This is a genomic window from Mesorhizobium sp. M7A.F.Ca.MR.148.00.0.0 (assembly GCF_003997735.1).
In the GTDB taxonomy this organism is placed as follows: domain Bacteria; phylum Pseudomonadota; class Alphaproteobacteria; order Rhizobiales; family Rhizobiaceae; genus Mesorhizobium.
Genome location: NZ_RZTB01000040.1, coordinates 1 through 47,180, shown reverse-complemented (window position 1 = coordinate 47,180; position 47,180 = coordinate 1). Strand labels below are relative to the sequence as shown.

Here is a 47,180-nt window from a genome sequence, read left to right as displayed (position 1 = left end):
CGACCATAGACGTCGAAGAGATGATGCCGTTCATTGAACAGATGAGGTTGGACGATCCTCTGGCCGTTCTGCAGGAAAACTCTCTTGGATCCGGCGGTCAGTTGGAAATCATGAAGATGGCGCCGAACTTCGAGATGGCAATGTATCTCGCGCAGGCGACGGGCGCGCAGATACTCACCGATAGCCCCTTCAGATGGCGGGAGTTGCAAGCTGCGCTCAACCGCCGCTACATCGGTACCGAATCGGCGCTTCAAAATTTGCAGTTTGCCATTCAGGCGGCGCCTCTTCGGTTTCCGGTTGACCACCAAGCGATCGAGGCGTTGGGGGCAAGCGGGGCGTCTGCCGAGATCACGTCGGTGTTTCGCTCGGCCTTCAACTACATTAGAGATCGAAAGGTGGGAGGGACGAAACCCAATTTCGAAAAGCACCTTGCCGCACGTTTCCTACGCGGTAAGCGAGTTGCAGATGGCGCCATAGACAGGGCGGACATCCGATACGGCACCGGAAAAGTAACCAGTCTATTTCGGGTCAATGGCTTCCAGGACAATACAGTCAATCGGTTGCTGCTGATGTCCAGTTCTGAGCACCACCTTCCTTGGGTGCCGATGGCGAGCTATATCAGCCGCTAGATTGTGGCCGGTCCACACGGTGCCCGAATCACTCTAGACGGTGCGACACTTTCGCTGACGATGATCCTGGTGCGATCATCCGGCCTGGCCCCACCGTATCCACTTGGAACGGCAGAATTCGGCGCTTTCTACCCGAAAGCTGCTAGGCCGCTTGCGGCCCACCTCAAGCCGCACAGCGTGTCGCCGGCTGGAACTGCGACAATCTGGCCAACCTTCCAATTTCACACGGCTGCTAAGTTGCGCCACCCCCTCCCATTAACCATTCGTTAACCATTCCCTCGCTAGCGTTTACCTCTCAGTAAGGATTCGCCAGCCGTGACCTTTGCCGCCCCCCTCGAGGCCAAATCCATTCGTTTTCGCGCCCGCTCTTTCGTCGCTTTCACGCTGACGCCGGAGGCACCTTTGGACGTGTGGCTGGAGGGGCTGGACCACTGGATCGGCAACTCGCCGGGCTATTTTGCCGGGCGGCCGGTGGTGCTCGATCTCAACACCTTGAAGCCCGATGTCGCCGCGATCGAATCGCTGGTCGGCGTGCTTGGCCATCGCGGCATCCGCATCTATGCCATCGAGCTCGACGGCCACACTGCACTCGAGCTCAACCTGCCGCCGGTGCTGGTCGGCGCCAAGGAGGCGACGACGGATGGGTTGCTGCCCCGCAAGGCGCGGGAGGATGTTTCAAGCACATCAGAGGGCGAGGCCGAGGGCAGGGCGCCTGAAGCCGGCCTCGATAAGGGCGGCAAGGCTGACGCAAGCAAGGCGGGCGATAGCGAGCCGCAGGTTGAAGCTTCGGGCACGCTGATGATCAAGGCGCCGATCCGTTCCGGCCAGGCGATCGTGCATCCGCATGGCGATGTCATCGTGCTGGGTTCGGTCGCGTCCGGTTCGGAGATCATCGCGGCGGGCTCGATCCATGTCTATGGCACGCTGCGCGGGCGCGCTTCGGCGGGTGCGCTGGGCAACAGGGGCGCGCGCATCTTCTGCCGCAAGAACGAGGCCGAGCTTCTGGCGGTCGACGGCTGGTACGTCACCGCCGAGGAGATGGAAGGCGTTTCGCGCGGCAAGCCGGTGCAGGCGTTTCTCGATGGCGACGCTTTGCGGGTTTCGACGCTGAGCTGACATTCGTTTCGATATTGGGGCGGCCGGGCCGCTCGACCAAGAAAACAACAACGGAGGCTTTTCAATGGGCAAGGTAGTGGTGGTCACCTCGGGCAAGGGGGGCGTCGGCAAGACGACCTCGACGGCGGCCCTCGGGGCGGCCGTGGCCAAGACCGGCAAGAAGGTGGCCTTGGTCGACTTTGACGTCGGCCTGCGCAACCTCGACCTGATCATGGGGGCCGAGCGGCGCGTGGTGTTCGACCTCGTCAACGTCATCCAGGGCCAGGCGAAACTCTCGCAGGCGCTGATCCGCGACAAGCGGGTCGAGACGCTGTTCCTGCTGCCGGCCTCGCAGACGCGCGACAAGGATGCGCTGACCGAGGAAGGCGTCGGCGAAGTCATCGACAAGCTGCGCTCGGTGTTCGACTACGTGTTCTGCGACAGCCCGGCCGGCATCGAGCGCGGCGCGCAGCTCGCCATGCGCTTTGCCGACGAGGCGGTCATCGTCACCAATCCGGAAGTGTCGTCGGTGCGCGATTCCGATCGCATCATCGGCCTGCTCGATGCGCGCACCTTGCGGGCCGAGCAGGGCGAGCAGATCGCCAAGCATGTGCTGGTCACCCGCTACGACGCGGCGCGTGCGTCGCGCGGCGAAATGCTGTCCATCGACGACGTCCTGGAAATCCTGTCTGTGCCGCTGCTCGGCATCATTCCGGAAAGCCAGGATGTGCTGCGCGCCTCCAACCTCGGTTCGCCGGTGACGCTGTCGGAGCCGCTCAATTCCGCTGCCAAGGCCTATATCGACGCCGCCAGGCGGCTGGAGGGCGAGGAATTGCCCGTCATCGTGCCCTTCGAACGCAAGGGCTTCCTCGATCGTCTTTTGGGAAGGAGGGCGGCATGAACCTGCTCGACATCTTCAAGCGGCGCTCCAGCGCCCCGGTGGCGCGCGAGCGGCTGCAAGTGCTGCTCGCCTATGAGCGCCGCAACCGCAGCCAGCCCGACCTCGTCTCCATCCTGCGCGAGGAGATCATGGCCGTCATCGCCAAGCATGTGCAGATCGACCAGGACTATCTGCAGGTCTCGATGGACCGCGGCGAGACCATGTCGACGCTGGAAATCGACATCCAGATCCCCAACAAGAGCGCCGTGCCGATGGCCATGGCGGGGTGACTTAGCAAGACTTGGGTTCCTCTCCCTCATTTCATGAGGGTGAGGAACCGTGCGTCGTGCGGGGAGCCGCGGCTGGCGTCGTTAGGACGTTGATAAGCATTTGGTAATAAAAGCCGGGAATGAGATGCTGGCTCGATGTGACATGCGCAATGCTGTCGTTCTCGGCGGAGCCATGACATGCGCATCAAGAGCCAGATCATTCTCTCCATGGTGGCCGCCGCGGCCCTGATCGCGCTGGTCGGCGGCGTCGCGATCTTTACGCAGAAAGTGGCGACCAAATCGTTGGGGTTGACCGAAGCGACCAATGTCGCTGGGGAATTGGCCGACACCATCGTCTTCAAATCAACCGATGGGACGCTTTCGCTGCTCGATCGGCCCGAGGCGCTCAAGCAATTCTTGTTGCACCAGCACCGCCGCCTGCACAGGGATTTCCTGGTCCTTGACAGCAACAAGACCATCCTCGCCCATGCCGCCGACGAAGAGCACCAGGTCGGCGATAAATTCAATCACGACCCCGGCAACGAAATCGGCCAGACCCTGGCGGATGGCATTCCGCGCAGATTTGTCGACCCGGAGGAAGTGAACGCCATGCTGGCCGTTCCGATCGAGAATCCCGAGGGTGCGATCATCGGCGCCGTGCTGCTGGAATATAACCCTGTTCTGCAGGCCGCCGAACAAAGCACCGACAGCCTGCTCTGGCTGGTTGGCCTCAGCACGGCGGCCGCCGTGCTGGTCGCGGTCGGCTTTGCATGGCAGCTGCTCCGCCGTGTCAGCTCTGGCCTCGGGGACATGATGCGCGGCATGGAAGCGCTGGCGAAAGGCAATGCCATGACGCGCATCAGCCACGCCCGCAACGATGAATTCGGGCAGCTGGCCGATGGCTTCAACACGATGGCGGACCAGCTTGCGTCGGCGCGTGCGCATGTCGAGGACATCGTCGAGACGGCTGCCGAAGGCATCGCGGTTCTAGACGGGGACGGCCGGATCGCCAGCGCCAATCCGGCGGCGGCAACGATGATCGGGCGGCGTGCCGACAAGATCGTCGGGCAGCAATGGGATTCGGTGCTGACCATTCGCGATCCCAGAGGCGGCGCGTTCGCCGCCGGCGCTTCTCCCATCGAAATGGCGCTAGCCACGGGCCGCCAGCAGCAGGGCGAGGTGCGCCTGGCCAGATCCGACGGCTCGCACCTGCCGGTCATCGCCAGTTGCGGTCCGCTCAGCCGATCCGAAGGCGGTCTCGTCCTTACGCTCAACGACATCAGCGAGCTGCGCCGCGCGGAAGGAGTGGTCAACGAGCGTGCCGATCAGCTGGCACTCCTCAACCGTGAACTGCACGAAAAGTCCGAAACCACGACCCGTCTGGTGAAGCTTGGCGAACTGCTGCAGGCCTGCGTCACCTTCCCGGAAGCATTCTCGGTGGTCGGCACCGCCATGGCCGAGTTTCTCGGTGGCTTGAGCGGAACCGTCCACCTGACCAGCGCGTCGCGCAACCTGGTGGAAGAAATGGCCCATTGGGGCGACGTCCGCTCGAGCGCCACGCAATTCGCGCCGGAAGACTGCTGGGCGCTCAGGCGCGGCCAGGAACATGTCGCCGGCCCCGGCATGCTCACGCCGCGCTGCGCGCATATCACCGAGAACGGCAAGAAGGGCTATGTCTGCATGCCTCTGGCGGCGCAAGGCGAAACGCTGGGCATCCTTCATCTGTGCGAACCGAATGCGGCCGAGAAGCCGCAATGGCTGGCTGAAAGACAGCAGATTCTGCGTGGTGTCGTCGACATGCTGGCGCTCGCCCTGGCCAATCTGCGCCTGCGCGAGACGCTGCGGCAGCAGTCGATCCGCGATCCGAACACCAGTCTGTTCAACCGACGATATCTCGAGGAGACGAGCAGCCGCGAACTGCGCCGGATGGAACGCTCGGGCCAGCCGCTGGTGGTCATCATGCTCGATGTCGACCATTTCAAGCAGTTCAACGATACGTTCGGCCACGAAGCCGGCGATCTCGTCCTGAAGCAGGTCGCCGCCACCTTGATCGAGCACGCCAGGGATAGTGATGTCGTGTCGCGCTACGGCGGCGAGGAGTTTGCCCTGGTCATGCCGGGAAGCTCGGTCCAGGAAGGTGCCGAGCGGGCGGAAGCGCTGCGCCAGGCAATCAGGAAGCTTCATTTGACGCATCGCGGCCGAACGCTGGGCACCGTTACAGCCTCGTTCGGGGTCGCCGCCTACCCCGAGCATGGCGTGGGCTGGGCCGAATTGACCAATGCCGCGGATCACGCGCTCTACGAAGCCAAGGGTAATGGGCGCGACCGGGTCGCCATCGCGCTGGGCAACGCGTCCGGCGAGCGACCTCCGATCCAGTTGGTACCAGCCCCGAAAAGCAGCTGAGACCGTTTGGGTTAGAGCACTCGGCCCGGCCCTGCGATAGTGATCTTGCGCCTGCCAAGAGATCAGGCGAGTTTCTCCGCTGCCCTCGAGGTCTCGCGCGGGCTCTTCTGAGCGGCCACGGTCTTGCCGTCCTTCAGACCTCCACACTGTCAGAGGAATCCGGCTCTTCCCGGCTGCGGCATTGGTTGTTCACGCTATTCCAACCCCCAAATGTCCCAAATTTACCTTTGTGCCGACGGGGCTTCCCCTGCGCAAGCAGCGGATGTAAGGATATATTAGCAATTTGTTAAGTTCGAAGCGAGGTATGCGTAAGGGGAGTTTGGTGATGAACTTCAGAGGCCTGATCAAGCGTGCTGAAGACGTGGATAAAGCGATCCAGGACCTGCAGATCGATTTGGCGGACGCGCTGGATGCAAGTCTCGATGCCGACGACCTGGTGCCGCCAGAGAGCGACGATGTGCCGGATGCCCCGACGGCAGCCGATGGCGGGCCACCCCAGGCCGACGCGGCAAATGACGACAATGCGGGGAAGGCCGACGCTGCGGGCGATGCGGACAGTTCCGAAACCGCGCCACGGCTGACCGCCCATACACAGACCCGGCTGGCTGCATTGAGCGCCTTCGAGGGTCTCTTCCATGACGCCAGGGACTATCTGGAGGAGATCAACGACAAGCTGTCGGAGATCGGCACCTCACACCATCTGACGCGTGAATTCCTCAACATCCTGCACAGCGACATCCTGCGCGCCAACGAGCTGGAGGTTGCCAATGCGGCCCTGGCCGCCGAACAGAGGGCGCTGTCGGAGAAGCTGCACGATGCGACGAGAAAATTGCGCGAGCGTGAAGGCGCTTTCGAAGCGCTCCAGCAGCGCGAGACAAGCCTGGTTCAGGACCGGGAGACGCTTCGTGCGGCACTTGCCGCGGTAAGGCTGGAACTGGTGGAGACAGCCAATGCCAGCGCCAAGCGCGAAGCGGAGTTCGGCGACATCGCCAAGCGGCTGACCGCCAGGACGGTCGAGGCCAACAGGCGCTTGCGCGAAAGCAAGATGCTGCGCGAAAAGCACGTCAACCTGTCGATCGAACTCGACAAGGCGCTGAAGCGGGAATCGCAGGCGCGCCACAGGCTCGACGAGCTGTCGACGATCCATGCCAGCGAAGCAGCCCGGCTGGCGGAACTGCTGGCCGCGCTCGGCAAGAGCGAGAAAGAGGAGATGCGGCTCCAGAAGTCGCTCGAGGCCGCACAGGCGAAGCTGTCGGAAACGAGCGAAGCGGCCCGCATGATGGAAGGCGACAAGGAAGCCGAGCTGGCTCGCGGCCAGGCGGAAATGCGCGGGTTGAGCTCGGAGATCCAGAACCTGCAATCGCGGCTGGAGCAAGTGTCGACCGAAAACAGCGAAGCCGCAGGCGAGATCGCCAGGCTCAAGAGCGAACTGAACGACGCCCTGGCCGAAAAGAAGATCGCCGATGAAAGATTGTCCGCGCTGAGCCAGGAGAGCGAAGGCGACAAGATGAGTCTTTCCAAGGTGAACGCCAACCTTTCTCAACTGACGCTGCAACAGGCGTCCGAACAGATACAGTTCGACGTGCAGAGGCAGGAGTGCGAGGACCTCAAAGCCGAAATCGCCTCGCTCAATGCCCGGATCAAGGAACTGCTGCCCTATGAGCGGCTCCACAAGGCCACCAATGGCAGGCCGCCCGAGAACGGCGTGGTCGAGATAGCCGGGGCGATGGCGAAGAAAGCACGGACGACGGGCAGGCGGCGCATGCGCAGGAATGTCGGCGCCGCTTCTTAAAGCGTGTCGCGCCTGAAGGGCTTCAGGCGACCGGCTTCAGGTCTTTGTTTTGTGCATGGGAGGCCGGCACCTCACCCGGAGAGTAAGCCCAATGGGGCACCGGCCAGGCGGATCGACAGGTCCGCCGCACAGACAAGGTAGCGCGCCTCGGTCCCGCACGGCATTGGTGCGATCACGGAAGGTGCCAGCGGCAATTCCCCAAGCTTCTGATTCGAACCTTTGCGACGACCCGCCGGCGGAGGCTGCAAATACGCCTGGGAAACGATCGCGGCCGGCCCGGTGCCTTCTCAGTCGAGTGGCTCGTGCTGATAAAGCTCGTCCATGCTGAGCGAGGCCAGGGCGCCGAAAGGGGCCTGCTTTTTCACGCGGCCGCCGCTCAGGATGACCACGTCGTCGCAGAACGAGATGGTGCTGTGGTGGTGGCTGATGACGATGGTCGTGCGGCGGCCGGCTCTCGACTTCAGGGTCTCGACGATGGCCGCTTCCGACAGCCCGTCCACAGCATTGGTGGCTTCGTCCAGGATGAGGAGATCGGGATCGCGGACCAGGGCTCTGGCCAAGGCGATCCGCTGCCTCTGTCCCGCCGACAGATTGACGCCCCTGTAGCCGACCAGCGTTTCGTAGCCCAGAGGCAGCCTTTCGATGAACTCATGCGCTTCGGCCAGTCTTGCGGCGGCCTCGGCATCGCCGGCTGTCGCCGCATCCTGGCCGTAGGTTATGTTTTCAAAAATGCTGCCGTCGACCAGCTCCAGCTCCTGGCTGGCCAGGGCGATGTGCCGTCGCCACTGGCTGGCGTCGATCCGGTCGAGCGGTAATCCATCGACGAGGATGCTGCCGGTGTCCGGTTCGACGAAGCGGCACAGGAGATTGACGATCGTCGTCTTGCCGGCGCCCGAGCGGCCGATCAGCGCCGTCGAGCGGCCACCGCGGATTTCGAATGTCGCCGCATGCAGCACCACTTCGCGCCGGTCCGTACCGGAATAGGTGAATGTCACACCGTCGAACTTGATGCCCTGGCGCAGACCGTGGAACGGCCCGTCGCCTTGCGGCGGTTGCGGCTTGCCGGCGGGATCCAGCAGCCATGTCACCTCTTCTAGCGATCCGCTCAGGCCCTGCAGCTGGCTCCACGAGCCCTGCAGGGCCCGCATATGCGGCTGCAGCCTGTAGAGCAGGATGACGAAGGCGATAATCAGCGGGAAACTCACCTGCGCCAGCCAGGCGCCGATCACCACCGCCAGGAACAGCATGGCGTGGAGAACCTCCGTCAGCGGCGGCAGCGCTCCCTGGCGCACGAGCAGCGCGAAGGAAGCGCGGCGAACCGCATCCGACGCCGTGTCGAATATCGCCTTTTCCCGGTTCTCCTGTCCGAAGATGCGGATCAGCCGTCCGGCATGCACAAGGTGAAGCATCTGCGAGGCGAGATGGCCGTTGCGCGAAGCGACGCTGCGGCTGGGCTCCTTCAGATTGGCCGAGAGGATGGCGTGCGCGATCTGGACGAGCGCCAGTCCGAGCGTGACCAGAAGCGTCATGCGCCACGAAAGCAGCAACAGGAAAGCCAGGAGGATGATGGCGGCCGATGCGCTGACGATGGCCGACAGCATGATCTGGATCGCATCGGAGGCCCGCCAGGATTCGTTGGAGATGATGTTGAGCAGGCGTCCGGGGCTTTGCCGCAGGAAGAACGGATAGCCGACCCGCAACAGCTGCTCCGACAGGGCGCTGCGGATGGAATGGCTTGCCTTGCCGGAGATGAAGGTCGTCAGCAGCGTGTTGGCGAAGGCGAAGACGTTCTTCAGGATGATCGAGCCGAGGATGGCGACCGAAATGACGATCAGCCGGTCGCGCTCGCTCAGGCCCGATCCGACATGCTGGAGGACAGCGGAGAAGCCGCCCATGCCGGCCGCATCCCCATGTCCCATGATGATGCCCAGCAACGGGATGATCAGGCCGATGCCGAACCCTTCGAGGACGGCGCTGACCAGGCCGAGTACCACCACCGCCGGAAGCAGGCGCAGTTGCCGCTTTCCGAACGCCCGGAACAGCATCGGCAGGCTTGGCGGCAGCATCGGCATTATAGCGTTTCACCTCGCCTGGGCATTGGCTTGCTGATCTTGCCGCACCGGCTCGGCCCGCGGCCGTCTGGCCAGCAGGAGAACCGCGAACCTGGCCGCGCCGAGCAAATTCATGGCGACGATCGGCCAGTGCGGCAGGTTGAGTTCACGATCGAAGGCGGGTCCTCCCGCCAATTCCCTGATAGCCCCTCTTGCGGCCCAGTAGAAATGGCGAAGCAGCCAGGGCGCGTGGCGAACATGCTTCAGGCAGAGCCCGCCATTGCCCAGGCTGTAGTCGCGGTGCAGCTTTTCGATGGCTTTGCGATCCCGCCGGCCGTGATGATGGAATATCGTCATATCAGGCACATACTCGACCGCGATGCCGAGCAGCATCGCGCGCACGAGGTAATCGGTGTCCTCTGCCGACCGCAATGGTCCGCCGGCGCCGAAGCGTTCGTCGAAATAGCCGATGCGGGCCGCGACGTCGCGGTGCATCGTCATGTTGCAGCCCAGCACGAAACCTCCGGGATGGACATCCGGCGTCAGCCGCTCGCGCGCCCACGACCGCTTGATGGTGAACGGCAAATCCCTGGCATCGCCAAGCTCGACACGTCCGCCCCGGATGAGCCATTGTTCCCCGGACGCATAGTGTCGCTCCAGATCGCGCAGATAGTCGCGATGGACCGCGCAGTCATCGTCGACGAAGACCAGCACACGGCCGCGCGCGCGCCGCAGCCCGGCGTTGCGGGCAGCCGCCAATCCGGGGCGCGGCTCGCAGACGGGCGTGAACGGAATGTCCGACGCAGCGGCGATGCTGGCCAGGCGTTCGGCCGTGCGGTCGCTCGAACCGTTGTCGACGACCACGAGTTCGGCGGCGAAGCCGGCATGTGCGCGGCAGGCGGCTTGCACCGACTTGATGCAGGCATCGAGCACCGCGACGCGGTTGCGGGTGCAGATGATGAAGCTGACTTCCGGCGATCGGTCCCGGCCTCGATCGGTCGGGGCGGGGTCGGACGCCGTCGAACGATCGCGCTGCAGAGGTTGGTTGGCTTTGACGATCATGCCTCAGACCGCTTGATAAGGTGCCAGAACCGCCGCGGCGGGCGCTGATTTGAAGAAATATGCCATGGCGTCGGCTTGCCTGCTGGCCGACAGCGAGGCGAGGCTGAGCCAGGGCGCCCAGGCGCCGGGCCGCAGCGCATATTGCTCGCGGCGCCGGATGGCGTTCCATTTCGCGGTTCGCGTCAGCAATTCATGCGTCAACGCCGGCTGCTTTTCGTCGGCGACGAGCTGGTAGAGGAAATAGAACAGGTTCAGCGCGCCAGCCTCGAAGCTCGGCCGCGTCGCCGCCGGCAGCGAGCGGATTTCCTCCTCCAGCGCGACGATGAAGCTGGCCGCACGGGCGACCGTGTCGTGGCTGACCGCATCGCCGATGTCGCGCAGGTCCCGCGTGGCCTGCGCCAGGCCCTCGCGCTCAAGGTTCTCGGCCACGATCCGCAAATGCGTCCTGCGCATCTCCTTGACGTGCCGGCTGGTCACGCTTGCCTCATGGACGCGGTAGACGACCAGGTTTTCGGGCATCATGGCTGCCGGGTAACGGCCGGCCAGCCGCCTGAAAAGATCGAAATCCTCGGCGTGCCTGTAGATCGGGTCGTAGTGGAGAACGCTGTCGTCGATGACCTTCCTGTTGTAGACGACCGTCGGGTGCATGAAGATCGTGAAGAACATCGCCAATACAGGGATGCGGCCGAATTTGAACACCGGATCCGGCCTGCCGATGGCGATGCGGCCGCGGATCAACATGTCGACGCCGGCGCCGCAGAAGCCCAGTTCGGGCCGCCGCTCGAACAGCGCCACCTGGCGCGACAGACGCCAGGGATAGGCGACGTCGTCGGCGTCCATCCGGGCGACCAGTTCGCCCCGGGCGAGCGCCAGCCCTTCGTTGAGTGTCGGGACAAGGCCGCGGTTTTCGCGCGAAATGATCGAAATGCGGCTATCGGCCTTTTGGCAGCGCTCGAGTATCTCGAGCGAATTGTCGGTCGAGCCATCATCGATCGCGATGATCTCCAGGCGACTGTGATCCTGCCGCAGGATGCTTCCCAGCGCGGCGGCGAGATAGGGGCCGGCATTGTAGACCGGCAACAGGACGGAGACGAGCGGCGCGGCGGTCATCGTCCTGCATCCGTGCGCTGGAGTTCGAGCGCCGGTGTGCGGCCATCGGGCGGTCCGACGGCCGCCGTCGCGAGCCAGCCGCCATGGCTGCCCTGTGCAGAGCGAGTGCGCGCGACATAGGGGAAGTGGCGCTTCAGGCTGTTGAGCGGCCTCTCGAAAACCACCCAGGAAATCGAGGCCGCGACAATCGTGGCGGCGCCCGCGACCAGGAATCGCCCTGGCCCTTGCTCCGAGACGTTGAGGGGAATCCAGGGCTGCGCCTTGACGGCGAGCGACAGCAATATCGGATGATAGAGATAGACGCCGTAGCTGATGCGGCCGAGGCCAAGCAGCGGCGGCAGTTCGGCAAGCCTGCCCAGGATGCCGCCAAGGCCGCGCGAACAGGCTGCCACGATGACTATCAGCGGCACCAGGGGCAGGACTTCCCGCAGCAGCCAGCGGGCCCATTCCAGTGTCGGATCGGCGGGCTCCGGGACTAACCACTCGATGACAAGGAATGCGGCCGCGAAGGCAGGCCAGCCCAGCCGCATCCAGTGCGGCAGGCCGGCGCCCCTAAAATGCCAGCAGGCAAGCAGCGCGCCCGACGCCAGCGCATCCATGGATGCCGGCGGCAGCAGGTCGCGCGCCAGCGCCGGCGTGGCGGTGATCGGCCAATAGAAGCGATAGGCCAGCGACAGCGCGATGACAGCGATGCAGATGGCCTCGAAGCGGCGGCGTGGGGCCAGCAGGACGACCAGCGGCCAGGCAAGATAGAACTGCTCCTCGATGCTCAGGCTCCAGAAATGGCCCAGCACCCAAGGGTTCCAGTTATTGTGCTGCGCATACCAGAAGTTCGACAGATAAAGCGCATGCCAGACCAGCGACCCCCTGGACTGATCCAGGTCGACCAGCCAGACGAAACCCAGGACGGCAAAATAGGGCGGGAATATCCGCAACATCCGCCTGATGTAGAAGGAGCGCAGTGCAGGGCCGGTTTCGAATTCGGTGGCCGAACGCGCCTCCAGGAGCAGGCGCGTAATCAGGAAGCCGCTCAGCACGAAGAACAGCCGCACACCGATATGGCCCCAGAACGAAGGTTCCTCCGCGAAGAAATGGGAATACAACACCATCGTTACGGCGATGGCTCTCAACGCATCAAGTTGGATGTCACGGGCGCTTCCCATCAGCGGCTTCCGCGGCATTGATGTCCGCGATGAAGCCGCCAGCCGGCCGTTTCGAGCGGCAGGCTAAGGCGGACGAGACCCGTCAAGGCACCCGCAAATCCGCGCATTGCGAGGACGGCCGGGCCGGGCTCGAAATCGACGGACGGACAACTCAAGCTGGTCAACCTGGCGGAATCCTCCACGGCGTATGTCCAGTCGCAAACGAGTCCCCCCAGGACATCGTTCGGCTACGGCATTGTGCAGCGCAACACAAAATATCTACCCGGCTGAAATACTTATGTGAGCAAGTGCTAAAAATTGACAAAACCGGCCGGTTCTCGCCATTTCTGGCGAGTTTCCTCAGAATTAAACCTTGGCGTTTAAATTGTGCCGATATTCCCGCCCCGGTTGATTGAGGGGAGCTCTTGGCTTGAGAGCCTAGTTCTTTGTGAAGTCGCAAGAAATTTTGGAATCTATAGTTTGGCTATATGGATTAGATCCTGGTTCCGCGGAGAAATGAGTTGGAGCCATTGGCTTTGCGCAGTGCAGCATGGTCGCCGTTTTTTCGTCGGTTGCCGCACGCAACGTCCGTCACTCGGCTGAGCGAGCATCTGCCGTGGGCCGCCATCCGTCACACCGCGTCGAACACCACCGTCTGTTCCAGCCCGCCGCCCCGGCGGTTTTCCAGCGTTACCGTGCCCCCGTAGCGCTCGATGATCTCCTTGGCGATGGCGAGGCCAAGACCGGCTCCGGGGACGGATTGCAGGCGGCCGGGGTTGACGCGGAAGAAGGGCTCGAACGCCTTGTTCAGGAGTTCCGTGGGTATGCCCGGGCCATGGTCAGATATGGTCAGCACGGCGCGATTGTCGGCTGCGGCCAGGTCGATGCGGCACGCCTTGCCATGGGTGGCGGCGTTGACGATCAGGTTGCGCAAGGCGCGGCGCAGGCCAAGCGCGCCGGCCCGCACGCAAACCTTGTCCAGGTGCCCGATTGACACGGCATGGCCGAGCGATGCCATCTCGGCTTCGATATCGCGCACCGTCTTTGCCAGGTCGACCGGTTCGACGGCGTCCTGGTTCACCTCTTCGCGCACCAGACGGATGGCGCTGTCGGCGATGCGGTCGAGTTCGTCGAGGTCGTGAAGCCATTTGTCGCGTTCGTCGTCGAGGAATTCGGCGCGCAGCCGCATGCGCGTCATCGGCGTTCGCAGATCATGGCCGGCGGCGGCGACCAGCCGCATGCGGCTTTCCATGGCGGTCCGCAGCCGCGACGAGAGTTGGTTCAGCGCATGCGCGGTGGCCTTGACCTCGGCCGAGCCCACTTCCGGCACCGCCGCCAGCACGCCGTCCGATCCGATCTTGGAGACGGCGGCCTCCAGCATCTCGAGCGGGCGGATCAGCACCGAGGTGAAATAGACCGACACCGCCGTGGCGCCGGCGACGATCAGCGAGATCCAGCCGGCCAGAACCAGCCATTCGCGCCTTGGCGGCTTGAGGTGCGGCACCTCCATGATCGCCCAGCGGCTGTCAGGCAGGTGCATCGATGCGATCTGGCCGGGTTCGTCCGACTTCTCGTTGACGACCGCCGGGAAGTCGAGGCCACGGCGGTGCAGGATGTCGTTGAGCATCGCCGTTTCCGCACGAGCCACTTTGCCGCCCGCCGGATGGTCGGCGAATTGCACCCGCAGGACGTCGGGGACCGGCCCCGGCAAAAGCCGCACCACCAGTTCCATCTGTTGGGCAATCCAGGGCACGGTCAGTTCCGGCGGCGGTCCGCCGCCGCGCACGCTGATGACGGCGGCCGTCGCCAGGCCGACGACGCCGACGATCGAGGCGACCAGCAGCAGGATGAGACGGCGGCGCAGCGAATTCACGCGTGGCTCTCCACGGTCTCGACGCGCGCGGTGAGTTGGTAGCCGCCATTGCGCACGGTCTTGAACAGCGGCCCGTCGCCGGTGTCGGAAAATTTTCGGCGCAGCCGGCTCACCAGCACATCGACCGAGCGCTCGAGCGGGTCGCGCTCGCGGCCTTGCGTCAGGTCGAGAAGCTGGTCGCGCGATAAAAGCCGGCCGGGGCGGTCGAGAAACACCTGCAAGAGGTCGAACTCGGCGCCCGTAAGGTCGACGCCCACGCCTTGTGCATCCGTCACCTTGCGGGTGTCCGGCTCCAGGCTGTAGCCGGCGAAGCGGTAGGTACGCGCGCGCGGGGAGGCGGGCGCCTCCTCGGGCGCCGAGCGCCGGAGCACGGCACGGATGCGGGCAATGAGCTCACGCGGGTTGAACGGCTTGCCGAGATAGTCGTCGGCGCCGAGTTCCAGGCCGATGATGCGGTCGACATCTTCTTTCAGCGCGGTCAGCAGGATGATCGGGGTGTGCGGCTTGCGGTCGCGCAAGCCGCGGCAGATATCGAGCCCCGAGCCGTCCGGCAGCATCACGTCGAGCACGATCAGGGCGAATTGGCCCGCACCAAGCCGTTGCTCGCATTCGCGCCGGTCCGCCGCCGCCGTGACGCGAAAGCCCTGGCTGTCGAGATAGCGCTGGAGAAGCGTCCTGATCTCGCGGTCGTCGTCAACGACGAGGATATGGGGTTGTGACTGCATCAATCGTGCCCTTGCCTTGGCCACGATTATAGGAGGAGCCGCGCCCGAGCGGCATGGAAAATTGCAACCGAACGTTTCCGGGGGCCCGAGGGAAACATTCGGAAACAAATTGCCCTTTTGCGGAAACCTTCGGCAACACGCCGACGCGAAGCGGACAAAGACGCTTCCTATCCTCTGAACTGTCCGAAGCATGAGAGAAAGGAACATCTTTATGCGAAGCAGACTTCTTGCGCTCGGCCTGTTTTCCGTCGCCGCAATTCACCCCGCGCTGGCAGCGCAGCCCGATCCCGGCGCCGGACCCGGCGAGCCGCCACCTGTCATGGCCATTCAGGACGGCCTGGATCACGGCCCGATGGCTGGACCCGGCCCGCATGGACCGATGCGGCCTGGCTCACAGGGTTTTGGCTGGCAGGGCTTTGGCCCCCGCCGCATGGGTCCGCCGCCGGAATTCATGCTGGCCGCCCGGCTCGCCGCGCTGGAGACCCGCGTTGGCATCCGCACCGAACAACTCGACGCCTGGCGCGACTACACCAGCGCGCTGCAGGCGGTGCTTTCGCCGCCTCGACCCAACCACGGGCGGCCCGGTAGTGCTGAAGCGAAGGGTCCCGACGCGGCGGGTCCCGGCGGCAAGCCTGATCCTTTCGCGTTCCAGGAAAAGCTGGCCGACGATGTCACCGCCCGCGCGGTTTCGGCCGGTAAACTGAAGGACGCGATCGCGGAACTGCGTGCCAAGCTGACGCCCGAACAACTCGAAGTCCTCGCTTCGGCGGAACGCCCCCATGGATCACCCCCCGGTCCCTGGGGCGGGCCGCCGAACGATGCAGCCGGCCCCAGAGGCCTGCCCAACGATGGCAGGCAGCTCTCGCCCCAGCCCGGGAACGACTGACAACTCCGACCGACTGCACCGGCCGGCCCGGTACCCAACCCGTTCTCGGGCCGGCCGGTTCTCCGGGGGATGGCGGGCGTATCTCCGCCATCCCTCGTTTCAATCACGTCCAGTTCGAATGACGCTAATTCGAACCATGCAATGGAAGCACGACAATGTGGGAAGCCATGATCATGCTGCGGCTGCTCGCGTCCGCCAGCCCGAGGCTCTCGTTCGGTCCTGCCGGGCGCGATATGCCGCTGGCGCTCCCGGTCGACACGCTGAAGGGCGCGATCCGCCTGCGCTTCGCCGCCTGGCGGCTGTCGCTTCCGCTCTCGCAGCCGCTCGACAACCATGGACATCATGACCGCAAGATCGCGTGAACTCCGGCAAGGCGCTTGGCATGTCCTCGCTGATCGGCATAATGATGTTGGTGGGCATCGAGGCCAGCTACTCGACTTTCGAGCAGCTCCGGCCGCCGAGAAGGAGCGCGACATGAGCCGCTTCCAAGCATTGCTCGTCGCCGCCCGCCGACGGGTGCGGCCTATCATCATATGGATCGGCATGCCCCTCGACCAAGCGGTCCATTGCCAGCGCGTACACAACTCCAGGGAAAGATCCAGGCCATGATTTCCAAGCCTAGCCAGCCTCGTTTTTCGCCACGCCGCCTGGCGCCCTGGGCCGCGATGTTCGCCGCTGCCTTTCTGCTGGCGTCCTGCTCGCAGGAGGGCAGCGCCCCCGCCGGCATGGGCGCGCCCGGCAAACCGGAAGTCGGCGTCGTCACGCTGCGCCCGCAATCGGTGGCGATAACAGCCGAACTGCCGGGACGGACGTCTGCCTCGCTGACCGCCGATGTGCGTCCGCAGGTCAACGGCATCATCCAGGCGCGGCTGTTCAAGGAAGGCAGTGAGGTGGTGGTCGGGCAGCCGCTCTACCTCATCAATCCGGCGAGCTACCAGGCAGCCTATGACAGCGCGCAGGCAGCCCAGCAGAAGGCCGAAGCGGCGGTGCCGACCGCGCAGGCCAAGTTCGACCGCTATGCCGGCCTGTTGAAGCAGAACGTTGTTTCCAAACAGGATTATGACGATGCTGCGGCAACGCTGGCGCAGGCCAACGCGGATGTTGCATCCGCCAAGGCCAGTGTCGAGACCGCGCGCATCAACCTCGACTACACCAAGATCACCGCGCCGATCGCCGGTCGCATTGATAAGTCGTCGCTGACGCCGGGCGCGCTCGTCACCGCCAACCAGGACACCTTGCTCACCACCATCCGTTCGCTAGATCCGATCAATGTCGATGTCACACAATCGAGCACCAATCTGCTCAATCTGCGCCAGGCCATCAATGAGGGCCGGCTGAAGTTCAGCGGCCCCAATGTCAGCGTCAAGCTGAAGCTGGAGAACGGCACCATCTACACGCAGACCGGCAAGCTGGAATTCGCCGGCGCCAATGTCGACCAGACCACCGGCACTTTCGCGCTCAGGGCCGAGTTCCCCAACCCAGATCGTCTGCTTTTGCCGGGCATGTATGTGCGCGCGCTGGTCGAGGAGGGCGTTGCCCAGAACAGTTTCCTGGTGCCGCAGCGCGGCGTCAGCCGCAACACCAAGGGCGAGGCGACTGCCATGGTCATCAACGCGCAAGGGAAAGTCGAGACACGCGTGCTCGCAGTGCGCAACAGCGTCGGCAACAACTGGCTGGTGGATTCAGGCGTCGGAGACGGCGACCGCGTCATTGTCGAGGGCTTGCAGCTTGTCCGCCCCGGCGGCGACGCAACGGGCGTCGAAGTGACGATCGACGAGACGACCGGCGAGGTCAAGGACCGCGCGCAGACCTCTTCGTCCGTGCCAGCTGCCTCCGAAGTGGCCGCCAACGCCCCGAAGGCCGGGAACTGAGAGATGTCAGCATTCTTCATCAACCGGCCGATCTTCGCCTGGGTGATCGCCATCGTGATCATGCTGGGCGGACTGCTCGCGCTCACCACACTGCCGATCTCGCAATATCCGCAGATCGCGCCGACGACAGTCAACATCAGCGCCACCTATCCGGGCGCCGACGCGCAGACGGTCGAGAACTCGGTGACCAAGGTCATCGAGCAAGGCATGACCGGCATCGACAATCTGGACTACATGACGGCGACGTCGACCTCGACCGGTTCGGCCTCGATCACGCTGACCTTCACCACCGCGGCCGATCCCGACACCGCCCAGGTGCAGACGCAAAACAAGTTGCAGCTGGTCCAGTCGCAGCTGCCGCAAGTGGTGCAGAGCAACGGCATCACCGTCTCCAAATCCTCGACCGGCTTCCTGATGGTCATCGGCTTCGTCTCCAGCGACGGCAAGATGAACTCGACCGATCTGGCCGACTATGTCGACTCAACCATCAACGACACGCTGAAGCGCGTCGAAGGCGTCGGCTCGACGCAGCTGTTCGGCTCCAGCTATGCCATGCGCATCTGGCTCGATCCCGACAAGCTCGCCACATACACGTTGATGCCGAGCGACGTGGCTTCGGCGATCGAGGCGCAGAACACGCAGGTTTCGGCCGGCCAGCTCGGCGGCATGCCGCAACGCAAGGGCCAGCAGCTCAATGCCACGGTGACGGCCAAGAGCCGGCTGCAGACCGCCGAACAGTTCCGCAACATCATCCTGAAGAGCACGGTCGACGGCTCGCTGGTTCGCCTCAACGATGTCGCCACCGTCGAGCTCGGCGCTGAAAGCTATACGACGGCGGCCCGCTACAATGGCCAGCCGGCGGCCGGTGTCGCGATCAACCTCGCGACCGGCGCCAACGCCATCAGCACGGCCGAAGCGGTGCGCACGACGATCAATCGGTTGAGCTCGACCTTCCCGCAGGGCGTCGAGGTCGTCTACCCCTACGACACTTCGCCCTTCGTGCGGCTGTCGATCGAGGAGGTGGTCAAGACGCTGGCCGAGGCGATCGTGCTGGTGTTCCTGGTGATGTTCATCTTCCTGCAGAATCTGCGGGCCACCATCATCCCGACGATTGCCGTGCCGGTGGTGCTGCTCGGCACATTCGGCGTGCTCTCCTTCTTCGGCTATTCGGTCAACACACTGACCATGTTCGCCATGGTGCTGGCCATCGGCCTGCTTGTCGACGACGCGATCGTCGTGGTCGAGAATGTCGAGCGCGTGATGCAGGAGGAAGATCTGTCGCCAAAGGAGGCGACGCGAAAATCGATGGGCGAGATCACCGGCGCGCTGGTCGGCATCGCTACTGTTTTGTCGGCGGTGTTCGTGCCGATGGCCTTCTTCGGCGGTTCGACCGGCATCATCTACCGGCAATTCTCGGTAACCATCGTCTCGGCCATGGTGCTGTCGGTGCTGGTGGCCCTGGTGCTGACGCCGGCGTTATGCGCCACGATCCTGCGGCGGCCCAAGGACCATGCGACGCAGACCGGTCCGTTCGGCTGGTTCAACCGCGTCTTCGACCGCGGCACGACGGCCTATCGCGACGGCTCGCACGGCATCATCAACCGGTCCTGGCGCTTCCTCGCCGTCTTCCTCGCCATCGTCATCGCCATGGGCTGGATGTTTGCCCGGCTGCCGAGCTCGTTCCTGCCGGAAGAAGACCAAGGCATCCTGATCACCAGCGTGTCGCTGCCGGTCGGCGCGACGCAGGACCGCACCGAGCGCGTGCTGGCTGAAGTGACCGATCACTATCTCAAGGAGGAAAAGGACGCTGTCGAAGGGGTCTTCACCGCTTCCGGCTTCGGCTTCGGCGGCGCCGGGCAGAATGTCGGCATTGCTTTCGTGCCGATGAAGGAATTCAGCCAGCGCAAATCACCGGCCCTGTCGGCGCAAGCGGTCGCCCGCCGCGCCATGGGCGCCTTCTCCAAGATCAGGGATGCGCAGGTCTTCGCGCTTGCCCCGCCCGCCATCCAGGGTTTTGGCAACACCAACGGCTTCGATTTCTACTTGCAGGATGTCAACGGCGCCGGCCATGATGCGCTGATCCAAACGCGCAACCAGCTTCTGGCCCTGGCCGGGCAGAGCAAGCTGCTCACCAACACGAGGCCCAACGGCCAGGAGGATCAGCCGCAATTCTCCGTCGACATCGACCAGGAAAAGGCCAGCGCGCTCGGCGTCAGCCTGGCCGACATCAACAACACGCTGTCCTCCGCCTGGGGCAGCGACTACGTCAACGATTTCATCGACCGCGGGCGGGTGAAACCGGTCTACATGCAGTCGGACGCGAACTTCCGCATGCAGCCGGAAGACCTCGACAAATGGCAGGTCCGCAATGCCAGTGGCGCCATGGTGCCGTTCTCGGCCTTCGCCTCCAGTCACTGGACGTTCGGCTCGCCCCGGCTTGAACGCTATAATGGGTCGGCGGCAGTCGAGATCCAGGGTGCCGCGGCTCCGGGCGTGAGTTCGGGTGCGGCCATGGACGAGATCGACCGGCTGGTGGCGCAATTGCCGCCCGGCTATTCGCACGAATGGACCGGCCTGTCGCACCAGGAACGGCTTTCGGGCAACCAGGCGCTGTCGCTCTACGCGATTTCGGCGCTGGTCGTGTTCCTGTGCCTGGCCGCACTCTACGAGAGCTGGTCGATCCCGTTCGCGGTCATGCTGTCGGTGCCGATCGGCATCTTCGGCGCGCTGCTGGCGGCAAGCCTGTTCGGCCAGTCCAACGACGTCTATTTCAAGGTCGGCCTGCTGACCACGATCGGTCTCGCGGCCAAGAATGCCATCCTCATCGTCGAGTTCGCCATCGAGCGGCAGACCGCCGGGATGGGGCTCGTCGAGGCGACACTTGAGGCAGCACGACAGCGGCTGCGGCCGATCCTGATGACGTCGCTGGCCTTCATCCTCGGCGTGTTGCCGCTGGCGATTGCCAGCGGTGCTGGCTCGGGCGCGCAGAACTCGGTCGGCATCGGCGTGATGGGCGGCATGATCGCGGCGACCGTGATCGGCGTCTTCCTGGTGCCGCTGTTGTTCGTCACCGTGCGGCGCATCTTCAAGGGCAGGGCGGCCAAACCAGATACGGGCGAGACGCCGGTGACGGCCAACCAGCAATAAGGAAAACTTCACATGACAGGTTTGGAACGTGGCTCGGTGGCCGCGAGGCGGCTTCTTGCGCCTATGATTACCGCTGTCCTGCTCGCTGGATGCGTCGTCGGTCCGGATTATCAGACGCCCATATTGGCGATGCCTGCAAGCTGGAGCGGCCAGAAGCCGACAAAGCCTGCCCAGCCGGCGCAACTTTCGAAATGGTGGCAGCGGCTGCGCGATCCCGAATTGAACACGCTTGTCGAGGAAGCGGTTGCCGGCAATCTCGATGTCGCCACCGCCAAGGCAAAAATCCGCGAGGCGCGCGCCAGCTACCGCCAGAGTGCCGGCACGTTGCTGCCGTCGGTCGACGGCTCCGGCTCGGCCACCCGCAACAAATCGGCCGAGACCACAACAGGCTCTGACGCCACCTACAGCGAGTACCAGGCCGGCTTCGATGCAAGCTGGGAGCTCGACCTGTTCGGCGCCAACCGCAGGGGCGTCGAGGCCGCGCGCTACGGGCTGGACGCCTCGCAGGAGGAACTGCGCTCGACGCTTCTCACCCTGGTCGGCGATGTCGCTTCCTATTATACCCAGGCGCGCGGCTACCAGGCCCGCATCGCGCTCGCCCGGCGCTCGGCCGCGTCGCAAAGGCAGACCGCCGAACTTACCCGCACCATGGCGCAGGCGGGCACGGCGACCGCCGCCGATGTCGCCAAGGCGATGGGGCAGGCAGCGAGCACCGAAGCCGCGGTGCCGACGCTGGAGGCAAGCTATGCCCAGGCCGTGCATCGTCTCGCCGTGCTGGCCGGCCGGCCGCCTGCCTCGCTCAGCGAGCGGCTGAAGCGGGTCGCCCCGATCCCTGCACCACGCCTGCCGATGCCCACCGGAATTCCCGCCGACCTCTTGCTTTCGCGGCCCGATTTGCGCATGGCGGAGCGCCAATATGCGCAATACACCGCCAAGATCGGCCAGGCAGAGGCCGCCCGCTATCCCTCGGTCAGCCTGACGGGAGACATCAGCACGGCGGCGCTGAAGCTTGGCGATCTCGGCAAGAACTCGTCGATCGGCTGGTCGTTCGGGCCGACGCTCAGCGTGCCCTTGTTCAATGCCGGTCAATTGCAGGCGGCCGTCGAGGTCGCCAAGGCACAGCGCGATCAATATTTCATCGCATACCGGTCTTCGGTGCTGACGGCGCTCGAGGATGTCGAGAACGCGCTGGTGCTGTTGTCGCAGGAGCGCATCCGGATCGCCAAGCTCGCCTCTTCGGCGAAATCCTATGGCGATGCGGCGCGGCTCGAAGGCACGCTCTACAAGGCCGGCGAGACAAGCCTGCTCGATGTGCTCGACGCCCAGCGCTCGCTCTACTCGGCCGAGGACTCGCTGCTGCAAAGCCGCGTCCTGCTGGCGACCAACTACATCGCCCTCAACAAGGCGCTCGGTGGCGGCTGGGATGGCACGGTGGACAGTGCCAAGCCTGAGATCGTCGACGTCAAGACCGCGCCAAGGCTGGCGTCGAAGCCGGCCTCGTGAGCGGTTCCCAGGGCTCGGTCAAGTATTCCGAGGCGGCTACGCAGATTTCGAGATTGTGCGAACACACCGCTCGTGACGGCGCGTGAAGTGCCGCCTTGAGCTTTGGCGATGGCGGGGTGATCGCATCGCTGTTATTGATGGTGACCACACAGCACAGGCGCCGCAGATGACATCCGATACACAGAAGGCCGAAGCGGTCGGGCAGTTGCTCGAAACGCCGGACCTTGCCAGCGCGCTGGAAAGCGAACAGTTCAAGAAGTTCCTCGACCAGGTACCGATCGCCATTGCCGTCTCGGACCTGGTTTCGAAGGAGCGTGTCGTCTATGCCAATCCGGAATTCGAGAAACTGTCCGGCCTCAAGGCGGCGACGCTCGCCCGGCAACACTGGGCGGCGCTTTCCGGCACCGGCCTGCACAAGCAGAAGGACCGGCCGCTGTTCGAGGCCGTGGTCGAGGACACCGATTTCATCGGTACGTTCCGGCTGGAGCGGACAGAAGGCCAATCTGTGATCGTCGACGTCTATTCCAACGTCATCGAGGACGACAATGGCAAGGCCTGCTTCCGGCTGGTGGCGCTGGTCGACGTCTCGGCCCATGGCGAAACCGAAGATGCGCGATCGATCGATGAGCGCATCCGCGAGAAGGACACGCTGCTGCGCGAATTGCAGCACCGGGTGAAGAACAATCTGCAGATGATCACCGCACTGATCCGGATGGAGACGCGCAACGCGGCCGAACCGGATCAGAAGCGTTTCGAGAGGCTGGCAGGTCGCGTCGATGCGCTGGCAATCCTCTACCAGACGCTGTCGGGAGACGATGAAAAGGATGAGGTCGATCTTGGTGTTTATCTCAGCCAGATCGCGTCGGCGGTGATGAACTCGCATGCGGTCGAGGGCATCCGCCTCGACATGAAGGTCGACACCTATCCGGTGTCGATCAATGTCGCCATGCCGACCGGGCTGGTGGTGAACGAACTTTTGACCAACGCGCTCAAACATGCCTTCCAGGGGCGAGACGGCGGCACGATCACGCTGCACAGCATCGTCGACGGTGATGGCTGCCGCATCGTGATCGCCGATGACGGCATCGGTCTGCCGGACGGCGAAACCTGGCCCAAGAGCGGCAAGCTCGGCGCGCTGATCGCCCGCTCGCTGACCGAGAATGCCAAGGCGCAGTTCGACGTGAAGTCGAGCGCCGGCGAGGGCACTCAGGTGATCATCGTGTTCAAGCGCTCGGCTGCCACCGCCTGAAGCGTATCGTTGTCGTTGCGCTCTCGCACCTACAGGATCATCTCCAGCTATTCCTTGTGCACTGCGGCAATGAACGCTTCGCGGGCTGGGAGGCTCATGGCGTGCCAACAGTCCGTGCCCCAGCAGCCAGTCCGCCGCTGCCTCACGACAGGTCGGCCGGTTCGCCCTATCTCCATGCCGCCGGTCGGGTTTGGACCCGGCGGCATGGAGGTTGGGATCACGTGACATCGACGCCGATTGCCCGTCGCGAAGCGGCGCCCTTGCCGGTCGCGGCACTGATGGGCGCCATGGTGTCGATCCAGATCGGCGCCACCTTTGCCAAGGGCCTGTTCCCGCAGATCGGCGCGCAAGGCACGACGACGCTGCGGCTGGTCATCGGTGCGCTGATGCTGATCGCGGTGCTGCGGCCCTGGCAGATGCGGCCCTCGCGTGCCACTCTGCCGTGGCTGGTCGCCTATGGGGTGACGCTTTGCGCGCTCAACCTCCTGTTCTACGCAGCGCTCGCCAGGATTCCGCTCGGCATCGCGGTGGCGCTGGAGTTTACCGGCCCGCTTCTGGTGGCGACCTTGAGCTCGCGGCGCGCCAGCGACTTTGCCTGGATCGCGCTGGCGGTGGCCGGCATCCTGCTGTTGTCGCCCTTCGTTCATTCCCTCGCGCCGCTTGATCCGATAGGGGTGATGCTGGCGCTGGCTGCCGGTGGCTTCTGGGCGCTTTATATCGTGCTTGCCCAGAAGGCCGGCGCGGAGCTTGGCACCCGCACCACTGCCTACGGCATGGCCATCGCCGCTGTGCTCGTGCTGCCCTTCGGTATCGCGCAGGCGGGATCCGCGCTGCTGGCGCCGTCGATCCTGGTCAGCGCGCTGCTGGTCGGGCTGTTTTCCAGCGCGTTGCCATTCTTCCTGGAGATGGTGGCGCTGACCCGCATGCCGGCGCGCATCTACGGCACGCTGACCTGCCTGGAGCCGGGGCTGGGTGCGCTGGCCGGCTTCCTGTTCCTGCATGAAAGCCTGACCGCAACACAGTTGGCCGGGATCGCAGCCGTCGTTGTCGCCGCCTTCGGCACGGCGCTGACATCACGGCCGCCGGTGCCGTCGCCGGAGTAGGGTGGCGCGATTCGTCGGCACTGGGTATTTTCGAGTAATCCGAAATTCAACCAGCCCAATCCACGAAGTTAAGCCAATCCTTGTCCAGGACGGCACTGGAATTGTCACCTGGCGCACAAGTATTTTCGGCTCTGGACAGACCGTGATCTGGTCCCATACGGTGCGTGTCGAAATGAAGACGCGATTGTAGAAAAGGCCGGTTGCCCCTTGCAAAAGAACGTCTTCTCATCGGCGGATCTGCCGCCGCATCTGGATCATCGCGCACGCTTCGCGCGCTGGCAGGACATCCATGTCGCCGAGATATGGTCGGTCGAATACACGATTTCGGAGAGACTGTCGTTCGAAGCCGCGATCGAAGCCACCGCTGTCGGCTCGCTGGTGCTTGGGCAGATGGCCGGGACGATCCGTCATGCCAGCCGCAAGGCGGGCAATATCGCCGCCGATGGTCGCGACGGCTATCTGCTGCTGGTGAACAATGGCGATACGGTGCTCAGCGGCACGCAGATTGGCCGCGATTATCACGTCGGCAAAGGCGAGGCCGCACTGGTCTCGGCTTCGGAAGCGTTGCAGATGACCGGCGGCGACAGCAATGTCTGGGCCAATGTGGTGCTCCCTCGTGCCGTGCTGGAAAATGCCTTCGCTCATATCGAGGATCGGCTGGCGTTGACCGTTGGAGCCGACAATGAGGCGCTCGGCATGCTCAAGCGCTATTGCAGCTTCCTGGAAGCAGGCCCGGCGCTGGTCTCGCCCGACCTCATCGGCCACGCCACCGAAACGATCGTCGACCTGATCGGCCTTGCGACCGGCGCCAAGGGCGAAGCGGCCGAACTGGCGGGCCTGCGCGGCCTGCGCGCGGCAAGGCTGCAGGCCATACTGCAGAAGATGCGGGATAATTTCGCCGATCCCGCCATTTCGGCGCAGGGCGTTGCCGGGCAATTGCGGCTCTCCGTTCGCTATGTCCATGACCTGCTGCAGGAAACCGGGGTGAGCTTTGCCGAGCGCATTCTCGAACTGCGCTTGCAAAGGGCGCATCGCATGCTCCGCGACAGGCACAATGACCGCATGCGGATCAGCGAGATCGCGCTGCTCAGCGGCTTCTCCGACGTCTCCTATTTCAACCGCTGCTTCCGCCGCCGATTCGGCTCGACACCGGGCAGTGCCAGGTAGTTTCGTCGCCGCTAACCCCGCCGGATACACGACACGCCAATCGACTGAGGCCGAATGGCCACACCAGCCGGGAAAGCGCTGCTATGCTTTCCCTGACAATTCGGGTGCGGCCCAGCCCAAGACGCGGCGGGCGGACAATGCAACACCGGATTTCTCGACAACAGCTGGATCTCCGCAGCTCATTTGTGCGGTGGGGAAGCAACATGGGGCAGCAGACAACAATGAAAACTCTTCTTCTCGCAACGGCCTTCATTCTCGCGCCGCTCGGTATGGCGTGTGCGGCTGATATCAATGAGGTTTCGCCTGTTGCATCCGGCTACGACTGGTCCGGACTCTATGCCGGCGTCGACATCGGCTACGCGGCCGGAAAATCCAATCTGTTCATCGCCGGCGGCGGACTGGGCGGGGCCACCGATCTCAATGTCTCCACCGATCCGAACGGATTTATCGGCGGTGTCCATATCGGCGCCAATTACCAGATGGAGAACAGCTTCGTGATCGGCGCCGAGGCCGACATCATGTACAGCAATATAGATGGGCTGACGGCCCTCGACGCCGGCGGCGGCGGTGTCACCACGTTGCTCAAGAGCGAACTCAAATGGTCGGGGTCGGCGCGGCTGCGGGCCGGCTATGCTTTCGATCGGACCTTGCCCTACATCACTGCCGGCGTCGCCGCGGCCAAGTATGAACTGATTGCGGTCAGCGCCGGTGGCCCTGCCGCCGAAGTAACGCTCCACAGCGACAGCCATGCCGGCTGGACCGTTGGAGCCGGCATCGAACACGCCTTTACCGACAAGTGGATCGCGCGGGCCGAATACCGCTACTCCGACTTCGGCAGCCAGGACCTCTCGGTGGCAGCCGGTCTGCCTACGGAAACCCATGTCGACCTCCAGACACAGGATATCCGGGTCGGGCTCAGCTACAAGTTCTGATTGCTGGTGCTACAGATCTCCCTCGGGAGATGGCAGGCAGGCCAGGGGGCCGGCGGGGCTCGGCCTGCTGCCGCAGATGGGGGTCGGCGCTCTATACGCGACGACCCCCTCTGTTGCCTTTGGCGACATCTCCCCTCGAATGGGAGATCAGCCGCTTCAGATTAGCTTCTCCAGTGTGATCGGCAGATCCCTGATCCTCTTTCCCGTCGCATGGAACACCGCGTTGGCAATCGCCGGCGCCACGCCGACGATCGCCAATTCGCCGACACCCTTGCCGCCGAGCACCGAGGAATGCAGGTCGGGGATGCCGACCGAGATCACCTCGATGTCGGGGATGTCGGCATTGGTCGGCACGAGATAGTCGGCGAGGTTGTCATTGACGATGCGGCCGTGGCGGCGGTCGACGATGCCTTCTTCCAATAGCGCCTGGCCGATGCCCATGATGATGCCGCCCTTCCATTGGCTTTCGGCAAGTTTCGGGTTGTAGAGCCGCCCCGAATCCAGCGCCGACACCACACGCGATACACGCACCGTGCCGAAATCCTCGTCGACGCGCACCTCGATGAAATGCGCGCACCATGAGTGACGGGAGTAGTCGCCCTCGGTGTGCGGCAGTGCCATGGCGATGGTGGTGTAGTTCTTGTAGCGCTCCTCTGGCGTCGAGTTTTCCGGCATGGTGTCGCCGGTGGCTTCGATGTGGTCGCGGCCGACGCTTTTGAGCAGTTCGGCGATCGAGACATCGGGGCCGTCGCCGCGCGGCGAAGCGATGCGGCCCTTGGCGACGACCAGCGTGTTGGCCTGCAGCGCGTGGAAAGGCGACCGCGGATCGCTGATGGCAAGGCCCACCAACTGGTCGAGCGCTGAGCTCGCCGCCTTGTATACGGCGCCGGTCATCACACCGGCCAGGCGCGAGCCGCCGGTGACGCCGGCGCGCGGAAAGCGGGAGTCGCCGAGTTTCACCACCACGTCGTCAGCCCGCACGCCGACCGTTTCAGCGGCGGTCTGCGCCAGGATTGTGTAGGTTCCTTGACCCATGTCGATCGACGAGCTTTCGACCTCGACCGAGCCGTCGGCCAGGATACGCACGATCGCCTCGCCATAGGCGCGCCGAACCGGATAGGTGCCAGCCGCGACGCCCCAGCCGATCAACTGGGTGCCGTCGCGCATCGAGCGCGGTTCGGGCGAGCGCCTGGCCCAGCCGAAGCGCTTCGCACCTGCGGCAAAAGCCTCGCGCAACTGCCGGGTAGACCAAGCCTTTTTGGCATGCGGATCCTGCTCGGCATAGTTCCGCAGCCGGATTTCCAGCGGGTCGATGCCGACCACGTAAGCGAGCTCGTCGATGGCGCTTTCGATGCCGAAGGCCGAGGGGTTTTCGCCCGGCGCGCGCATGGCGCCCGGCACCACCGAATTGACCCGCACGACATTCTGCTTCGAGGAGAAATTCGGCGTCGCATACATGATCGAGGTGACCGATCCCAGCGGCTCGACCCACATGCCGTCGATGGAGGTCTCATTGACGCCGCGATGCACGATCGACTGGAACTTTCCGTCAGCGTCGGCGCCGATCGTCACCGTCTGCCGCGTCGCGGCGCGGCCACCGTAACCGGTGAAGGTCTGGGGCCGCGTCATCACCAGCCGCACCGGCCGGCCGAGCATTCTGGCCGCACATGCGGCCACCGCGCCATGGCTGAGCGCCAGTGCCTTGGAGCCGAAGCCGCCGCCAATATAGGGCGAGACCAGCCGCACATTCCCGAACGGCACGCCGAACCATTCGGCATAGGTGCGGGCCATCCCGTCCAGCCACTGGCTCGGCTCCCATACGGTGAGCCGGTCGCCCTCCCAGCGGGCGATCAGGCCATGCGGCTCCATCGGCGCCTGGTACTCGCGCGGCGTGTTGTAGGCGGCGCAGATGCGGACCGGTGCCGAGGCGAACGCACCTTGCGCATCGCCCCATTCCTTGGTCATGGCGTCGATCGGGATGCCGTCGCCAGCCTTGCCGTCGCTGAGGTCGACGATGGAAGGCGTCTCGTCATAGCTGACCTTGACCAGGGCCGCCGCCGCGACCGCCTGTTCGAAGGTCTCGGCGACCACGGCAGCGACATGTTGACCCGAGAACGTGATGTCGCGCGCGAGCGGGCAATAGGGTTTGTCGGGCGGCGGTGTGCCGAACCAGTCCGCCGCGGTCTTCAGGCTGATGATGGTGTCCGGCGTCAGCACCCGCAGCACGCCGGGCGCCGCCTCGGCGGAAGTGGTGTCGATCGCGCGCACCTTGCCGGATGCAATCGTGCTTTCGACCAGCACGGCGTAGGCGAGGCCTTCGAGCTGCTGCTCGACGGCGTATTTCGCCGCGCCGGTGATTTTGGCCGGGCCGTCGACGCGCGACAGCCGGCCGCCGACGGCTTCGGCAAAAGCGCCGTCGGACGCATCCCCATGCCTGATGTTGTGAACGGTCATGCCGTCTCTCCCAATCTGAGGATGGCGCGGGCGACGACGCGCGGCGCCAGTTCGATCTTGTAGTGGTTGGCGCCGTGATCAACGGCGCCTTCGACTGCGAGCAGGCTGGCGGCGCGCACGGTGTCCGGCTCCAGCACCTTGCCTATCAAGGCCGCCTCGACGGCCCGCGCACGCCACGGCTTGGTCGCGACGCCGCCAAGCGCCACGCGCAAATCGCGGATCGTTCGGCCGTCAGCTTCGAACTCAATGCCGACCGCCGCACTGGCCGCGGCAAACTCATAGGATTGCCGGTCGCGGATTTTCAGGTAGATCGAACGCCGGGCAGAGGACGAGCCGCGGATCTCGATGGCGGTGATCATCTCGCCCGGTTCGATCGCATGTTCCCTATCCGGCGTGGTGCCGGGCAGCAGGAAAAAGTCGTCGACCGGGATCTGGCGCTCGCCGAGATGAACTGTTGCGTCGAAGGCGACCAGCGCCACCGCGAGGTCTCCGGGATACATGGCGATGCAGGCGTCGCTGGCGCCGAGCACGGCGTGGCCCCTGGTGACGCCGCCTATGGCCGAACAGCCACTGCCGGGTTCCCGCTTGTTGCAAGCGGAGAAATTCCCGGGATCACGGAAATAGGGGCAGCGCGTGCGCTGCATCAGATTGCCGCCGATGGTCGCCATGTTGCGGATCTGCGCGGAAGCCGCCTGCCACAGGGCTTCCGACACCGCAGGAAAGCGGCTCTTGATGTCGGCATGGTCGGCGACATGGCTCATCCTGGCCAGCGCGCCGATGGTGGCGCCGCGTTCGTTCACCTCGATGCTGTCCAACCCCTTGAGATGAGCGATGTCGACCAGCGTCTCGGGCTCGGCGACGCCGCATTTGGCGAGATCGACCAGCGTGGTGCCGCCAGCCAAGAGCATGGCGCCGGGCAGGGCGGCCGCTTGGCGTGCCGCATCGACCGAGTTGGCGCGCACATACGAAAAATCCCTCATGATGCGACCTCCAAGGCGGCTTGGCGAATGGCGGCGACGATGTGCGGATAGGCGCCGCAGCGGCAGAGATTGCCGGCCATGTATTCGCGGATCTCGCCGTCGGAGCCGGCATGGCCCTCACGGATGCAGGCGACCGCCGACATGATCTGGCCCGGCGTGCAATAGCCGCACTGGAAGGCGTCCTGTTCGAGGAAGGCAGCCTGCACGGGATGCATTTCGCCCTCCCGTGCAAGCCCCTCTATGGTGGTGACGGTGCGGCCTTCGGCTTGGGCGGCCAGCGTCAGGCAGGCCAGCACGCGCTCGCCGTCGACATGCACGGTGCAGGCGCCACACTGGCCGTGGTCGCAGCCCTTCTTGGTGCCGGTCAGGCCGAGCCGGTCGCGCAAGGCGTCGAGCAGCGTCACACGCGGCTCGATGTCGAGCCCGTGAAGGTCGCCGTTGATGTCGAGATGGACCGGGATCGTTGTTTTCGTCATGGGCATCTGGCTCCAGTTGCTTGACGCGAAGTCGTTGATCTGATGTTGGGCCGGCGAGGACCGAGCGCCCGCTGTCCGGCCCTTCGCTGTCGCTCCGGACCGTTCGGGCGTTCAGCCCTTTAAAAAGATCCACTGGACCTTTTGATCCGCCCGAAGGCGGACCGGGCCTTCACCGTTCGTCGGACGGGCAAGCCAAGCAATTGGCTTCCCGTCCGCTAGGCGGACCACTCCTCACCCCAGCAGGTCCTCGATGCGGATCGGAAAGCGCCGCGGCCGCACGCCGGTCGCATGCCAGACCGCATTGGCGACGGCGCCAGCCGTGCCGGTGATGCCGATTTCGCCGACGCCCTTGATGCCGAGCGCGTTGACGTGAGGGTCGTCCTCGTGGACCAGCAGCGCCTCGACCGACGGAACGTCGGCATTCACCGGGACATGATACTCGGCGAGGTTGGCATTCTGGATCCGGCCAGAGCGCCGGTCGGTGATGGCTTCCTCATGCAGCGCGAACGAGACGCCCCAGATCATGCCGCCATAATACTGGCTGCGCACCAGCCTGGGATTGATGATCCGGCCGGCGGCGAACGCGCCGACCAGCCTTGTGACACGGATCTGGCCGAAATCCGGATCGACCTTCACCTCGGCGAACACGGCGCCGTGCGCGTGCTTGGCATAGGCCTCCTGGGATGCCGGGTCCGCAGCGCCCTTGCCATGGCCCTCGATCTCGGTGAGGCCCGCGCGCGTGAGGATCTCGGCATAGCTTTCACCGCGGCTTTCATCGTCGCGCCGATAGAGGTGGCCGCCGCGCGCCAGCACGCCTTCATTGCCGGCGCCGAACAGCGGCGAGGCCTCGTTGCCGGTGGCGAGATCGGCAAGCCTGGCGATGACGGCGGCACCCGCATTGTGGATCGCCATGCCGGCCGTCGCCGTGTGGCCGGAGCCGCCGGCAATGCCTGCATTGGGCAGATCGGAACTGCCGGCCCTGAAATCGACCTGGTCGATATCCAGTCCCAGTCCGTCGGCCGCGATCTGGGCGAAGGCGGTCCAGGCGCCTTGCCCCATGTCCTGCGCGCCGGTCTCCATCAGGCCGCTGCCATCGCTCCTCAGCACGGCGCGGGCCTCGGCCTGGAACATCAGGGCCGGAAACGTCGCCGTGCCCATGCCCCAGCCGGTCAGGAAACCGTCGGCGTCGCGCATCAGCCGGGGCTGAAGCGGGCGGCTCGCCCAGCCGAACGTCTCGGCCGCTTGCCTGTAGCACTCGCGCAGCGCCTTGGAGGAAAACGGCTTGCCGGTCATCGGCTCGACCTCGGCATAGTTCCGCAGCCGGAACTCCAGCGGGTCCATGCCGCAGGCGTGAGCCGCCTCGTCGATGGCGCTCTCCAGCGCGATCGAGCCGGTCGCTTCGCCGGGCGCCCGCATGAACAGCGGGGTACCGGTGTCCAACCGCACCGCATCGTGCGAGGTGGCGATGGCCGGGCTGGCATAGAGCGTGTGCGAGGCATCCGCCGCCGGTTCGAAGAAATCGTCGAACGTGCTCGACGCAGTCTTGGCGTGATGGTCGAGTGCCGTCAGCCGCCCTTCGCCATCCATGCCCATGCGCAGCGTCTGGCGCGTCGGCGCACGGTGGCCGACCGGGCCGTACATCTGCTCACGCCGCAGCACCAGCTTGACCGGACGGCGGACGAGGCGCGCCGCCAGGATGCCGAGCACCTGCGGCCCGGAGATCATGCCTTTCGAGCCAAAGCCGCCACCCAGGAACGGGCTGCGGATGTGGATGTTTTCCGGCGCGATGCCGAACAGGCCGGCGATGCGGCCCTGTGCCATGGCAAGGCCCTGGCTCGGCGTGTCGATCGACAGTGTGTCGCCATTCCAGGCGACGACGATCGCATGCGGCTCCATGGCGTTGTGGTACTGGGCCGGCGTCTCGTAGGTGGCTTCGATCCGTGTCTTTGCCGATTTGAGGCCGGCCTCGACATCGCCCTTGTGCTGCACGGCCGGACCGCCGACACCGACACCACGCGGCACGAAGGCTTCAGCGCCGTCCAGGCCAACGCGCGCCGGCAGCACTTCATAGCGCGGCGACAGCAAAGCCGCCCCCTCGGTTGCCGCCTCCAGCGTCTCGGCGATTACCACGGCGATGCTCTGGTTGGGGTAGCGGACCTGATCGTTCTGCAGCAGGTCGAGCCGGAACATGAAGGGGTGGTCCTTGGCGTCCGGGTCAGCGGCGAGCGCCGGCCGGTTCTTGGGCGTCATCACCTCGACCACGCCCTGGTGCGCCTTGGCCGCCTCGATATCCAGAGCGGCAACGCGGCCGCGCGCGATGCTGCTGACCGCCAGCACGGCGTAGAGCATGCCGGGCGGGTGGTTGTCGGCGGCATAGCGCGCGGCTCCGGTGACTTTCAGAAAGCCGTCGCGGCGGGTCAGCGGCTGGCCGATGCTGGAGCCCTGCCGGGCATGGGCGGGTTGCTGGTTGAGGCTGAGTTCAAGCGTCATGGCGCGCTCCGGGAATGTTCGAGAACGGGGAGGCAGGAAGGGCTGGCAGACGCTCGGGCGTTCCCGAAAGCGCAGATATCAGCGCCCTGACCACGATGCGGCGGGCAAGCTCGATCTTGAAGGCATTGTCGCCGGAGGGGCCGGCATCGGCCAAGGCAGCGTCCGCGGCGCTCGCGAAGGTCGCCTCGCTGGCGTCCGCGCCGAGCAGGACGGCTTCCGCCGTTCGGGCCCGCCACGGCTTGGCCGCGACGCCGCCCAGTGCCAGCCTTGCGGCGCGGATCTTGCCGCCATCGACGACGAGCGCTGCCGCGGCCGATACGACGGCAAAAGCATAAGAGGTGCGTTCGCGGACTTTCAGGTAACGGGCATTGGCAGAGAAGGAGGCCGCCTCCGCCGGCAGGCGCACCGCCACGATCAGGTCGCCGGGCTCCAGCGCATTCTCCCGCTGCGGCGTTTCGCCGGGAAGCCGGTGGAATTCCTCCAGTGTCACATGACGCCGGCCCTTCTTGCCCTCGATCTCGACCACGGCGTCGAGCGCCACCAGCGGCACGCAGAAGTCCGAGGGGTGGGTGGCGATGCAGGCGTCGCTCCAGCCTAGCACGGCGTGCAGGCGGTTCTCGCCTTCCAGCGCGTCGCAGCCGGTGCCTGGCTGGCGCCTGTTGCAGGCGCTGGCGGTGTCGTAGAAATAGCTGCAGCGCGTGCGCTGCAACAGATTTCCGCCGACGGTGGCGGCGTTGCGAAGCTGCGCCGAAGCACCCGACAGCAGCGCCTCGGCCACCGCCGGATAGGATTTCGCGAACGCCGGATCGTAGGCAAGGTCGGCATTACGGACCAGCGCGCCGATGCGCAGGCCGCCATCGTCCAGCCGTTCGATGCGGTTGAGCTCCGGCAGCCGGGAAATGTCGACGATACGCTCGGGACTGGTGATGCCGCCTTTCATCAGGTCGAGCAGATTGGTGCCGCCGGCGAGATAGGCCGAACCCGGCTCGGCTGCCGCGGCGATGGCGTCGGGGATGGTGGCGGGCCTGATGTAATCGAAATCTCTCATGCCGCGGTCCTCCGGTCGGCTTTGACAAGCTGTTGCTGGGCTTCCAGGACGGCCTCGACGATGCCGCCATAGGCCGCGCAGCGGCATATGTTGCCGCTCAGCCCCTCACGGATGCGTTCGGGATCGTCGCCGGCCTGGCCCTCGGCGATCAGGCCGAGCGTGCTCATGATCTGGCCGGGTGTGCAGAACCCGCACTGGAAGCCGTCATGGGCGATGAAGGCGGCCTGCACAGGATGCAGTTCCTCGCCGTGGGCGACGCCTTCGATGGTCAAGACTTGGGCGCCGTCATGGCTGACCGCCAGCGCCAGGCATGAGTTGATGCGCTTGCCGTCGACCAGCACCGTGCAGGCGCCGCACTGGCCGCGGTCGCAGCCCTTCTTGGTGCCGGTGAGATCGAGCCGCTCGCGCAGCAGGTCGAGCAGGGTTACGCGTGGATCGACCTCCAGTTCGTGTCGGTGGCCGTTGATGGTGAGGGTGATGGGAAGGCTGGTCATGGGCGTCTGGCTCCAGTTGCTTGACGCGGATGGGATTGAACTGGTGCCTTGCCGCGGAAGGGCAAGGTAACCGTTCGGTCAGGTCTTGACGGCGAAAGCGGAGATGGCAGCGGATCTCCCGCGAGACAGGCGGGCAGGGGAGATCTCGGCTTGCGTGTTCGAAAGACGTGACATACCGGTTCCCCTGATTATATGATAAAGGTGCTCCACTAAAACGGAGGCGCCTCCGTTTAATACGTGGTGGCTGAACCGGCCGGGTTCAAGCCCCCTGACACGATGTGGAGAAAAAATTGGCCAGCGAGCCGTCCGCCATTGCTGAACAGAAGGCCGGGGCCGTAGACGCAAAGCCGTTGCGCGCCGATGCGCGGCGCAACCGCGACCGGCTGGTCGAGGTGGCGGTGTCCGTCTTTGCCGAGCGCGGCATCGATGGCTCGCTGGAGGAGATCGCGCGCCGCTCCGGCGTCGGCATCGGCACGCTCTACCGGCATTTCCCGACGCGCGAGCATCTGGTCGAGGTGGTCTATCGCCGTGAGGTGGAGGCGCTCTGCGCGGCCGCCGGCGAGCTTGCCCAGAAACATCCGTCCGATGTCGCGCTGGAACAGTGGATGCAGCGCTTCGTCGACTACATCGCCGCCAAGCGCGGCCTGGCGACCAGCCTGCGCATCGTGCTCACCACCAATTCGACGCTGTTTTCCGACACGTTCGGCCGGGTGTCGCAAGCCTTGCGACAGCTGGTCGAAGCGGCGGTGGCCGACGGCACCATCCGCGGCGACGTCGACGCTTCCGACGTGCTGCACGCGCTGGGCGGCATCTACTCAGCGCCCGACACCCCCGAATGGCGCGACCGCTCGCGCCGGCTGGTCAAGCTGTTGATGGACGGGTTGCGGTTCGGGGCTGCAAAGGCACAATGAGGCGACGAGATTCCGCCTGTGCAAAACCACACCTGTCGATAAATTGAGGGGACCCAATGTATGTAGGCCGTTCCTACAAAATAGTGGATTTCGCGCTGTGGTCGCGGCGCAGCGTCATCTACATGGTGGTGGTGAGTGGACTGGCCGTGGCGGCCTACCGTCTTCCAGGCATCGCCGGGTTTTCGGTGCCATGGTCGGTGGTGCTGGTGCTTGGCACCACCGTGTCACTCGTTGCCGGGTTCAAGAATTCGCAGGTGTTCACCCGCAGCAGCGATGCGCTGCAGGCTTTTACGCAAATTACGGCCAGCAGCCGGTTGTGGTCCAATTTCTGCAGGGATTTCCTCGACGCGCCGGCGGCCCGACAGCTCATCTATCGCCACATCGCCTGGATGACGGCATTGCGTTTTTCCCTGCGCCGGCCGATGCCATGGGAATCCATGGCGCGGGCCGCCAATATCGAATACCGGCGGCGCTATCGCATCCATGAGGATGCGAGCTCGATCGCCGACGAATTGCGTCCGCTGCTCGCCGAACAGGCCGAGGACGTCCTGAAATCGCCCCAGCCGGCGATCGCCCTGCTCGAACGGCAATCTGTCCAGGTCAATGCGCTGTTCAAGGACACAAAGCTCCCTCCTCAGATCTATGGCGAACTGACCAAGCTGATCCGCGACTTCCATGACCAGCAGGCGCGCTGCGATCGCATCAAGAACAATCCCTATCCTCGGCAATACGCCATCGTCAGTTCGATGTTCGTGATGATCTTCTGCACGCTGTTGCCGTTCGGGGTCGTTCCCGTCTTTGCCGATATGGGCAAATTGGGTGGGGCGCTCGAGTCGATCGCGATCTGGCTGACGATCCCGTTCAGCACGCTGCTGGGCTGGGCCTACATGTCCCTCGACCAGGTCGGCGAAAGCAGCGCCAACCCGTTCGAGGGCAACGCCAACGACGTCCCGATCTCGCAGATATGCCGCGACATCGAGATCGAGTTGCGCAGCGGGCTCGGCGAGGCCGATCTTCCCAAGCCCCTGCTGCCGGTCAACGACATCGCGACCTAGGCAGGATCAAGACGAAGGCGCGGACCCGAAGGTCCCCTTCATCGTGCTGCTGGCGGAGGCCGCTCAAACGTCGAGGCAGACCTTGCCGAAATGCTTTTGCGTTTCGTAATGCGCGAAGGCGGTGGCGATGTCCTGCAGCGGAAAATGGCGGTCTATGACGGGCTTCAGCCTGATAGTCTCTATCGCCCGGATCATATCCTCCTGGTCGGCCCGGCTGCCGATGGAAATGCCGCTGATGCGGATCTGGTTGGAAAACAGGGCGGGGATAGACACTTCCGCCGCAAAACCGGTCAGGACGCCGACCAGGGCGATGTGACCGCCCGTTCTGCAGGCCGCAATGGACTGCGCCAGGGTGGCGGGTCCGCCGACCTCGATCACGTGATCGACACCGCGTCCGCCCGTCAGATCCCTGGCCTTGCGACCCCAGTCCGGGACGGACTTGTAGTTGATGACGGCGTCGGCTCCGAGGCGCGTGAGCCTTTCCAGCTTCTGCTCGTCGGATGAGGTGGCGATGACCCGGGCGCCGGCGGCTTTGGCGAATTGCAGCGCGAACAGCGATACACTGCCCGAACCGAGGACCAGCACCGCGTCGCCCGGCTTCACCTTGCCGCACACAACCAGGCCGCGCCAGGCAGTAACGCCGGTGCAGGTGAGCGACGCCGCCTCGACATGCGTATAGCCTGCCGGTGCCTTGGTGAAAGCGTGCGCCGGCATGCAGACATACTCGCTGGCGAAGCCGTCGAAACTGTCTCCCGGAATATCGCGCCGGGTGCAGGGCGTCATGTCACCGCCCAGCCACCAGGGATAGAAGACGCTGACGACGCTGTCTCCGGGCTTGAGTGCATCGACACCGTCGCCGAGGGCAATCACTTCGCCGGCGCCGTCGGAGAGCGGAACGCGGCCGTCGGCGAGAGGCATCTTGCCTTGCACGGCAAAGTCGTCGCGCATGTTCAACGCGCAGGCCCGGATCCTGACCAGAACCTCGCCCGGCCCTGGCTGGGGCGGATCTTCCTCGACCAGGTCGAGATTGCCCAAGCCGCCCGGCGCTCTCAGCCTGACCAGTCTCATTGTCTTCTCCGATGTGTGGGGTGTCTGGAATTGCAATGGCGCGCTGCGCCTAGCGGGCCTGCCGGCCTGAGATCACCCGCAGCCAGGGCGCCAGATGAAAGGCGCTCATCAGCAGATACATCGCGGCCATGCCCGTGAGGGGCGAGGCGTCGATGCCCATGCACTGCATGGCCGCATCGCCGCTGAAGATGCAGGTGAGCAGCGCCATCACGGCGAAAGTCGGTGCCGCGGCAAGGCAAAGCCAGTCGGCCAGCCCGAGGGTTGCGGCTTCCGGGATCGTGCTGCCGGCACCGGTATGGATATCGCTCATCGCCTTGATCCTTGATGATCATGCCAGCCACGACAGGTTCCTCTCTCCACGGAGTGGGGAGAGGAACCCAGACTGAACAACCGTTACTGCTCGCCCTTGTCGCGCAATGCAGCCTCGCCGGCAGCAGACACTTCTTCCCATTTCTTGTCGGCCCCGGCGTCGTAATTGTCGTGCCAGTTCCACCAGGAATAGAGCGGGGTCTGCGGATAGCCTTCGGGTGAATCCTCCCAAATTTCCTGGCGGCCGAGCGGCGTCGCGTCGAGATAGCTCCAGACGGTGCCCATCGCCTCGTCGCCGCGGCTGTTGATGAGATAGGTGCGGAAGATGCGGTCGCCGTCACGGATGAAGACGTTGTGGCCGTGCCATTCGTCGACGCCGAAGTCCTTGTCGAAACTGTCAGTGATTGTGTACCAGGGCATCTGCCAGCCCATCTTCTGCTTCAGCCGCGCAATGTCGGCTTGCGGGGCACGCGAAGCGTAGGCAAGCGTGGTGTTGCGGGCGTTGAGATGGGCGAGGTGGCCGACCTGGTCGGCGCCCAGCGAACAGCCGCGGCAGGCGTGATCGGGCCAGCCATGCACGCCGGGCTCGAAAAAGGCGCGGTAGACGATCAGCTGGCGGCGGCCTTCGAACAGATCGAGCAGGCTCGCTCTGCCGTTCGGCCCCTCGAACACATAGGCCTTGTCGACTTCCATCCACGGCATGCGCCGGCGCTCGGCGGCCAATGCGTCCTTGGCCCGCAGCGTTGCCTTTTCCTTCACCAGCATCTGTTCGCGGGCGGCTTCCCAGTCCTGCCTCGAAACGATCGGCGGGGTCTTCATTGCGATGTGCTTGGTCATTGGTCGTCTCCTTTGCCAGTCTGTTGTCGCTTGCTGTCAGCCAGAATAGGGCGGTGAAGCGCGGGGGTGGGAGTTACAAGTGTGACGGGATTTGCAGGAGCCGGCCCGTCGCAGCAGGGGTGGCGCACCCTCACGGTGCCTTCGGCCGCGTCATGGAGAGGAGTGTCGGTTGGCATTGTCGGTTCTCCCTTGGCGTGCCGCACGTTGCCGATAGAGTTGGCCGATGCGGCTTGCCGGTTCATGGTACGGATTTAAGTTAGGGCGGCGACGCACAAGGGTGGGAGTTACAAGTGTGACGGGATTTGAATGGATTCGCTGATCACCGCCGCGGCGCTGGCGCTGGCCCGAGGCGATCCGCTCGGCGCGCTGGATCGCGTCGCCCTGCGCGAGGACCCTCCGGCGCTGGCGCTGCGCGGCATTGCCATGGCGCAGCTCGGCGATCTCGATCGCGCCAAGGCGCTGCTGCGGCGGGCCGCGCGTGGCTTCGGCCCGAAAGAAGCGGTAGCGCGTGCCAGATGCGTTGTTGCCGAGGCCGAGATTGCGCTGGTCTCACGGGATCTCGGCTGGCCGGCCAAGGCTTTGGATGCGGCGCGGGCGACGCTGGAAAAGCATGGCGACCGGCTGAACGCAGCGCATGCCGGCCACCTCAAGGTGCGCCGCCTGCTATTGATCGGCCGTCTCGACGAGGCCGAAGACGTGCTGGGCGGGCTCGATCCGATGCCGCTTCCGCCGGCCTCGCGCGCCGCCCACGAGCTGGCCGTCGCCGGCATCGCGATGCGGCGCCTCAAGACGAAGCCGGCGCGCAGGGCGTTGGAGTGGGCACGCCACGCCGCCCGCCAGGCCGGCATTGCGGGGCTCATCGCTGAAGTCGATCGCGCATTCCTGGCGCTGGACACGCCGGCGGCGCGGCTGATCGCGGCTGGCGAGCAGCGCCCGTTGCTGCTTGAGGACGTCGAGGCGTTGCAAGCGTCGCCGGCATTGCTGGTCGATAGCTTTCGCTATGCCGTGCGCCAACAGGAGAAAACGGTCTCGCTGGCAACGCGCCCGGTGCTGTTTGCGCTGGCCCGTACGCTCGCCGAAGCGTGGCCAGGCGATGTGTCGAGGGCGAGGCTGATCGCGCAAGCCTTCGGCGGCAGGCACGCCGATGAATCGCACCGGGCACGGCTGCGGGTCGAGATCGGCCGGCTGCGCACCGAATTGCGCGGCCTGGCCGACATCGGCGCGACCAGCCAGGGCTTCGCGCTGGCGCCGCGCCAGGCACGCGAGGTGCTGGTGCTGGCGCGGCCGATCGAGGAGCGGCACGCGGCGGTGCTGGCTTTCCTTGCCGATGGTGAATCCTGGGCGAGTTCGGCGTTGGCGCTGGCGCTTGGCACCGGCCAACGCAGTGTGCAACGGGCGCTGGAGCAGCTTGGCGAGGCCGGCAAGGTGCAGTTTTTCGGTCACGGCCGGGCGCGCCGCTGGATGACGCCTCCAGTGGTTGGATTCACGACCACCTTGTTACTCCCGGCCCCGCTGCCGAACGGTTAGGAAGTGACATCGGATCATCTCAATGAGGACAAGGACATGAAACAGTCAGCGGCCGAAATTCTGCGCGAATACGGACCCTTTCCAGATGTGGAGAGGGTGCATGGGGTGAGTTTTGACGGCAACAATGTCTGGTTCGCCTCGGGCGAGAAGCTGAACGCCTTCGACCCGGAAAACGGCCAAGCGCTGCGCTCGATCGACGTCGCGGCGCATGCCGGCACCGCCTGGGACGGCCAGCACTTCTTCCAGCTTGCCGACGACCTGATACAGAAGATCGACCCTGATACCGGCCAGGTGCTGGCGACCATTCCGGCGCCGGGCGGCGGCGGCGATTCCGGGCTGACCTGGGCCGAAGGGACGCTCTGGGTGGGGCAATATCGCGAACGCAAGATCCACCAGATAGACCCGGAGACAGGGGCGATCCTGCGCACCATCGAATCCAACCGTTTCGTCACCGGGGTGACATGGGTCGAGGGCGAGCTGTGGCACGCCACCTGGGAAGGCGACCAGAGCGACCTGCGCCGCGTCGACCCGCGATCAGGCAAGGTTCTCGAGAAGCTCGACATGCCGGCCGGCATGGGCGTGTCGGGGCTGGAATCCGATGGCGGCGACCGCCTCTATTGCGGCAGCACATCCGCCGGAGTGGTGAGGGCGGTGCGCCGGCCGCGGTGAGGATGCGGCCGACGCCGAAAGTCACACTTGCAGGCGCACTTCACACGGCAATTTGTCCGCTGTCGGCTGGTCGTCGCATCCTGTCGGACTTAGATAGGCTGTGCACCGGGCAGACCGCCCGGACCCGCTTTGCAAAGGATCCCCCATGCCTGAACAGCCCATCATGCCCGAACAGATTGCATTGAACGACGGCTCCGCCATTCCCCAGCTCGCCTTGGCGTGTGGCAGGTCGACCAGGATATTACCGCCGAGGTGGTGGGTTGGGGCATCGAGGCCGGCTATCGCCTGATCGACACCGCCGAAGGCTACCAGAACGAGGAAGGGGTTGGAGAGGCGATCCGCAGCGCCGGCGTGTCGCGGGCTGAGCTGTTCATCACCTCGAAACTGCGCAACGGCGCACACCAGCGCGATGCGGCGCTACGCGCCTTCGATGACACCATGGCCAAGCTCGGCATTGAGCAGATCGACCTGTTCCTGATCCACTGGCCTGTGCCCAACCAGGACAAATATGTCGAGGCCTGGAAGACGCTGGTCGAACTCCGGCAGGCCGGCCGCATCAAGTCGATCGGCGTTTCGAACTTCAACCAGGATCATCTGGAGCGGATCATCGCGGAAACCGGCGTGACGCCCGTCGTCAACCAGATCGAGTTGCATCCCCAGTTCCAGCAGCGCGGTGTCAGGGACTTTCACGCCAAGCACGACATCCGTATCGAAAGCTGGAGCCCGTTGGGCAGCGGCCGGCTGCTCGGCGATCCGACCATTTCAGGCATCGCCAAAAAACATGGCAAGTCCGTCGCCCAGGCGATCATCCGCTGGCATCTCCAAGAGGGGCTGATCGTCATTCCAAAGTCGATCCGCAGGGATCGCATCGCCGCCAATTTCGATGTCTTCGATTTTGAACTGGATGCCCAGGACCTGCAGACGATCCGCGGCATGGATTCCCCCGAAGGCCGCAACGGGCCCAACCCCGCCACGGCCGCGTTCCTGTTCTGAGGACTGCCGACCGCGAAGCTGCCGATCTCCCGCACGAGGGGGAGATTGGCCAATCTCCGGCCTCTCCGCGCGCTTAAATCCCGGACCCATCCAGCTGCTGGGCGTCTTCGCCTTCCCAGGGCGCTGGCATGGACGCACGGCTGATGTTTGCCGTCGGCAACGGCATCCAGCACTTCAGTTCCGGGTCGGCATATTCGATGACGCGCCCGGGCGAGGAGTCCGACGCGCGCCAGCCTTCCGAGGCGAACTGGTCAGCACGCGACCAATAGGCAAGGTCTACTTCCGCCGGTCCCTGTTCGGACGGACGCACCGTGACCAGGATGCGGCTGCCATCCTTCGGCGCCGTCGACATGTGGCGCCACCGTTCGGGCTCGTCCATCGCATTCCTCCTCGCACTCGCAGCGTTGGGTGGAGTGTCGCCTCGTGGTCCGAAGGGGTCAACCCAAAGTTTGCGCCAGGCATCGGCTGATGACCCCTCCAGGCGGGTGCCTGCACAGTTGTGCGCAACACGCCGCAGGCGGTCATGCACGCTCGACGGGCTGTGACCCAGTTGATAAGCCCGTCTGCGAAAGGAGCGCCTGAGTCGAGATGACCGTTGCGATCGAGATGGGACAGACGACCGCGGGCGCCCCGGCGAAGCTGGATCTTGAGGAACTGCTCGCGACTCGCCTTTTGGTGCAGGGCAATTCAGGCTCCGGCAAGTCGCATCTGCTGCGGCGCCTGCTGGAGCAGAGCGCACCCTGGGTGCAGCAGACCATCATCGATCCCGAGGGCGACTTCGTCTCGCTGGGCGACCGTTATGGCCATCTGGTGATCGATGCCGAGCAGCATACCGAGCGCGGCCTGCAGGCGGCCGGCGAGCGGGCGCGCATGCATCGCGTCTCCACCGTGCTCAATCTCGAAGGACTCGACGCCGAGAACCAGATGCGACGTGCGGCCGCCTTCCTCGGCGGGCTGTTCGAGGTCGCCCGTGACCACTGGTACCCGATGCTGGTGGTGGTGGACGAGGCGCAGCTGTTCGCGCCGGCGGTGGCCGGAGAGGTGTCGGACGAAGCGCGAAAGCTCTCGCTCGGCGCCATGACCAATTTGATGTGTCGTGGCCGCAAGCGCGGGCTGGCCGGCATCATTGCCACCCAGCGGCTGGCCAAGCTCGCCAAGAACGTCGCCGCCGAGGCGTCCAATTTTCTCATGGGCCGCACCTTCCTCGATATCGACATGGCGCGCGCCGCCGATCTTCTGGGCATGGAGCGCCGCCAGGCGGAAGCGTTCCGTGATCTGGAACGCGGGCAGTTCATGGCGCTCGGCCCGGCCCTGTCGCGCCGTCCGCTGGGGCTGCGCATCGGCCCGACCGACACCAGCCCGCGCAACGGCACGCCGCGGCTCATGGCAATGCCGGAATCCGCGCTGGAAGACGCACGCGCGATCATCCTGGCGGCGCCGCCACCCGAGACGGTGCGCACGCCGCGCCGCCCGGCGTCGCCGGACCTGCTCGACCAGCTGATGGCGGCCAAATCGGCGGCACTGGAAATGCGCCCCGAGCCGGCGGAGCCGCAAATCAGCGCCGAGGATCTAGCCGAGCGTCGTGAGCGCGTCGACCGTGTGCTGCGCGCCATCCTGGCGCAACCCGACGCCGGTTTTCGCGTGATCGGCGTTCTCTATCAGGAGTTCGTAGTCCGCTGCCGCATCGAAGGCCTGGCCTCGGTCGTGCCTGACCTGCCGGAGTTCCGCCGCATGCTGACGCGGGCCCGTGCCGGCCTTGGTTCCGAGACGACGCAGGATGACGCGTGGCGGGACGTTTCCGTCCGCGCGTCGCTGCTGCCCGACGACATGCAGGGCGTGTTCATGATGATCGCCCGCGCGGCGAAAGAGGGCTGGCCGTGCCCGAGCGACGCCGCGATCGCCCGTGCCTACGGCTCGCACTCGCTGCGCCGCGCCCGGCGCCTCTTGACTTATATCGAGGAGCAGGGGCTCATCGTCTGCCAACTCGACGGGACAGGCCGGCGCACCGTGACGCTGGTCGAATTGGCCTGGGCCACCGCACCGGGAGATCCGAATGCCGAGGAGGTGGAGCAGGGGAGCCTGGCGCTGTGAGGCGGCGCGGGTGCTTTGAGCGAATGGGACGATAGGCTTTTTCAGTCACCGTCATTGCGACCAACTTCTGACGGCAACGGTGAAAGCGCCGACGCCGAAATGCGTCATGCAGGGCGCATGCGTTTCGATGGCGCTCACCGATTCGCCCCGATCACCCACTGTTCCTGGTCGACGAGCGTGCCGGTTATCGGCCCGGCAGCATCCGAAAGCAGGAAGACGGCGAGGTTGGCGATGTCGCTCGTCGAGAACAGGCGGCCGAAGGGTTGCGAGGCGTTGGCGGCATCGAGCCAGCCCGGCCCGTTGCCCAACGTGTCGGCCTGCATGACACGTTCGGCCGGCGTGTCGGTCCAGCCGACATTGATGCCGTTGACGCGGATGCGATCGAAGCGATGGGCATTGGCGGCGTTTTTGGTCAGCGTGGCCAGCGCGCCCTTGCTGGCGGAATAGACGGCGAGTTCCGGCGAGCCGCAATGGACGTTGATCGACAGGATGTTGACGATGGCGCCGCCCTGGCCACGCTTCTTCATGTCGGCGATGGCCGCCTGCATGAGGAAGAACGGTGCCCGCGCGTTGACCGCAAACAGCGAGGCCCAGCCGTCGAGATCGGCGTCGAGGAACGAGGCCCGGTCGGTCAGCCCTGCGGCGTTGACCAGCGCATCGATGCGGCCGAAGCGCTCGATGCAGGCTTGCGCCAAAAGGGCAGGGGCCGCCGGGTCGGCGAGGTCCGCGGCGACGAAGACCGTCGGCGTGCCGAGCCGCGAAAGCTCTTCCGCCACGGCATCGCCGCGGGTCTTCTCGCGCCCGGTGACGAGCAGGCCGCCGGCGCCGCAGCGCGCCAGCGTCTCGGCGATGGCGCGGCCGATGCCTTGCGTCGAGCCGGTGACCAGCGCCACCTTGCCGTTGAGCTGAAGCTCCATTCCTCTTCCCCGCCTCGCATCTGGTTTCAGGCTAGCGCGGCAGGATCGTTTTACAACATGGAAATTGGAAATCTTGGAGCGGAGATTGTTGGCGCTGCGTGGGGCTGGCAAGAGCCTGCTCCAACGTCGTCGCTCGGGGGCGAAGCAGGAGCGGAGTCCGTCCCAAAGACCTCTAGTGGACCGTGATGATGCCCTCGACGGCCCGCCATTCCGAAGGCCGGATGAGCCGGTGATGAGCAACGCGGACCGAGTGCAGCGGACCGTCGAGTTCGCGCTCCCAATATTGGAGAAAGCCCTTGAGTTCGGGAAAGGCCGGAGCGAGATCGTAGTCCTGCCAGACATAGAGCTGAAGCAGGCTCGGATGATCGGGCAGGTGATAGTGGATTTCGGCCGTCGTCAGGCCATAACCTTCCATTTGCAGGCGGAATTCGCTGCTGACCGTATCGGCCATATCTTTCTCCTTCTCTCTCCGTTCAGGCATCCAGCCTGCGACATTTGTATTGAATTCGCCCGATGCCATGCCGGTTCCTCTTCAAACAACGTCGCGAGAACGTCGGGGTTCCGAAAATAGCCACGCCAGAACAGTGTGTTGGCGCTCTTTCTGGTCGAATGTAAAAAATTTTTCGCCGGTCTCTTGAAACCGAAAAACGGCAAAACTAGCTCGATATGCGCCGCGATGCCTGACGAAGGGTCGGGGCGTTCCGCACCGGTCCGATATTGCCGGTTCGGTGCGGAGGAACCTCAAAACCTGTTTGTCCACGAGGAGAACGACATGGCGTTCCGTCCATTGCATGACCGCATTCTGGTCCGCCGCCTTGAAGCCGAGGAGAAGACCTCCGGCGGCATCATCATCCCCGATACCGCAAAGGAAAAACCGCAGGAAGGTGAAGTGCTCGCCGTCGGTCCCGGCGCGCGCGACGACAGCGGCAAGCTTGTCGAACTCGATGTCAAGGTCGGCGACCGCATCCTGTTCGGCAAATGGTCCGGCACCGAAATCAAACTCGACGGCGAGGACCTGCTCATCATGAAGGAAAGCGACGTGATGGGTGTCATCGATGAGATCGCCGAAGTGAAGAAGGCCGCCTGACGGCTTCTTCGTATCCATCCAGTCAACGAATGCTGCCTAGGTAAAGGAGTGATCCAATGGCTGCCAAAGAAGTGAAATTCCATACCGAAGCGCGCGAGAAGATGCTGCGCGGCGTCGACATCCTTGCCAATGCGGTGAAGGTGACGCTCGGTCCCAAGGGGCGCAATGTCGTCATTGACAAGTCGTTCGGCGCGCCGCGCATCACCAAGGACGGTGTCACCGTGGCCAAGGAGATCGAACTGGAAGACAAGTTCGAGAATATGGGCGCCCAGATGGTGCGCGAAGTGGCTTCCAAGACCAACGACCTTGCCGGCGACGGCACGACGACCGCAACGGTGCTTGCACAGGCGATCGTCAGGGAAGGGGCCAAGGCGGTTGCCTCGGGCATGAACCCGATGGATTTGAAGCGCGGCATCGACAAGGCGGTCGATGCGGTGGTCGCCGAACTGAAGACCAATGCCCGCAAGGTCACCCGAAACGACGAGATCGCGCAGGTAGGCACCATCTCCGCCAATGGCGATGCCGAGATCGGCCGTTTCCTCGCCGAGGCAATGGAGAGGGTCGGCAATGAAGGTGTCATCACGGTGGAGGAGGCCAAGACCGCCGAGACCGAACTCGAAGTCGTGGAAGGCATGCAGTTCGACCGCGGCTATCTCTCGCCCTATTTCATCACCAACCAGGACAAGATGCGCGTCGAACTCGATGAGCCTTATGTGCTGATCCACGAGAAGAAGCTCTCCAACCTGCAAGCGATGCTGCCCGTGCTTGAAGCCGTGGTGCAGTCGGGCAAGCCGCTCTTGATCATCGCCGAGGATGTGGAAGGCGAGGCGCTGGCGACGCTGGTCGTCAACAAGCTGCGCGGCGGCCTCAAGGTCGCGGCCGTCA

40 protein-coding genes and 1 pseudogene are annotated in these 47,180 nt (G+C 64.8%); 23 read left to right on the top strand and 18 right to left on the bottom strand.

Annotated features, from left to right (window positions below; all coding sequences use genetic code 11):
* The 6 genes from EOB49_RS16960 to EOB49_RS16935 all read left to right on the top strand — a co-directional run.
* Positions 1 to 629 (top strand): hypothetical protein (locus EOB49_RS16960; RefSeq protein WP_206526114.1); only part of this gene is annotated, 629 nt, incomplete at its 5' end.
* A gap of 315 nt (positions 630 to 944) precedes the next feature.
* The gene (gene minC, locus EOB49_RS16955; protein WP_127381639.1) at positions 945 to 1,745 is read left to right on the top strand and encodes a septum site-determining protein MinC; all 801 of its coding nucleotides are present in this window, start codon (positions 945 to 947) and stop codon (positions 1,743 to 1,745) included.
* 64 nt (positions 1,746 to 1,809) lie between these two features.
* Positions 1,810 to 2,625, top strand: coding sequence for a septum site-determining protein MinD (gene minD / locus EOB49_RS16950; protein WP_013530671.1), 816 nt, complete (start codon positions 1,810 to 1,812; stop codon positions 2,623 to 2,625).
* Positions 2,622 to 2,894: a cell division topological specificity factor MinE gene (gene minE / locus EOB49_RS16945; RefSeq protein ID WP_023813379.1), complete on the top strand. Its 273-nt coding sequence runs from the start codon at positions 2,622 to 2,624 to the stop codon at positions 2,892 to 2,894. Before minD ends, minE begins: the two co-directional genes overlap by 4 nt.
* A gap of 177 nt (positions 2,895 to 3,071) precedes the next feature.
* Complete coding sequence (locus tag EOB49_RS16940; protein ID WP_127381638.1) at positions 3,072 to 5,276, top strand: diguanylate cyclase; 2,205 nt, start codon at positions 3,072 to 3,074, stop codon at positions 5,274 to 5,276.
* Positions 5,277 to 5,601: 325 nt separating this feature from the next.
* Positions 5,602 to 7,068: a hypothetical protein gene (locus EOB49_RS16935; protein ID WP_127381637.1), complete on the top strand. Its 1,467-nt coding sequence runs from the start codon at positions 5,602 to 5,604 to the stop codon at positions 7,066 to 7,068.
* Between the two features lie 287 nt (positions 7,069 to 7,355).
* Here the strand turns inward: EOB49_RS16935 and EOB49_RS16930 are convergent, their stop codons facing one another.
* The 6 genes from EOB49_RS16930 to EOB49_RS16905 all read right to left on the bottom strand — a co-directional run bounded on the left by EOB49_RS16930 (position 7,356) and on the right by EOB49_RS16905 (position 15,031).
* Positions 7,356 to 9,140, bottom strand: a complete 1,785-nt coding sequence (locus EOB49_RS16930) for an ABC transporter ATP-binding protein (RefSeq protein WP_127381636.1) — start codon at positions 9,138 to 9,140, stop codon at positions 7,356 to 7,358.
* 9 nt (positions 9,141 to 9,149) lie between these two features.
* Positions 9,150 to 10,181 (bottom strand): glycosyltransferase, encoded by a 1,032-nt coding sequence (locus EOB49_RS16925; protein WP_127381635.1) that lies wholly within the window; start codon positions 10,179 to 10,181, stop codon positions 9,150 to 9,152.
* 3 nt (positions 10,182 to 10,184) lie between these two features.
* Positions 10,185 to 11,291, bottom strand: a complete 1,107-nt coding sequence (locus EOB49_RS16920; protein ID WP_127381634.1) for a glycosyltransferase family A protein — start codon at positions 11,289 to 11,291, stop codon at positions 10,185 to 10,187.
* Positions 11,288 to 12,454 carry an acyltransferase gene (locus EOB49_RS16915; protein ID WP_127381633.1) on the bottom strand — a complete coding sequence of 389 codons (1,167 nt, stop codon included), beginning with the start codon at positions 12,452 to 12,454 and terminating at the stop codon, positions 11,288 to 11,290. Before EOB49_RS16915 ends, EOB49_RS16920 begins: the two co-directional genes overlap by 4 nt.
* A 610-nt stretch (positions 12,455 to 13,064) precedes the next feature.
* Positions 13,065 to 14,306: an ATP-binding protein gene (locus tag EOB49_RS16910; protein WP_127381632.1), complete on the bottom strand. Its 1,242-nt coding sequence runs from the start codon at positions 14,304 to 14,306 to the stop codon at positions 13,065 to 13,067.
* Complete coding sequence (locus EOB49_RS16905; RefSeq protein ID WP_127381631.1) at positions 14,303 to 15,031, bottom strand: response regulator; 729 nt, start codon at positions 15,029 to 15,031, stop codon at positions 14,303 to 14,305. The genes EOB49_RS16910 and EOB49_RS16905 overlap by 4 nt, the downstream gene beginning before the upstream one ends.
* A gap of 211 nt (positions 15,032 to 15,242) precedes the next feature.
* Between EOB49_RS16905 and EOB49_RS16900 the strand changes: the two genes are divergently transcribed.
* The 9 genes from EOB49_RS16900 to EOB49_RS16860 all read left to right on the top strand — a co-directional run bounded on the left by EOB49_RS16900 (position 15,243) and on the right by EOB49_RS16860 (position 26,889).
* Complete coding sequence (locus EOB49_RS16900) at positions 15,243 to 15,917, top strand: hypothetical protein (protein WP_127381630.1); 675 nt, start codon at positions 15,243 to 15,245, stop codon at positions 15,915 to 15,917.
* A gap of 155 nt (positions 15,918 to 16,072) precedes the next feature.
* Entirely contained in the window at positions 16,073 to 16,279 is a 207-nt protein-coding gene (locus EOB49_RS16895; RefSeq protein ID WP_127270464.1) for a hypothetical protein, read from the top strand.
* Positions 16,280 to 16,582: 303 nt separating this feature from the next.
* Positions 16,583 to 17,788: an efflux RND transporter periplasmic adaptor subunit gene (locus tag EOB49_RS16890; RefSeq protein WP_164781706.1), complete on the top strand. Its 1,206-nt coding sequence runs from the start codon at positions 16,583 to 16,585 to the stop codon at positions 17,786 to 17,788.
* Between the two features lie 3 nt (positions 17,789 to 17,791).
* Positions 17,792 to 20,935 carry an efflux RND transporter permease subunit gene (locus EOB49_RS16885; protein ID WP_127381628.1) on the top strand — a complete coding sequence of 1,048 codons (3,144 nt, stop codon included), beginning with the start codon at positions 17,792 to 17,794 and terminating at the stop codon, positions 20,933 to 20,935.
* A gap of 12 nt (positions 20,936 to 20,947) precedes the next feature.
* Positions 20,948 to 22,438: an efflux transporter outer membrane subunit gene (locus EOB49_RS16880; protein ID WP_127381627.1), complete on the top strand. Its 1,491-nt coding sequence runs from the start codon at positions 20,948 to 20,950 to the stop codon at positions 22,436 to 22,438.
* 166 nt (positions 22,439 to 22,604) lie between these two features.
* The gene (locus EOB49_RS16875; protein ID WP_127381626.1) at positions 22,605 to 23,687 is read left to right on the top strand and encodes a histidine kinase dimerization/phosphoacceptor domain -containing protein; all 1,083 of its coding nucleotides are present in this window, start codon (positions 22,605 to 22,607) and stop codon (positions 23,685 to 23,687) included.
* 221 nt (positions 23,688 to 23,908) lie between these two features.
* Positions 23,909 to 24,790, top strand: coding sequence for a DMT family transporter (locus EOB49_RS16870; protein WP_127381625.1), 882 nt, complete (start codon positions 23,909 to 23,911; stop codon positions 24,788 to 24,790).
* Between the two features lie 207 nt (positions 24,791 to 24,997).
* Complete coding sequence (locus tag EOB49_RS16865; RefSeq protein WP_127381624.1) at positions 24,998 to 25,957, top strand: AraC family transcriptional regulator; 960 nt, start codon at positions 24,998 to 25,000, stop codon at positions 25,955 to 25,957.
* 221 nt (positions 25,958 to 26,178) lie between these two features.
* The gene (locus tag EOB49_RS16860) at positions 26,179 to 26,889 is read left to right on the top strand and encodes an outer membrane protein (protein WP_164761757.1); all 711 of its coding nucleotides are present in this window, start codon (positions 26,179 to 26,181) and stop codon (positions 26,887 to 26,889) included.
* A gap of 156 nt (positions 26,890 to 27,045) precedes the next feature.
* Here EOB49_RS16860 and EOB49_RS16855 read toward each other — a convergent pair whose 3' ends face one another.
* From EOB49_RS16855 to EOB49_RS16830, 6 genes are all read right to left on the bottom strand, one after another.
* Positions 27,046 to 29,343 (bottom strand): xanthine dehydrogenase family protein molybdopterin-binding subunit, encoded by a 2,298-nt coding sequence (locus EOB49_RS16855; protein WP_127381623.1) that lies wholly within the window; start codon positions 29,341 to 29,343, stop codon positions 27,046 to 27,048.
* On the bottom strand, positions 29,340 to 30,323 hold the full coding sequence (locus EOB49_RS16850) for a xanthine dehydrogenase family protein subunit M (protein WP_127381622.1): 984 nt from the start codon (positions 30,321 to 30,323) through the stop codon (positions 29,340 to 29,342). The genes EOB49_RS16855 and EOB49_RS16850 overlap by 4 nt, the downstream gene beginning before the upstream one ends.
* Positions 30,320 to 30,799, bottom strand: a complete 480-nt coding sequence (locus EOB49_RS16845; RefSeq protein ID WP_127381621.1) for a (2Fe-2S)-binding protein — start codon at positions 30,797 to 30,799, stop codon at positions 30,320 to 30,322. The genes EOB49_RS16850 and EOB49_RS16845 overlap by 4 nt, the downstream gene beginning before the upstream one ends.
* Positions 30,800 to 31,030: 231 nt before the next feature.
* Complete coding sequence (locus EOB49_RS16840; RefSeq protein ID WP_127381620.1) at positions 31,031 to 33,289, bottom strand: xanthine dehydrogenase family protein molybdopterin-binding subunit; 2,259 nt, start codon at positions 33,287 to 33,289, stop codon at positions 31,031 to 31,033.
* On the bottom strand, positions 33,279 to 34,337 hold the full coding sequence (locus EOB49_RS16835) for a xanthine dehydrogenase family protein subunit M (protein WP_127381619.1): 1,059 nt from the start codon (positions 34,335 to 34,337) through the stop codon (positions 33,279 to 33,281). Before EOB49_RS16835 ends, EOB49_RS16840 begins: the two co-directional genes overlap by 11 nt.
* Complete coding sequence (locus EOB49_RS16830; protein WP_127381618.1) at positions 34,334 to 34,831, bottom strand: (2Fe-2S)-binding protein; 498 nt, start codon at positions 34,829 to 34,831, stop codon at positions 34,334 to 34,336. Before EOB49_RS16830 ends, EOB49_RS16835 begins: the two co-directional genes overlap by 4 nt.
* A gap of 290 nt (positions 34,832 to 35,121) precedes the next feature.
* Here EOB49_RS16830 and EOB49_RS16825 point away from each other — a divergent pair, with 290 nt between their 5' ends.
* Together EOB49_RS16825 and EOB49_RS16820 are read left to right on the top strand one after the other, a co-directional pair.
* The gene (locus EOB49_RS16825; RefSeq protein WP_127381617.1) at positions 35,122 to 35,742 is read left to right on the top strand and encodes a TetR/AcrR family transcriptional regulator; all 621 of its coding nucleotides are present in this window, start codon (positions 35,122 to 35,124) and stop codon (positions 35,740 to 35,742) included.
* Between the two features lie 56 nt (positions 35,743 to 35,798).
* The gene (locus tag EOB49_RS16820; protein ID WP_127381616.1) at positions 35,799 to 36,797 is read left to right on the top strand and encodes a bestrophin family ion channel; all 999 of its coding nucleotides are present in this window, start codon (positions 35,799 to 35,801) and stop codon (positions 36,795 to 36,797) included.
* 63 nt (positions 36,798 to 36,860) lie between these two features.
* Here the strand turns inward: EOB49_RS16820 and EOB49_RS16815 are convergent, their stop codons facing one another.
* From EOB49_RS16815 to EOB49_RS16805, 3 genes are all read right to left on the bottom strand, one after another.
* On the bottom strand, positions 36,861 to 37,865 hold the full coding sequence (locus tag EOB49_RS16815; RefSeq protein WP_127381615.1) for an NAD(P)-dependent alcohol dehydrogenase: 1,005 nt from the start codon (positions 37,863 to 37,865) through the stop codon (positions 36,861 to 36,863).
* 49 nt (positions 37,866 to 37,914) lie between these two features.
* Entirely contained in the window at positions 37,915 to 38,175 is a 261-nt protein-coding gene (locus EOB49_RS16810; protein WP_127267446.1) for a hypothetical protein, read from the bottom strand.
* Between the two features lie 83 nt (positions 38,176 to 38,258).
* Positions 38,259 to 39,011, bottom strand: coding sequence for a thioredoxin family protein (locus tag EOB49_RS16805; RefSeq protein WP_127381614.1), 753 nt, complete (start codon positions 39,009 to 39,011; stop codon positions 38,259 to 38,261).
* Between the two features lie 306 nt (positions 39,012 to 39,317).
* Here EOB49_RS16805 and EOB49_RS16800 point away from each other — a divergent pair, with 306 nt between their 5' ends.
* From EOB49_RS16800 to EOB49_RS16790, 3 genes and pseudogenes are all read left to right on the top strand, one after another.
* Positions 39,318 to 40,538 (top strand): helix-turn-helix domain-containing protein, encoded by a 1,221-nt coding sequence (locus EOB49_RS16800; RefSeq protein WP_127381613.1) that lies wholly within the window; start codon positions 39,318 to 39,320, stop codon positions 40,536 to 40,538.
* Positions 40,539 to 40,574: 36 nt separating this feature from the next.
* Positions 40,575 to 41,207 (top strand): PQQ-binding-like beta-propeller repeat protein, encoded by a 633-nt coding sequence (locus EOB49_RS16795; RefSeq protein ID WP_127267443.1) that lies wholly within the window; start codon positions 40,575 to 40,577, stop codon positions 41,205 to 41,207.
* A gap of 145 nt (positions 41,208 to 41,352) precedes the next feature.
* Positions 41,353 to 42,200: pseudogene (locus tag EOB49_RS16790) on the top strand (aldo/keto reductase).
* A 73-nt stretch (positions 42,201 to 42,273) separates the two neighbouring features.
* On the opposite strand, the gene EOB49_RS16785 reads toward EOB49_RS16790, so the two are convergent.
* Complete coding sequence (locus EOB49_RS16785) at positions 42,274 to 42,579, bottom strand: hypothetical protein (RefSeq protein ID WP_127320451.1); 306 nt, start codon at positions 42,577 to 42,579, stop codon at positions 42,274 to 42,276.
* Positions 42,580 to 42,788: 209 nt separating this feature from the next.
* Between EOB49_RS16785 and EOB49_RS16780 the strand changes: the two genes are divergently transcribed.
* Positions 42,789 to 44,291, top strand: a complete 1,503-nt coding sequence (locus EOB49_RS16780; protein WP_127297074.1) for an ATP-binding protein — start codon at positions 42,789 to 42,791, stop codon at positions 44,289 to 44,291.
* Positions 44,292 to 44,425: 134 nt separating this feature from the next.
* Here EOB49_RS16780 and EOB49_RS16775 read toward each other — a convergent pair whose 3' ends face one another.
* Both EOB49_RS16775 and EOB49_RS16770 read right to left on the bottom strand, forming a co-directional pair.
* Complete coding sequence (locus tag EOB49_RS16775; RefSeq protein WP_127381612.1) at positions 44,426 to 45,208, bottom strand: SDR family oxidoreductase; 783 nt, start codon at positions 45,206 to 45,208, stop codon at positions 44,426 to 44,428.
* Positions 45,209 to 45,380: 172 nt separating this feature from the next.
* Entirely contained in the window at positions 45,381 to 45,659 is a 279-nt protein-coding gene (locus tag EOB49_RS16770; RefSeq protein ID WP_127320453.1) for an usg protein, read from the bottom strand.
* A gap of 321 nt (positions 45,660 to 45,980) precedes the next feature.
* On the opposite strand from EOB49_RS16770, the gene groES reads away from it, so the two are divergent.
* Positions 45,981 to 46,295, top strand: a complete 315-nt coding sequence (gene groES, locus EOB49_RS16765; RefSeq protein ID WP_127255658.1) for a co-chaperone GroES — start codon at positions 45,981 to 45,983, stop codon at positions 46,293 to 46,295.
* Between the two features lie 56 nt (positions 46,296 to 46,351).
* On the top strand, positions 46,352 to 47,180 hold an 829-nt coding region (groEL, locus tag EOB49_RS16760; RefSeq protein WP_127381611.1), incomplete at its 3' end, for a chaperonin GroEL.

What these genes read in the sequence shown, in the direction of transcription:
- EOB49_RS16805 (WP_127381614.1), bottom strand. Translation starts at nt 39,011, where the DNA reads ATGACCAAGCACATCGCAATGAAGACCCCGCCGATCGTTTCGAGGCAG.
- EOB49_RS16895 (WP_127270464.1), top strand. Translation starts at nt 16,073, where the DNA reads ATGTGGGAAGCCATGATCATGCTGCGGCTGCTCGCGTCCGCCAGCCCG.
- EOB49_RS16845 (WP_127381621.1), bottom strand. Translation starts at nt 30,799, where the DNA reads ATGACGAAAACAACGATCCCGGTCCATCTCGACATCAACGGCGACCTT.
- minD (WP_013530671.1), top strand. Translation starts at nt 1,810, where the DNA reads ATGGGCAAGGTAGTGGTGGTCACCTCGGGCAAGGGGGGCGTCGGCAAG.
- EOB49_RS16935 (WP_127381637.1), top strand. Translation starts at nt 5,602, where the DNA reads ATGAACTTCAGAGGCCTGATCAAGCGTGCTGAAGACGTGGATAAAGCG.
- EOB49_RS16800 (WP_127381613.1), top strand. Translation starts at nt 39,318, where the DNA reads ATGGATTCGCTGATCACCGCCGCGGCGCTGGCGCTGGCCCGAGGCGAT.
- EOB49_RS16890 (WP_164781706.1), top strand. Translation starts at nt 16,583, where the DNA reads ATGTTCGCCGCTGCCTTTCTGCTGGCGTCCTGCTCGCAGGAGGGCAGC.
- minE (WP_023813379.1), top strand. Translation starts at nt 2,622, where the DNA reads ATGAACCTGCTCGACATCTTCAAGCGGCGCTCCAGCGCCCCGGTGGCG.
- EOB49_RS16770 (WP_127320453.1), bottom strand. Translation starts at nt 45,659, where the DNA reads ATGGCCGATACGGTCAGCAGCGAATTCCGCCTGCAAATGGAAGGTTAT.
- EOB49_RS16880 (WP_127381627.1), top strand. Translation starts at nt 20,948, where the DNA reads ATGACAGGTTTGGAACGTGGCTCGGTGGCCGCGAGGCGGCTTCTTGCG.
- EOB49_RS16835 (WP_127381619.1), bottom strand. Translation starts at nt 34,337, where the DNA reads ATGAGAGATTTCGATTACATCAGGCCCGCCACCATCCCCGACGCCATC.
- EOB49_RS16885 (WP_127381628.1), top strand. Translation starts at nt 17,792, where the DNA reads ATGTCAGCATTCTTCATCAACCGGCCGATCTTCGCCTGGGTGATCGCC.
- EOB49_RS16860 (WP_164761757.1), top strand. Translation starts at nt 26,179, where the DNA reads ATGAAAACTCTTCTTCTCGCAACGGCCTTCATTCTCGCGCCGCTCGGT.
- groES (WP_127255658.1), top strand. Translation starts at nt 45,981, where the DNA reads ATGGCGTTCCGTCCATTGCATGACCGCATTCTGGTCCGCCGCCTTGAA.
- EOB49_RS16810 (WP_127267446.1), bottom strand. Translation starts at nt 38,175, where the DNA reads ATGAGCGATATCCATACCGGTGCCGGCAGCACGATCCCGGAAGCCGCA.
- EOB49_RS16820 (WP_127381616.1), top strand. Translation starts at nt 35,799, where the DNA reads ATGTATGTAGGCCGTTCCTACAAAATAGTGGATTTCGCGCTGTGGTCG.
- EOB49_RS16840 (WP_127381620.1), bottom strand. Translation starts at nt 33,289, where the DNA reads ATGACGCTTGAACTCAGCCTCAACCAGCAACCCGCCCATGCCCGGCAG.
- EOB49_RS16830 (WP_127381618.1), bottom strand. Translation starts at nt 34,831, where the DNA reads ATGACCAGCCTTCCCATCACCCTCACCATCAACGGCCACCGACACGAA.
- EOB49_RS16850 (WP_127381622.1), bottom strand. Translation starts at nt 30,323, where the DNA reads ATGAGGGATTTTTCGTATGTGCGCGCCAACTCGGTCGATGCGGCACGC.
- EOB49_RS16780 (WP_127297074.1), top strand. Translation starts at nt 42,789, where the DNA reads ATGACCGTTGCGATCGAGATGGGACAGACGACCGCGGGCGCCCCGGCG.
- EOB49_RS16930 (WP_127381636.1), bottom strand. Translation starts at nt 9,140, where the DNA reads ATGCCGATGCTGCCGCCAAGCCTGCCGATGCTGTTCCGGGCGTTCGGA.
- EOB49_RS16925 (WP_127381635.1), bottom strand. Translation starts at nt 10,181, where the DNA reads ATGATCGTCAAAGCCAACCAACCTCTGCAGCGCGATCGTTCGACGGCG.
- EOB49_RS16775 (WP_127381612.1), bottom strand. Translation starts at nt 45,208, where the DNA reads ATGGAGCTTCAGCTCAACGGCAAGGTGGCGCTGGTCACCGGCTCGACG.
- EOB49_RS16795 (WP_127267443.1), top strand. Translation starts at nt 40,575, where the DNA reads ATGAAACAGTCAGCGGCCGAAATTCTGCGCGAATACGGACCCTTTCCA.
- EOB49_RS16815 (WP_127381615.1), bottom strand. Translation starts at nt 37,865, where the DNA reads ATGAGACTGGTCAGGCTGAGAGCGCCGGGCGGCTTGGGCAATCTCGAC.
- EOB49_RS16855 (WP_127381623.1), bottom strand. Translation starts at nt 29,343, where the DNA reads ATGACCGTTCACAACATCAGGCATGGGGATGCGTCCGACGGCGCTTTT.
- EOB49_RS16915 (WP_127381633.1), bottom strand. Translation starts at nt 12,454, where the DNA reads ATGGGAAGCGCCCGTGACATCCAACTTGATGCGTTGAGAGCCATCGCC.
- EOB49_RS16900 (WP_127381630.1), top strand. Translation starts at nt 15,243, where the DNA reads ATGCGAAGCAGACTTCTTGCGCTCGGCCTGTTTTCCGTCGCCGCAATT.
- EOB49_RS16940 (WP_127381638.1), top strand. Translation starts at nt 3,072, where the DNA reads ATGCGCATCAAGAGCCAGATCATTCTCTCCATGGTGGCCGCCGCGGCC.
- EOB49_RS16785 (WP_127320451.1), bottom strand. Translation starts at nt 42,579, where the DNA reads ATGGACGAGCCCGAACGGTGGCGCCACATGTCGACGGCGCCGAAGGAT.
- EOB49_RS16905 (WP_127381631.1), bottom strand. Translation starts at nt 15,031, where the DNA reads ATGCAGTCACAACCCCATATCCTCGTCGTTGACGACGACCGCGAGATC.
- EOB49_RS16920 (WP_127381634.1), bottom strand. Translation starts at nt 11,291, where the DNA reads ATGACCGCCGCGCCGCTCGTCTCCGTCCTGTTGCCGGTCTACAATGCC.
- EOB49_RS16875 (WP_127381626.1), top strand. Translation starts at nt 22,605, where the DNA reads ATGACATCCGATACACAGAAGGCCGAAGCGGTCGGGCAGTTGCTCGAA.